This is a genomic window from Citrobacter sp. wls718 (assembly GCF_005280945.1).
In the GTDB taxonomy this organism is placed as follows: Bacteria; Pseudomonadota; Gammaproteobacteria; order Enterobacterales; family Enterobacteriaceae; genus Citrobacter; species Citrobacter gillenii.
This window is the reverse complement of record NZ_SZWV01000068.1, coordinates 217,011-259,945: the sequence shown is the minus strand read 5'-3', so window position 1 is coordinate 259,945 and position 42,935 is coordinate 217,011. Positions and strand designations below refer to the sequence as shown.

Sequence of the window (42,935 nt, the reverse complement as noted above, 5' to 3'; positions counted from 1 at the left end):
CGATATGCTGCCAGAATTTGGTGGTGATACTGCATACAGCGACAACTTCTTCGTAGGTCGTGTTGGTGGCGTTGCAACCTACCGTAACTCCAACTTCTTCGGTCTGGTTGACGGCCTGAACTTTGGTGTTCAGTATCTGGGCAAAAACGAGCGTGACGGTAACACCAGCCGCTCTAACGGCGACGGTGTGGGCGGTTCTGTAAGCTACGAAATGGATGGCTTCGGTATCGTCGGTGCTTACGGCGCAGCTGACCGCACCAACGCGCAGGAAAACTCTGCCTACGCTAACGGCGGTAAAAAAGCTGAGCAGTGGGCGACCGGTCTGAAATATGACGCCAACAACATCTATCTGGCAGCAAACTACGGTGAAACCCGTAACGCTACCCGTTTCACCAACGGCATCAACAACGTGAGCGGTTTTGCTAACAAAACTCAAGACTTCTTTGTTGTCGCTCAGTACCAGTTCGATTTCGGCCTGCGTCCGTCCATCTCCTACAACAAATCTAAAGCGAAAGACGTAGAAGGTATCGGCAACGAAGATCTGGTGGACTACATCGAAGTAGGCGCAACCTACTACTTCAACAAAAACATGTCCACCTATGTTGACTACAAGATCAACCAGATCGATTCTGACAACAAACTGGGCGTGAACTCTGACGACATCGTGGCACTCGGTATCGTTTACCAGTTCTAATAGCAGACCTCTTTGCTAAATGCCTAAAAAACAGGACTTCGGTCCTGTTTTTTTATGTCCATCAGCGGATTCTTGCGTCTTCAAAAAACACTCTATCTTTTCGTCACTAACGGTTGGCATTTTGTAAATCTACCGTTAACCTGATAGCGGACTTCCCTTCTGTAACCACAATGGAACCTCGTCATGTTTGAGAACATTACCGCCGCTCCCGCCGACCCAATTTTGGGCCTGGCTGATTTGTTTCGTGTCGATGACCGCCCAGGGAAAATCAACCTCGGGATCGGTGTATATAAAGATGAGACAGGCAAAACGCCGGTGCTGACCAGCGTGAAAAAAGCCGAGCAATATATACTGGAAAATGAAACCACCAAAAACTACCTTGGCATTGACGGTATTCCGGAATTTGGTCGCTGCACTCAGGAATTACTGTTTGGTAAAGGTCACGCACTGATTAACGACAAACGCGCACGTACCGCGCAAACCCCTGGTGGTACCGGTGCATTGCGTGTGGCGGCTGATTTCCTGGCAAAAAATACCTCAACGCAGCGCGTATGGGTAAGTAACCCAAGCTGGCCGAACCATAAAAGCGTCTTTAACTCCGCCGGTCTGGAAGTTCGTGAGTACAATTATTACGACGCGGCCAGCCATTCATTAGACTTTGATGCGCTACTAGCAAGCCTCAGTGAAGCACAGGCAGGTGACGTGGTACTGTTCCACGGTTGCTGCCATAACCCTACCGGTATTGACCCTACGCTGGAGCAGTGGCAAACGCTGGCACAGCTGTCGGTAGAAAAAGGCTGGTTACCACTGTTCGACTTCGCTTATCAGGGCTTTGCTCGTGGTCTGGAAGAAGATGCCGAAGGCCTGCGTGCATTCGCCGCGCTGCACAAAGAGCTTATTGTCGCCAGCTCTTACTCCAAGAACTTTGGCCTGTACAATGAGCGCGTGGGTGCCTGTACGCTGATTGCTGCCGATGCCGACACCGTTGACCGTGCGTTCAGCCAGATGAAGTCCGTCATTCGTGCCAACTATTCCAACCCACCGGCCCACGGTGCATCGGTTGTCGCCACCATTCTGAGCAATGATGCCCTGCGTGCAATCTGGGAGCAGGAACTGACCGACATGCGTCAGCGCATTCAGCGTATGCGTCTGCTGTTTGTGAATACATTGCAGGAGAAAGGGGCGAACCGTGACTTCAGCTTTATCATCAAACAGAACGGCATGTTCTCCTTCAGCGGTCTGACGAAAGAACAGGTTCTGCGTCTGCGTGAGGAGTTTGGCGTTTACGCTGTCGCTTCCGGGCGCGTGAACGTCGCGGGTATGACGCCTGACAACATGGCGCCGCTGTGCGAAGCGATTGTTGCCGTGCTGTAAGCTCACCTGAAAAGAGAAAGCCCGCATATTCGTGCGGGCTTTTTTTTGCCGGATGGCGGCTAGCGCCTTATCCGGCCTACGGACTGGATTTACCAGACCGGCATTTCATCCTGCAGGAACGGATTGTGCTGGCGTTCATTCCCCAGCGTTGAAAGCGGACCGTGACCAGGAATAAACGTCACATCATCGCCCAAGGGTAATAACTTGCGTTTAATCGAGTCGATCAGCTGGCTGTGATCCCCGCGCGGGAAGTCGCTGCGTCCGACTCCACCTTTGAAAATCACATCGCCTGAAATCAGCAGCTTTGACTGTTCATCAAAGAAGACCACGTGCCCCGGCGTGTGGCCCGGACAATGCAACACCTGTAACGTCACGTTGCCAACGCTGATGCGATCGCCTTCGTTTAGCCAGCGATCGGGCGTTAACGGCTCGCAATCACCCAAGCCAAACATGCGGCTCTGCGAAGGCAGTCCCTGTAGCCAGAACTCATCTTCTTTTTCCGGACCGATAACCGGTACACCATAATGTTGCGCCAGTTCAGACGCCGCGCCCACGTGGTCAAGATGACCATGTGTGAGCAGGATCTGCATAAGCGTCAGACCGCTGGCATCCACTTCCTGTTTGATTTTCTCGGCATCGCCGCCGGGATCGACCAACGCGGCAAGACGCGTTTGTTCACACCAGATCAGCGAGCAGTTCTGAGCGAATGCAGTGACCGGAATAATACGATAGTTCATACAGCTCCTGTTTCATTAAGCGACGGCTCACCAGTGCCGTGCAGGCCCGGTGTCAATATGCACAAAGTTACTGCGTGGGTAGTATCCTACACCACCTGCGCGCATAGATAACGCAGCTTTGCGAATATTACTTAATGCAACGCCTTCAATGTGGAAATCCATGGCCTGCCCTTTGGTGTGGTAACTTTTCTTTGCCACACCGCGGCTGCGCGCGCGTAATTCGTTGTTGGTATCGACAGAACGATAGCCGGAGATCAGCTGTACGGGTTTACGCGTGCCGAGGAGGCCTTGCAGACGGAAGAGTTGATCGAACAATCCCGGATCGATGGACTTGACTTTATTCGCGCGAAAATCACGGAAAAAGTGGTTAAGTTTTGCTCTTTCGTCCTGAATATAGCCCCTGCCATCAAAAAACTCAGCTTTAATTGACTCACCGGTATGCAGGTTATTCAGAGTCAATATACGCGGACGTGGGGTGGAGAGTGTAGCAAACGCAGGCGTGGGCAGGATGGCGGCGCCGAGGGCAACGCCACCAAGCGCCAGCAGTTTGCGGCGATTAGCGTCAAATTTGTCCATGGTATTAAGGTCTACAAGGTCAATGTTATCGTATGTATGCTCTAGCGCACGCGGGAAACCTTACCGGGCTAACTAGTCTGCGTCAAGGCTCCCAACCCCAGGAAATACGGGGCCTGTAGCCATTTCACCCCGTTTCCAACATAACTTACGACAATCATTTTCCTCGAACTGCTTCATTTATCTGATTAATTGTTCCACTTTTGACACAATTTGTGCACTGGATCGCGCAGTAAGATCGTAATTGTAAATATCTGTACGATATTGCGTACGCCCATCGGGTCCAACAAATGCGGTCAGATAGTAAAGATTAACCGGAATATTTTGGCGAATATTCACGTAGCGCGTATCCCCTTGTTTCAAGGCATCCGAGATCCGCGAATCATTCCAGCCCGCATCCTGTAGCAGCATATTCGCCAGTTCCGAGGCCTTATTCACGCGCACACAACCAGAGCTAAGCGCCCGCGTATCTTTCTGGAACAAATTATGATTCGGCGTATCGTGCAGATAAATAGCGTCTGAACTCGGCATATTGAATTTATAACGTCCCAACGAGTTGCGCGCACCCGGCGCTTGCTGGAAGCGGAACGGCAGATTTGACGGCGTAATCGTCGCCCAGTCCACCTGCCACGGATCGATAGTTTCTTTACTGTTCCAGCCACGCATCACGGTATACCCGTGACGTTCGAGATAGCCCGGATCGTTCCATACCTTAGGCAAAATGTCTTTGCGCGCCAGCGTCGGCGGAACGTTCCACGGTGGGTTTACGACGACGTTATTCAGCGCGCTGCTCATCATCGGCGTTTTACGGTCAGGACGTCCCACAATAACCCGTGAATCCAGCACCTGATTACCGTTTTGATAATAGACCAGCGAGTAAGCCGGAATATTAACCATAATCCCGGTAGACATCTCACCCGGCAGCAGGCGTAAACGCTGGATATTCAGTGCCAGCACACCCGCGCGCTGCGCGGGCGTCACGTTCAGCCAGTCACGCGTTGCCGGACCAATTGCACCATCGGCCCCCAATCCCTGCCATGTCTGAAAACGCTTTACCGCCGCAACCAGTTCACTGTCGTAAGCACTACGCCCTTCTCGGGCAGATGTACTGACTGTCGCATCCAGCATGCCGGTGCGCTGCAAAATTTCGCGCAGGGCCGGAATATCATTACTCCATTCACCTGGGCGCAGCGTGGCTGTGCTGGTTAACTGTGGCCACGGACGTGAATCGCCCACCAGCTTCAGCAGCGATTCATGCATCGCCGCGTACTGCGGGTGCTGCGGCGTCAGACTGGCTATAAAGGGGGTTAACTGGCCGTTATCCAATGCCACCTGCCATTGATTAATCACTGAAATGGGCGGCGTAGTCAGCGCGTAAGGCTTGTCGCTGTAGAGCCAGCGATTACCTTTGACCGGGATATTGGCAATAAAGTGAAGGTAGCCCATCATCGCGTCAGAAAGAACGGCATCCCGCGCCAGGCCCGTTACGCCTGGGTCGGTCAATAAAGCCACCCAATTAGTGAACTGCGGCTGAAAACCGGCAATCGCCACCTCGGCGAGCTGTTGCTGAAAGGCTTTGACCGCATCGCGATTTTCCCACATCGGTTTCATATCGCGGGCGGCGTACAGCAACTCCAGTTGGCTCATGTAAACCGGCGTATAACCTACTGGAAGTTGAGAACGTAATTCTGCGCGGGCATTATCCACAGACGCGCCATCCGGCAGCGCCTGAATACCCGCCATCACGGCTGTGGCTAAAGATTGTCCCTGCGGCTGCGATAACGCGGTTGGCTGCTCGCTGACGGTCGCTGAGCTGTCGCCAGGGATCATTTCAGGCTCATCGGCCTGCGCATTGAACAGCGGAGCGAATGTTACGGCCAGGCACAAACTGATTGCCGACAGCCGACGACCACACATTTTATTAAGCAACATCCCTTGCCCCCTGTTTTCTTTATCATACTTAAATAGCCAGGCCGTCTGTATTCTCCCGATTATCTCGGGGCGGGCCTGTAAAACGCCAATACGCTCTGAAGTATGACGAGCAAGCCCGGTGACGCGTAGGGCTTATCTTCAGTATATAAACATCAAATCGTTTTTGCCTAACCTAATGTAAAGAAATATAAAGAAATTACACCAGGCATTGAGTCCTTTTCAGAAAAGAAGAAGGCGGCCCTTTAGCCGCCTTCCTGACTTAACTTGCCTGCGATGAGGCATCTTCCGTTCCGGGCAGCGGTTCAGGAAGCTGCGGTGCAAACCCGCGCAGACCCACTACATGAACGTGCTCAGTATTCTGGAAGACCTTACGCACCAGTTTATAGGTGGTGCCTTTCTCCGGGCTGATGTTCTCCGGCGCGGCGATAATAAGCTGCATCTGCAAACGCTCGCACAGTTCAAACAGGGTCGCGATAGAGCGTGCATCCAGTCGTGCGGCCTCATCAAGGAACAGCAGACGACACGGGGAAATATCTTTCCCACGCAGTCTACGTCCTTCATCTTCCCAGCTTTGTACCACCATCACCAGAATCGACATCCCGGTACCGATCGCTTCACCCGTTGACAGCGCACCGGACTCAGCACGCAGCCAGCCGTCTGAACCACGGTTAACTTCAACTTCCATTTCCAGATAGTTGCGGTAGTCCAGTAGCTCTTCACCAATGGTTTGCGGCGTGCGCTGCCCCATGTCAATCTGCGGATTCAGACGCTGATACAGCTTCGCCAGCGCTTCCGAGAAGGTCAGGCGGTTACTGTTAAACAGATCCTGGTGCTGCTCGTGCTGCTCGAACAGGACATCCAGCAACGTGGCGTGGGTTTCACGCACGTTAACGTTCAGACGAACGCTGTTAACCTGACCGAAGGAGACGTTTTGCAGACCCTGGTTCAGCATACGAATACGGTTTTGCTCGCGCTGGATAGTCTTACGGATGATGTTCGCCACGCTGCGGGAGCTGATCGCCAGCTTCTGTTCACGCGAGGTTAACTCTTCCGTCAGGCGGCTAAGCTCAATTTCCATTTGCTCGATGGCTTCCACCGGATCGTCGGTGCGGATAATATCCTGACGAATACGTTCGCGCAGATGCTGGTAGACCGCCACGAAGAACTGGATTTTGCGTTCCGGACGCTTCGGATCTTCGGACATGCGCAGTACGTCACGCAGGTGTTCGTTATCCGCCACCGCCAGACGTAGCGCACCTAACGCCTTATCCGACATTGAACGTAATTCATCCCCGGAAAGATAAGCCAGCTCGCGACGGTGCAGACGACGTTCAACGCCATTGTCTTTCACCATGCGCATCACGGCGCACCATCCGGCTTTCGCCATGACCACCTGCTCACGCATTTCAAAATAATCACGTTCCAGCTTACGCAGCCTGCGGGTCAGGTTATCCATTTCCGCTTCGCAGAAAGTCAGTGCTTTTTCCAGTTGGTTACGGCGCGCACGGTTGTTGCTGAGCTGCGCGTGCAGCTCATCACGACGGATACGCGCTCGTTCTTCCGCTCCGCTGTCGGCGCGAACGCCAATATCCTGCAACTCGCGCTGTAAATCGTTGAGCAGCTCTTTTTTGGTGTCATACGAACTTTTCAGCGACGCCATTACCTGGCTGTACTGACTTAGCTGTGCAGCATGACTGCGCAAGGCTTCACGAGCACGGGTACGTTCAGCTTCTGCGTGCTCCAGACGTTCACGTAGCTTCTCGTTCAGATCGCTGTTACCGCTGAGCATATCTGCCGAGTCGGAATAGCTAAAGTGCGCGCGGCGCTGGACGACTTCAGTCAGCGCAAACGCCTGCTGACGCGCGTCACGCTGCATTTGCTGCGAGTATGCGTAGTCTTCTTTTAACTGTTCAAACTGCTCGGGGTCATTTTGCAGAACCGAAACCATCGGCTCCAGTTTGGCAAGCTGATTACCATGCTGCTGAACGAAACGCGCGGCCTCCTGGGCTTCATCCAGACGTTCGCGGATTTCGTCTACGCGGTCAGCTAAGGTGTCGTCGGCCAGCAGATTCAAACGCGGCAACAGGCGGTTAAGGGCTGAGACGCCCTCTTTCGCCTGTTCAAACTGCATGCGTTGCTGCTGGTTATCATTTTCATGATTGGTCAGCGCACGCTCCAGCTCAACACGGCGGCTGTTCAGTTGGCGAATTTCCGCCTCGGGATCGGATTCAAACGCCACCGATAGATGGCTGCCGATGAAGCGGCTAAACGCCTGGTGCAGACGTTGCGTTTTCTGGACGTCAAAAGAGAGCGTGGCGAAGCGTTCGGACAGCCCTTCACGTTCGGCATGCAGGGTTTCTATGCGACTTTCCCGCGCGGCGCGACCAAAAATCGGTACCGTCGGGAAGCGGGAATAACGCCACTGACGCTCGGCGGTTTTCACCACCACTGCGCCTTCCAGTTCATCCACGCTGAAGACGCTGTCATCAAACGACTGCGGGTCCCCTTCGATGAAATAGAGATCTTCCGGGCAATCCGTCAGTCCAGACAGCTGTTCGGTGACCAGTGACAGATCCGGGACCACGATGGCATGGCGCGACGGGCCATACAGCGCGGAGAAGTACGGGGCATCTTCAAGGCTGACGTCATCGTAGATTTCTGACAGCAGCACGCCACCAAAACGTTCGGCCAGTGCGTTGAGGCGCTGATCTTCTGCGCCCCCCGGCTGACTTAAGCGTTCTATCTCTTCATCTACCGCGTTTTTACGTGCACCGACTTCATCACGCTCAACAATGGCTTCGCGTTCGCGCTCCAGCAGTTGTTGCAGATATTCGGTGACCTCCTGGCTGGAGGTAAACTCTTCACCGCACTGCTCGCTGAGCTGGTTGAGGCTATTTTGCGCCGCCAGCCAGACAGGGGCACGCTGCATTAAATGCTGAATGCGGGATTGCAGCTGTTCCTGCTCCTGACGCAGAGTCATACGCTGTTCGCTGGCAGACGACACGCTATCAGACAAGGACGCGATGCGGGCTTCCAGCTCCTGGTGCAGGGCTTCCAGCTCGTCGATGTCGAAGTGTTTACCCTGACGCTTACAGAATTCAGCCAGCAAACGCTCGGCCTCCTGCTGTTCGCGCAGACGCTGTTCCAGCTCGCTCAGCCGCATGCGCAGCGGTTGAACCTGCTCCGCCAGATGCCGTTGCTCAACGCCTTCTCGCAGCAGTTCACGCGCCACGCTCCAGGCTTCGCCGCGCGCCAGCGGGCCGTTTATCGCCGCCACCAGCTGATAGGCTTGTTCGAACTGGCCGTGCGCGGTTTGCGCCACGCTCATTTTTTGTTCGAGCGTCAGTAGTTTTTCCGTGGCTTCCTGCTCTTTCGCCTGGAAGGTTTCCAGCCACTCCGCTGCGGAGTCTGGCGTCAGATCCGGTAAATGACAGATCTCTTTGGCCCGGCTCAGTGCCTGAATCGCCTGAGTATACTGAATCGCACGCGTTTGCTGGACGTCAAGCGCCTGCTGATAATCGGCAAGCTGGTTTTTCAGCTCATCCACTTCCAGCTCGGCGGCTTCCGCCCGCGCTTCGTTGTCTTCCTGGCGATCGGCGGCTTCCGCCACCACTTCATTTTGTTCTTCGAGACGGATCTGTAACTCTTCGAGATCCGCTTCATAACGTTCAATTTTTTCCTGCTGACGCAGCGCGGTTTGCACCAGATTCAGGTGATCGCTGGCCGCCTGATAATCGGCTTCAAGGTCGCCTTCGGCGCCATTATGCTCGCCCAGCTCACGCGCCATATCCACGTGCTTATACTGCTCTGCCGCCAGTTGTTTACGTGACGTGTGCAGCTCACGACGATATTCCAGCGCTTTATCCAGGTGAATACGACGTTCGTTGGCATGGCGCATATAGTCCGCCGCCACGTAGTTGGTCGCTTCGCTGATCAGGTGCTTAAACAGGTCGCGGTCAGACTGGGTCACGCGTATGGCTTCCAGCGTCATGCGGTTTTCACGCAGCGCGGCTTCCATATCCTGGAACGCTTTACGCACCCCGCCGTTTTCCGGCAGCAGGTAGTCACGAAGCGAACGGGTGATGGCGCTGGAAATCCCGCCATAAAGCGAGGCTTCAATCAGACGATAGAATTTGCTTCGATCGGAAGCGGAACGCAGACGACGAGCGATGATGCCCAAATCGAACATCAGCGAGTGATAATCCGTTATCGAGTTGAATTGCTTAAACTGGACGCCTTCCATCTCCTCAAGCTTATCTTTCAGCTCTGCAAGAGACAGGACGCGCGCCTGACGCTCGTTCAACGTTTCTGTGACCAGTTCGGTTGGCTGTACCGACATCGGCAGCCCCTGAATGGCGAACGGTTTGATATCCACTTTACGATCGCGCCCGGCGACCTGTTGCAAGCGCACGCCAACCACTACGCGTTGATGACGCGAATTCAGGACGTCGAGCATCGAGTAACAGACACCCGCTTTGAGCTTACCGTGCAGGCCTTTATCGCGCGATCCGCTGGTCGCACCGGCTTCGGTGGTATTACGGAAATGCAGTAAGGTTAAGTCCGGAATCAGTGCCGTAACAAATGCCGCCATAGTGGTGGATTTACCGGCACCGTTTCCGCCGGACAACGTGGTAACCAGTTCATCCAGGTCAAACGTGCGGGCAAAAAAACCATTCCAGTTGATCAGCGTTAGTAAGCGAAATTTACCGCGTTCAATCATTATTCTTCCTCTCCACTGTCCGGCTGATTCTCTTCTGGCTCATCGTTGAGTTGCAGATTATTCTCGACCGACATCGCCTCACCATCACGAATTAAACGACGCTGCGCTTCGCGTGGATCGTCACCGCTGCGCACATCCGCGCCAAAGCGGAACACCGATTCCGTAATGCGGAATTTGCTACTGTCATGGCCCATAAACCACACCATGCCTAAGCGGCGCAGGCGGTTTAATGAAGAACGTACTTTTTCCTGCAGCTTCTGACGGTCAACGTCCGAGCCGGTGGAGCGGTTATTCACCAGCCTGAGCAATTTAGCTTCGTCCGCCAACGTCAGCAGTTCGTCGTACAGTTCTTGCTGGGTAAAAATCCCTTCATTGGCCAGACGTTCCGGGCTGAGATAGAGATAGCAAAGAATTTTACCAACCATCATGTCCAGTTCAGACAATACTGAGCGCGGAATAAGCGTGGTCGAGCGCGGACGAAGGTAGAAAAAACCCTCCGGGGCGCGAATGAGCTCCACGTTATAGCGGCTGTAAAATTCTTCAAAATATTCCTGAAAGTCCATCAGGAAGGCATGATTGTCCAGCTCATCCAGCCCGATATGTCGACCCGAACGTAATGCGCTGTCCAGCGCCGGAAATAACGGATTCGCCAGCGCCTGCGCCAGCTTAACCGGCATCACTTTTTCAATATTTGTCAATGACATGCGCCTGTACCTTGGCTCCGTAATCATTAATCGGCTGCCATTTGGCTGGCAGTCCGGTGAAATCTGCTTGCGCTACGCCAAGGCGTACCGCCTGATCGATAACAATACGCGCAACGTCGAAGTGACGCGCGCGCGGATATTGCGCCAGATACTCGCGCACTACCAAACCGAGATCCAGTGGCGTTTGTCTGGATTTATAGATAGCCAACTGTTCTTCGATGATCGCTGCCAGCTGTTCACGGATCTCGTTAAATTCTTCATACTCCAGGTCCGGCGGCAGTTCCCCGGTGACCTCTTCATCACGCAACACCATCTCTTCGTCACGCATGTCCAGCAGACGATCGGCATTGGCATAGGTCAACGCCCACGGATCGTCAAAGTAAGTCTGGACAGACTGGCGCAAACGCTGAGCAAAGACGCGGTTTTTATCCATATCAATCGCGGTACGGATGAATTTATGCACGTGGCGATCGTAGCCGATCCACAGATCGATGGATTGCTGACCCCAGCTTATAATACGGTCAAGCTTGCTCTGTAAGTCGAACACCAGACGGTCAACGAAATGCAGATCGTCATGGGTCATGGTGGAGTCCTGAATACGCAGCAGGTTAGCCTGTAGCTTATCCCCCGCTGCTTCCAGCGTGTCCTGCAGTTCACGCAGCGTGCCGGAGGTTTCAGACAGCAGCATTTCGCAGCTGGAAATCGCCGCCCGCCAGTCTTTATTCAGCAATTGGGCAATGTCGTCTTTCACCTGCTGCTGCTGCTCATCCATAATGCGCTGCGTCAGGTCGATGCTGTCGAAGATTTCCGCCACCGAATATTTCAGCGGTGCGTACACATTGCGGTGCCAGTGGAACTCATCGCCGCCTTCTTCGGCCGCATCTGCCGCGCGCTTCAGTTCCCCAGCCACAATTGAGAGCTGCATGGAAAGGCGCAGCGTCGAGAACTCACGCTGGCGGATGTAATAATCGGTGATGCCAATCCCCAATGGCGTCAGACGATAAATGGCGTTTCCTTCCGCCTGCTCGCTGGTAAAGCGGTTCAGCAGACGTTGACGCACCATATCGTTTATCGCGTTGTTGGCGCGCACGCCGATGGTTTCGCTGGTTTGCTCAAACGCATCACTGACATGGCGGAATGCATCCACCAGTTCGCCTTCACTCATCTCACCGTCAAGTCGCTCACCGTTCAGCGTAGCCACAGCCAGCAGAAAAGAAAGTCTGTCTACCGGCAGAGAGATGGAAAAGTCATTTTTTCTGGCCCAGGCAACCAGTTCGGGGACTGTCTGGGAAAATTCACTCATAGGTTATCCTTGCATCTGCGGTTTGCGCGCGGTGACATGAATATAACGCCCAAGGCTGATAAACGGCTCCTGGCGACAATAGCGCGTTTCTATTTCTGTTAAAGCGTCAAAACAGTCATGCTGTTTTTGTTTATCACGCAGATAATCATGAAACACCCTCACGCCCGTTTTACCGGTTATCTCCCAGCCGATCTCCTCCAGCCAGCCATAGACTTGCTGAGGGTCGCGCGGGAAATCGGGAGACAACGTGCGCCGTTTCTTTTTATACATTCCCTGCTGTACATAGCCGAAATTACCGACCAACACATTACGCATCAACAGACCGTTTGCATTGTAGAACATCAGCGATAAAGCACCGCCCGGGCGTAACATCGACCACAGTGTTTTTAAGACCGCTTGCGGGTCAGCCACCCATTCCAGCACAGCATGAAACAATATCAGATCAACCTGAGAATCCAAATGCTGCGGAATGTCCTGAGCGGCACAATGTATAAAATGCATGTTGTCGCTCACACCTTGCTCTTCTGCCGCCCGTTGCGCTCGCGCCACCATTTCAGCAGAAAGATCGCACAAGGTGACGTGATGGCCCCGCTGCGCCATCAGAATGGCTGTCTGCCCTTCTCCGCCACCCGCATCAAGCACACGCAACGTTTGGCCCGCGTAGTCGGCAAGCAGCGTGTCCAGATCCTGCCAGAGGATCGTCTGACGAAGCTGACCTTTGGTGGTACCGTAAATGTTACGGGAAAACTTCTCGGCAATATCATCAAAATTGCGATCCCGCATCGCGCGCTCCACATGCTGGCTTAAGGGTGACTAAGTAAAACCGCTATTTTGTCACACCCACGCCGAGAATGAACCTTTCTGGTGTAATATCCCTGCTGATCTTCTGCTGTATGGTTAAAAAAGGAACCAAAAAGGATGCTTTTTACACTGAAGAAAGTGATTGGCGGTATGATGCTGCCGCTTCCGTTGATGCTGCTGGTGATGGGGATAGGGCTGGCGCTAGTGTGGTTTAGTCGCTTTCAGAAAACAGGGAAAGTGTGTATTAGCCTTAGCTGGCTGGCACTTTTGCTGCTCAGCTTGCAGCCCGTCGCCGATAGTCTGCTAAAACCGATTGAGGATACCTATCCCACCTGGCAGGATACGCAGAAAGTCGAGTTTGTTGTGGTACTGGGCGGAGGTTATACGTGGAACCCGCAATGGGCGCCGAGTTCAAATCTTATCAATAATAGCCTTCCGCGCCTCAATGAAGGTCTGCGCCTGTGGCGAGCCAATCCGGGATCGAAACTTATCTTTACTGGTGCTGCAGCTAAGACCAATCCCGTCAGCACTGCTGAAGTTGGTGCCCGAGTGGCGCAATCACTGGGGGTTCCCCGCAGTGAGATAATTACCCTGGATGAACCTAAAGATACCGAAGAAGAAGCCGCCGCAGTGAAAAAAACAATCGGTGACGCGCCATTCCTGCTGGTGACCTCCGCATCACATTTACCGCGCGCGATGATCTTCTTCCAGCAGGCCGGACTGCATCCGCTACCAGCACCCGCTAATCAACTGGCGATAGACTCTCCGCTGAACCCGTGGGAGCGCGCCATTCCGTCCCCCGTCTGGCTGATGCACAGCGATCGCGTCGGCTACGAAACGCTGGGAAGGATCTGGCAGTGGTTGAAGGGCTCATCAGGCGAGCCAGGGCAACAGTGATTTGGTTGCCAGATCAAAGTTAGACCGACTGAAACGCCCGGTATTGACCAACTGGGCGACTTCATCCCACAACACATACAGCCAGCGTCGCCAGATGAACGACTCCGCCACGGGCGCGCGTTGCAGATATTGCCACAACAGGCTTTCCGCCAGCGCATTATCCATCAGCCGGAACAGCTCAAACTCTCTTGGCGCCCAGAGCATTAATCCCGGCCCGACCATTGCCAGGAGCTGATCGCTACGGGCATCTTTGAGCATACTGCGCAAACTGAAATTGCCGTGGATCAGAACGCAGTTATCGTTAAAACCTTCGAACAGGCTGGGCAGGCACTCTCGGGTACGAAACAAAATCCGTTTGTCCTGCATCGTTAACCCGGTATTGCTGAACTGGTTGAGGGTGCTCCACAACACCTCCACACGTTGACGATACCAGGATGGCCAGAAATTTTCCTGGGTATTATCCACCTCACCAACACATCCGCGACTGTCCTGGCGATGCCATGACAGCATGCCTTCTACAATCTGATCTTTTAAATGTTCCCAACGCTCGGGCGTTCTGGCAGGTGCTTCCACCGGCACGCCGCGTAAGCGCTCAAGTAGCAGCACGTCCGGGCCAGGATGTTCCTCGTGCGTCAGGACACCATAAATGACCGGCATACGTACCGTACCACTGCGCGCCAGCATGGACGTTTTCCATGCCAGTTGCTGTGCCATACCCGGCGTAGTGAAACTTCTCGCCATCAGCGGCATCGGGTTTCCCTGGCTGTCATACAATGCCCACAGCGCTGTATCCGCTTTTTCATTCACGCATTCTATACGACTGAGTTTTTCACCCAGTAAATGACTGAGTTCGGCACGCAACTGTTCCATTTCAGATGGCCCTCATAAATGCGACTGCTTTCATAATGAGCGTCGTGCAGACGGATGTCACCCGGATGAGATCAATTGATGAACAGAAAAGTGGAAGAAAAGAATCAAGATACGACACTCCTCCCACTAATACTCGTCAGATATCAATCTGTAGTGAGGGGAGTGTGATTAGAAAAACTAACGCATTTCGGCGCGAACGCGCTCGAGATCTTCGGCGGTATCAACACCTGTGCCGGGTACTTCTTTTGCCACAGCAACGTGAATTTTTTCGCCGTACCACAGTACGCGGAGCTGCTCCAGCATTTCAATATGCTCAAGCGGGCTCGGCTGCCAATTAACATAGCGACGGATAAAACCGGCGCGATAGCCATAAATCCCCAGGTGACGCAGGAAAGTATCACCGACGGTTTCAAGACTTTTGGCAAAACGATCGCGATCCCAGGGAATAGTTGCCCGTGAGAAATAGAGCGCATAACCTTCCGAATCCAGTACCACTTTTACCGCATTAGGATTAAAGACTTCTTCCGTGGTGTGGATCGGCGCGGCAAGCGTTGCCATACCGACCTGCCGCTGCGCCAGGTTCTCTGCTACCTGCCGAATAATGACCGCCGGGATCATCGGCTCATCACCCTGCACGTTCACAATAACGGTATCGTCGCTAAAACCACATTTCTCGACGACTTCCGCCAGGCGCTCCGTTCCGGACTGGTGATCGGCGCGCGTCATGCACACTTCCCCACCCACCGCTTCGACTGCGCGAGCAACATCTTCATGATCGGTAGCAACAATAATGCGATCGGCACCGGACTCGCGCGCACGCTCCAGAACATGCACGATCATCGGTTTGCCGTTGATATCCAGCAGTGGCTTACCGGGCAGGCGCGTAGACGCATAGCGCGCGGGAATAATGACCACAAAACTCATGATTTACTCTCATCCGCCGTCAGGGCGCGAGCTTCCGTTTCCAGCAACACGGGAATACCGTCTCGCAGTGGGAACGCCAGGTTATCCGGCTTACAAATAAGTTCCTGTTTTTCCTGGTTGTACCAGAGTTTTCCATTGCATACCGGGCAGGCAATAATTTCAAGCAGACGATGATCCATAGTTCCTCCAGATGGACCGGATTGTGAATCCGTAAATATTAACATATTCGTTTAGCGGGCTGGGGCTATTTCCCAGCCATCGCGGCAGTCGACAAATAAACTGTCAGGATAGCGTCCCAGCGTAACGCGTGTCGCCTGTTGCCAGCGCGCAAAATCATCGATGGCCTGGAACACGCCCCTTTGCAGGGTAATTCCCGGTTTGACGCCATCCTGCAACCATAGTGAGATAATCTCCAGCACGCCCGTTTTACGGTGCATTTTAGCATCCATACGCCCCACCAGTTGCCCACGATGCAGCAAAGGCAAAACAAAATAGCCGTACTGCCGTTTCGGCGCTGGCGTATAGCACTCCAGCCGATAGTTAAAATCAAACAACTGCTCCGCGCGTTTACGATCCCAGACCACCGGGTCAAAGGGAGATAACACAGCACTGTGGGTGGCTGTTAATTTGCCCGCCTTTGCCTGTTCAAGCAATGGTAGAAGATCGCTATGGAGCCACATAGGTCCCAACCTTTCGACATCGACAGGGATGATTTTCCGTTGCTCTGCGCGCACATCACGCCAGTTTTTGAGTTCTGGACGCTTCAATCGATAGTAGTCCGCCAGCCACGGTTCGCGGAAAATACCGAGGCTGCGCGCACTGTTGTCCAGCATGGCCGTTTCCGCTTGCGTCTGCGAAAGCAAGTCTCGTTCATCATCCCAGTGCGGCATAACCCGATGCGTTACATCATAGACCCGCTGGAAATTACGCCGCTCCACCACCATCACCCTACCGGCGGTGAACAGTCCTTCAAGATGACGTTTCTGCGGCTTCCATTCCCACCACCCGCTGGTTCCCTTGCGCGGATGCTCAAAATCGGCTGAACGCACCGGTCCATTTTGCTGAATGTGATGAAGCAATTGTTCAATCTCATGGACATGCTCTTGCATCCAGGCGGCTTTGTACTTCCAGCCCATATTCTCTGGGGCAAGCATACGATGGCGAATCAGCATAAAGTCGCTGCGCGGTAAGAAGCACGCCTCATGCGCCCAATATTCCATCAACTCGCCACGTAGTAGCGAGTCATCCAGCCACTGCGGGGAATAGTCGCCCAGGCGACTGAACAGCACCAGATAAGGGCTACGCGCGACAATATTAATGGTGTCTATTTGCAGTAAAGACATACGCGTAATGATCGCGAGAATATCTGCCGGGGTCGCCCGACGACGTGTTTTTTTCAGCAGGCCCTGTGCTGCCAGGTGAAGATGACGAGCATCCGTCAGGGAAAGGTGCGGCAACGACATGGATAACCTCATCAATCAGTCGCTGCCGCAGCGTGAAACCGTTAACGAGCCAGCGAGGTTAATCTATCAAGTAATACGTCAGGCTGGTCACCCGACAGATGCGCATCAACAGGGAGGTACCACCAGTTATCCTCGGCAAAGGCGCGACATTTCACCGCGTCTTTTTCCGTCATCACCAGCGTTTGTCCGGCAACTAATAATGCACTGACGTCACTGTAGGTCAGAGACTGATGGTCTGCCAATGGGACACATTTCTGTGGGTTAGCCCCGCATGCCGCCAGGGTGGCAAAGAAACGCGGGGGATGGCCAATCCCAGCCATAGCAACAATATTGGGTAACAGCGCAACGTCGCAGCGCTCGCCGGTGCGTAAATTAACGGCCAGCCCCGGCTCAAGGCGCATCGGAATCTCTCCCGCCTGCGGGATACCGCCGTTGACGATAGCCGCATCCACCGATTTAAGCCGACCCGCTCGCTCCCGCATAGGCCCCGCGGGAAGCCACCAGCCGTTGCCAAACCGACGTTCACCGTCAATCACCACGATTTCAACATCGCGCGCCAGGGCATAATGCTGCAGACCATCGTCCGTGACGATAATCTGCACGTCATGATGAGCAAGAATGGCTTTTACCGCATCGGCTCTTACCGGAGAAACAGCAACCGGCACGCCGGTACGCTGGAAGATCAGTACCGGTTCATCGCCCGCTTCTGCCGTCGTGGTGTCCGCCGTCAGCAACAGCGGGTACGACTGCGCTTTTCCGCCATAGCCGCGAGAAACTACGCCCACACGAATGCCGCGTTGCTGCAGGTGTTCAACCAACCAAATAACGACTGGCGTTTTACCATTGCCGCCAGCTGTAAGGTTTCCAACTACTACAACCGGCACCGGTGCACGCCAGGCGCGTTTAAGCCCAAGCGTATAGCATAAGCGGATCGCCCCGCTCACCAGACCATATAGCCAGGAGAGCGGAAGTAACAACCGCCACAGCGGCGATTCACCGGACCAGATACGCGCGATCATTGACCAAATTGCATTTTGTGTAATTGCGCATACACACCGCGCTGTTCGAGCAGTTCACTATGGGTGCCGCGCTCAACAATCAGCCCATCTTCCACAACGACAATCTCGTCCGCCTGTTCGATGGTCGAAAGACGGTGCGCAATGACCAGCGAGGTGCGGTTCTTCTGCAGTTCATCAAGAGCCGCCTGGATAGCGCGTTCGGATTCGGTATCCAGCGCCGACGTCGCTTCATCCAGGATCAGGATCGGGCTGTCGCGTAGCAAGGCACGGGCGATAGCAATACGCTGGCGCTGACCGCCGGAAAGCAGCACGCCGTTCTCGCCGATGACCGTATCCAGACCATCATCCATCTTGTTGATGAAGTCCATGGCGTAGGCCATACGCGCCGCTTCTTCAATCTGTTCGCGGCTGTAGATATCCGTACGTGCGTAAGCGATGTTATTGGCAACCGTGTCGTTAAACAGGTGCACGTTCTGCGAGACCAGCGCAACCTGATCGCGCAAGGACGCCAGGGTATATTCACGCAGATCGTGTCCGTCCATCAGAATTTGCCCTTCATCAATGTCATAGAAGCGCGTAATCAGACTGGCGATGGTGGATTTACCTGAACCTGAACGCCCAACCAGCGCAACGGTTTTTCCTGCCGGAATATGCAGGTTGATGTTACGCAGTGCAGGCACTTCACGACCCGGATAGGTAAAGGTGACGTTACGGAACTCTAAATCGCCGGTCGCACGTTCGATAACGCGTTTACCTTCGTCTTTTTCCTGTTCGCTATCCAGAATAGTGAACAAGGTCTGGCACGCCGCCATACCACGTTGGAACTGGGCGTTGACGTTAGTCAGAGACTTCAGCGGACGCATCAGAGCGATCATTGAGGAGAAGACCACCGTGATGGTCCCTGCCGTCAGGTTTTCCATGACGCTGGGGAAACTGGCTGCATACAATACGAAAGCCAGCGCCAACGACGCAATCAACTGAATGATTGGATCGGAGATAGAAGACGCGGAAACCATCTTCATGCCCTGTAAACGCATCTTGTTGCTGACTTTATCAAAACGTTTGGTTTCGACTTCCTGACCACCAAAAATCAAGACTTCTTTGTGGCCTTTCAGCATCTGCTCCGCACTGGTCGTCACTTGCCCCATAGTGTTTTGCATATTCTTACTGATGCTACGGAAACGCTTGGAAACCACACGGATCGCAATCGACACAATAGGTGCCAGCACAATCAGAATTAATGACAGCTGCCAGCTGTAATAAAACATCATGATAAACAGGCCAATAATCGAGGCCCCTTCACGCACTACGGTGATCAGTGCGCCAGAAGACGATGACGCAACTTGCTCTGAATCATAGGTAATACGAGACAGTAACGTACCGGTTGATTGTTTATCAAAAAAAGCGACAGGCATGCCCATCATATGACCAAACAGGCGGCGGCGTATGGTCATTACCACTTTGCCTGACACCCAGGAAATACAGTAGCTGGAGACGTAGCTGGTTAAGCCACGTACTACCATCAGTCCAATGACCACCAGTGGCATCCACATCAGCACCGAGCGATCGGCTTTACCAAAACCATCATCCAGTAATGGTTTAAGGAGCGATAGCATGAAGGTATCGCTGGCCGCGTTCAGGACTAACGCTATACCCGCCACGATCAGACCCGATTTAAAAGGCGCTATGGTCGGCCATAGTCGGCGAAACGTCTGCCACGTAGAGAGATCTTTATCGTTATGCATTCAAAAAACCAGCATTTGTTAGAATAGCCGTATATTCTACCTGTTATCCTCCGGCACGCCAAACCACTGATGATACCAACGAGGTAAAATCTGATCCCGCAAACTGCGTATCCGCCAATTTCTCGGGAAAAAGTCCAGCGTAACCTGCCCCTGATGAGGCGTGTCCAGCCATTGGTAACTCTGCTGCTGATAGCGTTGCTTCACTTTCCAGGAAGGCAGACGCCAGGCGTTATAGCGTGAAGCTGAGGCTACCGCCACCTGCCCAGCAACCCGCTGAACAAACGCTAATGACGATGAAGTATTGCTGCCATGATGCGGTACCTGAATAAAAGTGGACTGCAGATGCTGCCAGTAATGACTTAGCATTTTTTGTTCTGCAGGAGATTCAATATCACCGGTCAGCAGAAAACTGCGCTTGCCGTCGTCAACTCTCACCACACAGGAATGGTTATTCCCCCGATCGTTAGTCCCACGGAGCGGCCAGTGAGCGCTGAACGTTAATCCCTGCCATTGCCAGCTCTCGCCGCGAAAACAGGGTAAATGGCCTTTCCATCCTAGCGGGCTTCTCACCCACATTGCTGGCCAGGTTTTCAGTAACGAGTCCATTCCCCCCGATGGTCCAGATGTTCATGGCTCAACACGATCCCTTCAGGTGTCAGGTTGTGCCAGCGTAACCAGGGGATGATCAACTGCTGTGCGCTATCACCCCCAGGCCATGCCAGCCCGGTATCGTAGAGGATTGCTTTACCATTACGGGCGATGACCATTGCCAGTCCTTGCCCAACATCCAGCATATACACCTGCCACACTTGCGTTCGCGCAGGTCGCCAGAATGGCAAGCTCAACAAAAGCACTGCCGAAATGCAGACCACCGGTAAGGTACGCCATGCATTCAGTCGCCATGCAACGAGCATCATCCAGGGCGATAACGAAAGCCATTGCCAGCGTTGGTCAATGTTGATCCAACCTTCTGGCAGACTATTGAGCGCCCAGAATAAGAGTGCCAGCGAACGATCGGCCAGATACCAGCACCCGGTCTCGACAACCAGCGGCCCGGTTAAGTGCACAATCATACCCGCGAGTATCAGCGGGACAGAAACAAACGTGACCAACGGTACGGCAAACAAATTGGCCAGAAATGAGGTCAGGCTGATACCGTGAAACAGGGCGATTTGCACTGGCAGAAGCAGGAGCGTGATACCTAACTGAAGATGCGCCAGCTCGAGAACTACGCGTCCCACACGGGAGAGTGACCATTCGGGCAGTGGAAACCATTGATACCAGAATATCAGTGCCGCAACGGCAAACGCGGACAACCACAGGCTTTGTGAGAGAACAGCAACGGGATCAACCATCACAATTGCAGCCAGACAGCATGTCCAGACAGCCCACCCACTCCACTGCCGCCCGCTCAGTTTAAGCGCACCCCAGACAATCAGTGCAACCACGGTGCGTAATGCGGGAGGCTGTAGCCCTGTTAACCATGCATAAAACGTCGCACAGGCGATTCCGCCCACCAGCGGAACCTGCCAGGCGATCCAGCGGGTTGGCATAAAAAATTGCCCACCGCGAATTAGCCCGGCGGCTAAAAGCGCGGCAAAGGCAATATGTAGCCCGGAAATAGCCATCAAATGCGCCGTTCCGGTGTCGCGCATAATGGTTTTCACCTCTTGCGAAACAGAGAGTCGCTCCCCCATTCCCAGGCCCAGTATCACCTGCTGCCAGGGATAAGCGGATAACGTTGTATTCAACGAAGAGAGATAACGGGCACGCAGGCTACACTGTGGCGAAATAACACTTGCCTGCAGGAAGCGTCCCGTCAGCGGTTGATGCTGTGCTAACGCATAGCGCTGGCTATCAAATCCCCCTTCATTTAATTGGCCGTGTACCGCGCGAACCTTAAGCGTCATTGCCCATTTCTGACCCGCACAAACCTCACCAGGTAAGTATTGTCCATACAGTACGATCCCCTGCGCCGGAAATATTCGTCTCCCCTGCAGGTGGGTAATCTGTCCATAGTGCGTGGTCATATGGTCAGTGCCGGTTATTTGTACTATGGCCTGCTGAGTGTTAGCGGGGAGCGTATTGCCCGCCCAAGTAGCGTCTTTCGCCGCCAGTATTCCCCAGAGAAAGAACAACAGCGTTAACCCGGCATAATGCAGATACTTGTGCGGAATAAGACAGAGCACACACGCCAGGCAAAACAGGCCGCTGACGTACAGCATTTCGGGCAGTGAGGGTAATACCGTAAGCGGGAGAATACCGCACAATGCACACGAGCTGACCGTTGTTATTTTCACAAAACACCTCCCTGTTACAGGAAGTGTGCAGGACAACGCAGCGGTTGTCTGGCAGCAATTTTTCGTTTTCCGGCATGTGTTCTGCTGTTATTACGCGAAGGATGTAATGTGCAATTTAACTGAGAGGCGGGTTCCAATATGGGCAAGCAGAAATGAAAAAAGCACCCCTACAGGTGCTTTTCTCGACGTTAAGTTTTGTGAAAAACTTAGCCGTAAATATTGGCGCGATCGCGCAGCTCTTTACCCGGTTTAAAGTGCGGAACATATTTTCCTTCCAGATCCACTTTATCGCCAGTCTTCGGATTACGTCCGGTACGTGGTGCGCGGTAATGCAGAGAAAAACTACCGAAACCGCGGATTTCAATACGCTCGCCCTGCGCCAGAGTCGAGGCCATATGTTCCAGCATCTCTTTTACCGCGTCTTCAACCGCTTTCGCGGGAATGTGAGGCTGCTGGGTTGCAAGTCTTTCGATCAATTCTGACTTGGTCATGATTCCTCCGGTTCCTTAAAGGCAAAATTAGCTGCTGCATTGATTAAGGGCGGCCGTAGCCGCCCTTTGTCATTGATTACAGGACGAATCCTGTAATCTGTCAAGCTACTCGTTACCCTTTGTGCTGTTAATAGCACAAAGGATTTGAAGCACTCGATATTACTCGCCTTTAGCTGCTTTGAAAGCTTCAGCCATTGCGTTGTTAGAGAAGTTTGCATCTTCCTGTTTGTTAACAGTTGCGATTGCATCTTTCTCATCAGCTTCGTCTTTAGCACGAACAGACAGGCTGATTGCACGGTTCTTACGATCAACGCCGGTGAATTTAGCTTCAACGTCGTCGCCTACGCTCAGAACCAGAGTTGCATCTTCAACGCGGTCACGTGAAGCTTCAGAAGCGCGCAGGTAACCTTCAACGCCGTCAGCCAGTTCTACGGTTGCGCCTTTAGCGTCAACTGCAGTCACTTTACCGTTTACGATTGCGCCTTTCTTGTTCAGTGCAACCCAGTTGTTGAACGGATCTTCTGCGAGCTGTTTAACGCCCAGAGAGATACGCTCACGTTCTGCGTCAACCTGCAGAACAACTGCTGCGATTTCGTCGCCTTTTTTGTATTCACGAACTGCTTCTTCGCCTGCAACGTTCCAGGAGATGTCAGACAGGTGAACCAGGCCGTCGATGCCGCCGTCCAGGCCGATGAAGATACCGAAGTCAGTGATAGACTTGATTTTACCTTCAACACGGTCACCCTTGTTGTGGGTTTCCGCGAACTGCTGCCATGGGTTGTTTTTGCACTGCTTCAGACCCAGGGAGATACGACGACGTTCTTCGTCGATATCCAGAACCATAACTTCCACTACGTCGCCAACGTTAACAACTTTGGACGGGTGGATGTTTTTGTTGGTCCAATCCATTTCGGAAACGTGAACCAGGCCTTCAACGCCTTCTTCGATTTCAACGAAGCAGCCGTAGTCGGTCAGGTTGGTCACGCGACCAGTCAGTTTGGTACCTTCCGGATAACGCTTAGCGATAGCTACCCATGGATCTTCGCCCAGCTGTTTCAGGCCCAGAGATACACGAGTACGCTCGCGGTCGAACTTCAGCACTTTAACAGTGATTTCGTCGCCAACGTTTACGATTTCGCTCGGATGCTTAACGCGTTTCCATGCCATGTCGGTGATGTGCAGCAGGCCGTCAACGCCACCCAGATCAACGAATGCACCGTAGTCAGTGAGGTTCTTAACGATACCTTTAACTTCCATGCCTTCCTGCAGGTTTTCCAGCAGCTGATCGCGTTCTGCGCTGTTTTCGGATTCGATAACGGCACGACGGGAAACAACGACGTTGTTACGTTTCTGATCCAGCTTGATTACTTTGAATTCAAGCTCTTTGCCTTCCAGGTGCAGCGTGTCGCGGACCGGACGAACGTCTACCAGGGAACCCGGCAGGAACGCGCGAATACCATTCAGCTCAACAGTGAAGCCACCCTTGACTTTGCCATTGATAACACCAGTAACGGTCGCAGCTTCTTCGTAAGCTTTTTCCAGCGTGATCCAAGCTTCGTGACGTTTAGCTTTTTCACGGGACAGCAGAGTTTCACCGAAGCCGTCTTCTACTGCATCCAGAGCAACGTCAACTTCGTCACCAACCTGGATTTCCAGCTCGCCCTGGGCGTTTTTGAACTGCTCTGCCGGAATGGCAGACTCAGATTTCAGACCGGCGTCAACCAGTACGATATCTTTGTCGATAGCAACAACAACACCACGAACGATGGAACCCGGACGGGTTTCAATTGTTTTTAAGGATTCTTCAAATAGTTGAGCAAAAGATTCTGTCATGTTTAATCTTCAGGTTTCATATTTAACGTCCACCTGGCTCCATGCCGGATGGGGTTGTTTAACATACCCGCTAACACTCCATTGCTACGGGGGTACTGCAAATTCGGTCGCACTTAAGCGAGTGCCAGTTTTTGGCGCGCGTATTGTAACGCTTTTTCAATCACTTGCTCAATGCTTAATCGGGTTGAATCCAAAACTAAGGCATCAGCAGCAGGAACTAACGGCGCTACCGCACGGTTTCGATCGCGGTCGTCGCGTTCTTCGATCTCGGCCAAAAGGCGTTCAAAGTTAACACTAAAGCCCTTCTCCTGCAACTGTAGCATACGTCGATGCGCACGTTCTTGCGAGGAAGCGTCCAGAAAAATTTTCACCGGCGCGTCAGGGAATACCACGGTCCCCATGTCGCGTCCGTCAGCGATTAATCCCGGCGCTTCACGGAAGGCGCGTTGACGACGCAACAGCGCTTCACGCACACGGGGAAACGCGGCAACCTGAGAGGCGGCGTTTGCCACTTCCTGAGTGCGGATTTCACCGCTAACATCTTCACCTTCAAGGATAACTTCCAGATTGCCGTCTGTTGAGATAAAACGCACATCCAGATGTGACGCCAGCGGGACCAGCGCATCTTCAGAGGCGACATCAACATGGTGATGTAACGCCGCAAGCGCCAGTACACGATAAATCGCGCCAGAATCTAACAGATGCCACTGCAATGCTTCCGCCATTGCTTTGCACAAGGTGCCTTTACCTGCACCGCTTGGGCCATCAATGGTAATAACCGGGGCAATTGCCGTCATCTTTTTCTCCTTAAACAGGCATACGTTAACGTAAACGCCGCGCATTATACGCGCCAACGTCAACGATCGTTATCTTTGTGTGAAAAATACAGAATCATTGAAGCTGAGTGTAGAATAAATGGGCAATAGAGGATGTCAGAATGTGCCGCACGTGGTAGTGCGGCCATCAAATCAGGCAGGTGTACTAATACGTGCCAACTGTTCGAAATAATCCGGGAAGGTTTTGGCCGTGCATTTAGGGTCAAGAATAGTGACTGGCGTGTCAGACAGCGCCACCAGCGAGAAACACATCGCCATGCGGTGATCGTTATAGGTCGCAATATCAGCAAATGTTAACGTAGCAGGTGGCGTGATACGGATAAAATCATGCCCCTCTTCCACTTCAGCGCCCACTTTACGCAGCTCCGTCGCCATCGCAAATAAACGGTCTGTCTCCTTGACTCGCCAGTTGTAGATGTTGCGAAGAATCGTGGTGCCTTTCGCAAACAGCGCCGCGGTAGCAATCGTCATCGCCGCATCCGGAATGTGGTTCATATCCATATCAATGGCGTGTAATTCCCCGTGCGTACAGGCAATGAAGTCATCTCCCCACGTCACGGTCGCGCCCATTTTTTCCAGCACATCGGCAAAGCGAATATCGCCCTGCATGCTGTTGCGGCCAATCCCGGTGACTTTCACCGTACCGCCTTTAATCGCTCCGGCTGCAAGGAAATACGAGGCCGACGACGCATCCCCTTCCACCAGGTATGCGCCAGGGGACTGGTACTGCTGTCCACCTTTGACAACAAAATGTTGGTAGTTCTGGTTCTCAATCTCAACGCCAAAGGTTTTCATCAGGTTTAGCGTAATATCGATGTAAGGTTTTGATACCAGCTCGCCTTTAATTGCGATCGTCGTATCCTGCGGCGCCAGCGGCGCGGTCATCAGCAACGCGGTGAGGAACTGGCTGGACACGCTGCCGTCCACGTCAACCTGGCCACCGATAAAACCACCGCGCAGTCGTAAAGGCGGATAGTTTTCCTGCTCAAGGTAATCAATGTTTGCCCCCCCCTGGCGTAACGCGTCGACCAGATGGCCAATCGGGCGCTCTTTCATACGCGGTTCACCCGTCAGTACAATATCGTTGCGCCCCAGACACAGCGCAGCCGCCAGCGGACGCATCGCGGTGCCGGCGTTGCCAAGAAACAGTTCGACTGCACCTTCGGCCTGTAACGCGCCGCCGTTACCGATGATTTCGCAGCGGGTACGATCGGCAGAAAGGGTATAACTAATCCCTAACGCATTCAGCGCGTTAAGCATATGGCGGACATCATCACTGTCCAGCAGGTTGGTCAGGACAGTGGTGCCATTTGCTAATGCAGCCAGCAGCAAAGCGCGGTTAGAAACACTTTTAGAACCAGGCAGATTGATGGTGCCATCTACCCGCGCAATGGGTTGTAACGTCAGGGATTCCATGAAACTTAACTCTCAAAAACAGATATAAAAACCCCACAGGCTGGCTGTGGGGATGAAAAATAACAGCAGATTAGCCGCGGCGACGCTCGAAATCGATCATGAAATCGGTCAACGCTTTCACGCCTTCAAGCGGCATTGCATTGTAGATAGACGCGCGCATCCCACCGACCACACGATGCCCTTTCAGCGCATGCAGACCAGCAGCAAAAGACTCTTCCAGGAACAGTTTATCCAGTGAGCTGTCAGCCAACTGGAAAGGAACGTTCATGCGCGAGCGGTTAGACTTCGCAACGTCGTTACGATAGAAGTCACTGTTATCAATGACGCCGTACAACAGTTCCGCTTTTTGCTGGTTAATTTTGTCCATTGCGCTGACGCCGCCTTGCGCTTTCAGCCACTTAAAGACCAGACCAGAGAGGTACCAGGCAAATGTCGGCGGCGTGTTAAACATCGAGTCATTGTCGTTCAGGACGGTGTAATCGAGGATCGACGGGCAGGACACGTGCGCTTTGCCGAGTAAATCTTCACGTACGATGACGATCGTCAGACCCGCTGGGCCGATGTTTTTCTGCGCGCCGGCGTAGATTACGCCATAGCGGCTAACATCAAGCGGCCCAGACAAGATGGTGGAAGACAGATCAGCGGTCACCACAACGTTACTGGCAAAATTCGGCGTCTCATCGATTGCAATACCATCAATGGTTTCATTCGGGCAATAGTGCAGATAAGCCGCATTGTCAGAAAGCTGCCATTCACTCATTGGCGTGACCGCCCGCAGGCCGTCAACGGTAACTTTGGCATCAATCACGTTTGGTGTGCAGTATTTCTTCGCTTCTTTAATGGCGCTGGCTGCCCAATAACCGGCATCGACGTAATCTGCCGTGGTCTTATCGCCTAAAATATTGAGCGGGATCCCGGCGAACTGACCGCGACCACCGCCATGGCAGAACAACACTTTGTAGTTGGAGGGAATGCTGAGGAGATCGCGAAAATCCTGCTCTGCTTCCTCTGCGACCTGGATAAACTCTTTACCACGGTGGCTAATTTCCATCACCGACGTGCCAAGACCATTCCAGTCGCGGAGATCCTGTTGAGCCAGTTTAAGTACGTCCGCCGGTAGCATTGCCGGACCTGAACTAAAATTGAAGACCTGAGTCATTTCCCCTCACCACGTTGTGTTGTTATCCGGTCAACATCCTGTCGTTGGCAATAATTCCTGTGACAGACATTGGGTATATGTTTTTCCTGTGGATATCGGTTTTATCATTCAGCGACACGCGCCGCAATGGGTAATACGGGTCAGGGGAAAAATGTGTCATTCGTCACACAACAGAATCTATCGGATTGACGGCTCAAAACCGATATTTTCGCTGTCAGGTGACCCGTTTTGCCCGACTGGCCTTCGTCCATTCTGGATTTGCACAGCGCGGACATAATTGATGATCCCCTGCGCGCATGTGAATAACTTCACTACAGCGTACGCAGGCATAATCCCCTGCCGCCGGTACCACCTTAAAGCGTTGCGTACAGTGTTTAGGCAGAATGCTGAGACCGGGTTTGACGTCTTCATCGGCAAAGAAATAGACGCTGATTTGCCCGTTTGTCTCCAGAATAGCGAGCTTCACCTGCCCTAATTGCTCTACACCGTTCAGCCGCAATTCCATAAAAAACTCGAATTCCGTCATATTGGCGTTATTGAGCTTCGACCATGACAGTTCGCCGTCTTCGATGATCACCAGCGGTTTACCCTCCAGCAGATCCTCCAGCTTTTCACTGTGTGCCATCAGCCACATCACTAAGCGATACAGCAGCGCCAGGGTAATGAATACCACCAGCACCGGTAGCAGCGGAACATCGTCATAAAACGCCACATCCCCCGCTGCCGACCCCAGCGTCAGGATAATCAACACTTCAAAAAGCGACATCTGGCGTACACCACGCCGCCCCGTGAGCTTTAAAAACAGAAAAACCAATATAAAGGTATACAAGCTGCGCAGCGCCACCTCACCCAGAAACTCCATGGGCACTTTATCCAGCGCCATACGGTGTAAATCGAATGCTTTCATTTTGTACTCTTAACGTGGGTTATCGTGTGAAAGCATAGTCAACGCTTTTATTTGCGTCACCGCAGTGGCGGCGATAGCGCCATTCATATAAAACCCGTATCATTGCGCGCTTTCCGTACGACAAAAGTGATTTTCATGACGCAAACATTTATTCCCGGCAAAGATGCCGCGCTGGAAGATTCCATCGCCCGCTTCCAGCAAAAATTACTCGACCTTGGTTTCCAGATTGAAGAAGCCTCATGGTTAAACCCCGTTCCTAACGTTTGGTCTGTGCATATTCGCGATAAAGAGTGCGCACTGTGTTTCACCAACGGTAAAGGCGCGACGAAAAAAGCGGCGCTGGCTTCCGCGCTGGGCGAATATTTTGAGCGTCTGTCCACCAACTACTTTTTTGCCGATTTCTGGCTGGGTGAAACTGTCGCTAACGGTCCATTCGTGCATTATCCGAACGAAAAATGGTTCCCGTTAACCGAAGAGGATGACGTTCCAGAAGGTCTGTTGGATGCCCGTCTGCGCGCGTTCTACGATCCGGAAAATGAACTGACCGGCAGCATGCTGATCGACCTGCAGTCAGGCAATGAAGAACGCGGCGTTTGCGGTCTGCCGTTTACCCGCCAGTCTGATAACCAAACCGTGTACATTCCGATGAATATCATTGGCAACCTGTACGTTTCCAACGGAATGTCTGCCGGTAACACCCCAAATGAAGCACGCGTTCAGGGGCTTTCTGAAGTCTTTGAACGTTATGTGAAGAACCGCATTATCGCAGAAAGCATCAGTCTGCCGGAAATCCCAGCCGACGTGCTGGCGCGTTACCCGGCTGTGGTCGAGTCCATCGCCAAACTGGAAGCCGAAGGGTTCCCAATTTTCGCCTATGACGGCTCGCTGGGCGGTAAATACCCGGTTATCTGCGTAGTACTGTTTAACCCGGCTAACGGGACCTGCTTTGCGTCATTTGGCGCCCACCCGGACTTCGGCGTGGCACTGGAGCGTACCGTCACTGAACTGTTGCAGGGCCGCGGTCTGAAAGATCTTGATGTCTTTATGCCCCCGACCTTTGATGATGAAGAAGTGGCTGAGCATACCAACCTCGAAACCCACTTCATCGATTCCAGCGGTCTGATCTCCTGGGATTTGTTCAAGCAAGATGCCGATTATCCGTTCGTTGACTGGAATTTCTCCGGCACCACGGAAGAAGAGTTCGCCACCCTGATGGCTATCTTCAAAACCGAAGATAAAGAAGTGTATATCGCTGATTACGAGCATCTGGGCGTGTACGCCTGCCGCATCATCGTTCCGGGGATGTCCGATATCTATCCGGCTGAAGATCTGTGGTTAGCGAACAACGGTATGGGCACACATCTGCGTGAAACCATTCTTTCTCTGCCGGGCAGCGAGTGGGATAAAGAAGACTATCTCAGCCTGCTCGAACAACTGGATGAAGAAGGTTTTGACGACTTTACCCGCGTACGTGAGCTGCTGGGTCTGGCAACAGGTTCAGACAACGGCTGGTCTACGCTGCGTATTGGTGAGCTGAAAGTGATGCTGGCACTGGCCGGCGGTGACCTGGAGCAGGCACTGATTTGGACCGAATGGACAATGGAGTTTAACGCATCGGTCTTTAGCGCCGAACGCGCCAACTACTACCGTTGCCTGCAAACGCTGCTGCTGTTGTCGCAGGAAGACGATCGCCAGCCGCTGCAGTATCTGAACGCTTTTGTCCGTATGTACGGTGCCGATGCGGTTGAAGCGGCGAGTGCGGCATTAAGCGGAGAAGCGCCTTTTTATGGCCTCCAGTCCGTCGACAGCGATCTGCAGGCTTTCCCGGCGCATCAGTCTCTGCTGAAAGCCTATGAAAAACTGCAGCGCGCAAAAGCAGCATACTGGTCAAAATAATGGCAATTAGCCTGCTCTGAGTAGGCTTCAACAATTGACTACGCTATATTACGGGGCGCATTTTGTGCCCCGTTTTTTTTATTTTTGCTTAATCAAAAATAAATGTAAAAACAAGGTTAAAAATTAGTAGTTGATATTAAAAAAAATAGCTTGATAGTGTTGCATTTTATCTCAATTACTCCATTTTAATTAACCGCTCAACGGGAGGCGAAAGGAAAAAATTCAACTCACTTTATAATTTTTAAAATTTATTTTTACTATAATAATCAAAAAGTTACTCCGTAATCGCATAAAAACCATGCGTCTTACGGGCCTATAAGCCAGGCGAGATATGATCTATATCAAATTCTCATCTATAATGCTTTGTTAGTATCTCGTCGCCGACTTAATAAAGAGAGAGTTAGTGTGAAAGCTGACAACCCTTTTGATCTTATACTTCCTGCTGCTATGGCCAAAGTTGCCGAAGAAGCAGGCGTCTATAAAGCAACGAAACATCCGCTTAAGACGTTCTATCTGGCAATTACTGCCGGTGTGTTCATTTCAATTGCCTTTGTTTTCTATATCACCGCCACGACCGGTACTGGAACAATGCCTTTCGGTATGGCCAAGTTGATCGGTGGTATCTGCTTTTCCCTGGGACTGATTCTTTGTGTTGTCTGCGGCGCTGACCTCTTTACTTCAACCGTACTGATTGTCGTCGCTAAGGCCAGTGGACGTATTACCTGGGGCCAACTGGCAAAAAACTGGCTCAACGTTTATGTTGGCAACCTAGTAGGTTGCTTGCTCTTTGTGCTACTGATGTGGCTTTCCGGCGAATATATGACCGCTAACGGCGCATGGGGGCTAAATGTCCTGCAAACCGCCGATCACAAAGTGCATCACACCTTTGTTGAAGCCGTCAGCCTCGGTATTCTGGCAAACCTGATGGTGTGCCTGGCCGTATGGATGAGCTACTCAGGCCGTAGCCTGATGGACAAAGCGTTTATCATGGTATTGCCGGTCGCAATGTTTGTTGCCAGCGGTTTTGAGCACAGTATCGCAAACATGTTTATGATCCCTATGGGTATCGTAATACGCGATTTCGCCACACCGGAATTCTGGACCGCTGTCGGTTCTTCTCCGGAGAATTTTTCACACCTGACCGTGATGAATTTCATCACCGATAACCTGATTCCGGTTACGATCGGTAACATTATCGGCGGCGGTTTGTTAGTCGGGTTGACATACTGGGTCATTTACCTACGTGGTAACGATCATCACTAATTTGTTGATGCCCATTACACGTAGTAAATAAAAAATCCACTTAAGAAGGTAGGTGTTACATGTCCGAGCTTAATGAAAAGTTAGCCACAGCCTGGGAAGGTTTTACCAAAGGTGATTGGCAGAATGAAGTAAACGTCCGTGACTTCATTCAGAAAAACTACACTCCGTATGAGGGTGACGAGTCCTTCCTGGCTGGCGCAACTGACGCGACCACCAAGCTGTGGGACAGCGTGATGGAAGGCGTTAAACAGGAAAACCGTACTCACGCGCCTGTTGACTTTGACACCTCCGTTGCTTCTACCATCACTTCTCACGACGCTGGCTACATCAACAAGCAGCTTGAGAAAATCGTTGGTCTGCAGACTGAAGCTCCACTGAAACGTGCGATCATTCCGTTTGGCGGCATCAAAATGGTTGAAGGTTCCTGCAAAGCGTACAATCGCGAACTGGACCCGATGCTGAAAAAAATCTTCACCGAATACCGCAAAACCCACAACCAGGGCGTATTCGATGTTTATACCAAAGACATTCTGAACTGCCGTAAATCCGGTATTCTGACTGGTCTGCCAGATGCGTATGGCCGTGGCCGTATCATCGGTGACTACCGTCGCATTGCGCTGTACGGTATCGACTACCTGATGAAAGACAAGTACGCTCAGTTCGTCTCTCTGCAGTCCGATCTGGAAAATGGCGTAAACCTGGAAGCAACTATCCGTCTGCGTGAAGAAATTGCTGAACAGCACCGCGCACTGGGTCAGATCAAAGAAATGGCGGCTAAATATGGCTGTGATATCTCTGGTCCGGCTACCAACGCTCAGGAAGCTATCCAGTGGACCTACTTCGGCTACCTGGCCGCTGTTAAGTCTCAGAACGGTGCAGCAATGTCCTTCGGTCGTGTATCCACCTTCCTGGATGCATACATCGAACGTGATATCAAAGCAGGCAAAATCACCGAGCAAGACGCTCAGGAAATGATTGACCACCTGGTCATGAAACTGCGTATGGTTCGTTTCCTGCGTACGCCTGAATATGATGAACTGTTCTCCGGTGACCCGATTTGGGCAACTGAATCAATCGGCGGTATGGGCGTTGACGGCCGTACTCTGGTTACCAAAAACAGCTTCCGCTTCCTGAACACCCTGTACACCATGGGTCCTTCTCCGGAGCCGAACATCACCGTTCTGTGGTCTGAAAAACTGCCTCTGAACTTCAAGAAATTCGCCGCTAAAGTGTCTATCGATACCTCTTCTCTGCAGTATGAGAACGATGACCTGATGCGTCCGGACTTCAACAACGACGATTACGCTATCGCTTGCTGCGTAAGCCCGATGGTTGTTGGTAAACAAATGCAGTTCTTCGGTGCGCGTGCAAACCTGGCGAAAACCATGCTGTACGCAATCAACGGCGGCGTTGATGAAAAACTGAAAATCCAGGTTGGTCCGAAATCTGAACCAATCAAAAGTGACGTTCTGAACTTCGACGAAGTGATGGAACGTATGGATCACTTTATGGATTGGCTGGCTAAACAGTACGTCACCGCACTGAACGTCATCCACTACATGCACGACAAGTACAGCTACGAAGCCGCTCTGATGGCGCTGCACGACCGTGACGTTGTTCGCACCATGGCGTGTGGTATCGCAGGTCTGTCCGTTGCTGCTGACTCCCTGTCTGCAATCAAATATGCGAAAGTTAAACCGATTCGTGACGAAGACGGTCTGGCTATCGACTTCGAAATCGAAGGCGAATACCCGCAGTTTGGTAACAACGACTCTCGCGTTGATGACATGGCGGTTGACCTGGTAGAACGTTTCATGAAGAAAATTCAGAAACTGACTACTTACCGTAACGCTATCCCGACTCAGTCTGTTCTGACCATCACCTCTAACGTTGTGTATGGTAAGAAAACCGGTAACACCCCAGATGGTCGTCGTGCTGGCGCACCGTTCGGACCGGGTGCTAACCCAATGCACGGCCGTGACCAGAAAGGTGCTGTTGCCTCTCTGACCTCCGTTGCTAAACTGCCGTTTGCTTACGCTAAAGATGGTATCTCTTACACCTTCTCTATCGTTCCGAACGCACTGGGTAAAGACGACGAAGTTCGTAAGACCAACCTGGCAGGCCTGATGGACGGTTACTTCCATCACGAAGCGTCCATCGAAGGTGGTCAGCACCTGAACGTGAACGTCATGAACCGTGAAATGCTGCTGGACGCGATGGAACATCCTGAGAAATATCCTCAGCTGACCATCCGTGTATCGGGTTATGCAGTACGTTTTAACTCCCTGACTAAAGAACAGCAGCAGGATGTTATTACTCGTACTTTCACTCAGACCATGTAATTGGTTTTGACTGAAATCACGCGTTAAATGTCGTACAATAAAGGCTCCACGTAAGTGGGGCCTTTTTAGCAACTAAGTCTCTTTCGTCAGCTATCTATACTTATGGATGACTGCCAAAACAGACTCGACACAGTTAATAACTGTGCACTCACTCTGGCCCCGGATGGGCCACATCTGGAGATACACCGCAATGTCAGTTATTGGTCGCATTCACTCCTTTGAATCCTGTGGCACCGTAGACGGCCCGGGCATCCGCTTTATTACCTTCTTCCAGGGCTGCCTGATGCGCTGCCTGTATTGCCATAACCGTGATACGTGGGACACGCACGGTGGTAAAGAAGTCACCGTCGAAGAATTGATGAAAGAAGTGGTGACCTATCGCCACTTTATGAACGCCTCCGGTGGCGGCGTAACGGCATCCGGTGGTGAGGCTATTCTGCAGGCCGAATTCGTTCGTGACTGGTTCCGCGCCTGTAGAAAAGAAGGTATTCATACCTGTCTCGACACCAACGGTTTTGTCCGCCGCTACGATCCGGTGATTGATGAACTGCTGGAAGTCACCGATCTGGTGATGCTCGACCTCAAACAGATGAACGACGAAATTCACCAGAACCTGGTCGGTGTGTCTAACCATCGTACACTGGAGTTCGCACGCTATCTGTCTAACAAAGACATCAAGGTGTGGATCCGCTACGTCGTCGTACCAGGCTGGTCTGACGATGACGACTCAGCACACCGTCTGGGCGAGTTTACACGTGATATGGGCAACGTCGAAAAAATCGAATTACTGCCTTACCATGAGTTGGGTAAACACAAATGGGTGGCGATGGGCGAAGAATATAAGCTGGATGGCGTTAAGCCACCGAAGAAAGAAACCATGGATCGCGTGAAAGGTATCCTGGAACAGTATGGTCATAAAGTGATGTATTGAGTTTACATCCTTGTAAAACGGCTGCCTAACATGGTGGCCGTTTTGTTATCTGCACTTACCTCTTCGGCAAACGGGTCACAACACAGGAAAGGACGTCATGCGGTTATTCATCTCAGGAGTGTTACTGTTGTCTGCCCAGGCCGCGAATGCCGCCAGCAACTGCGATATTAATGCCATCATCCAGCACGCCTGGCCGGATGCCAGGACAACGTCGCAAGGCACCATCACTCAAGATAACCGGGTCATTACCACCCACAGTGATTCACCCAAAAGCGCGATTTGCCGCATCTGGCCAGCGCACCCTGAGCTGACGCTGGCCGCTGTACCATTAATGACACAGCAGTATAGCGATTACGATAACGTCGGCGATATGGAGCTTCTGGTGCTCGATTCCACCACACTCGACGTAAAACAACGATTACGCCTGCCAGAGAGAATGAGCGACGATGCCATTCGCATCACCGGCCTGGCACTTGATACCGCTCGCTGGAAGGTTACGCCTGAACAGACCGCATTCGGCTTGCGTATCTCCCGCACCGGCAGTTCTCGGGTCAATCCATTTAGTGAAACGGCACTTTCGCTGTATGTCATCGACAATAATCAGCTCCGGCCAATACTAAACGGTATCGTGCTGGAAAATAGCAGCGGAGAATGGGATGGCAACTGCGAGGGAACCTTCAGCGACAGTAAACGCAGCCTGGCGCTGGATACCGGTTCGCAGAATGGGTATATTGATATTCGGGTAACCGAGAAAAGCGTGGCATCCACGAGCTATGTTGATGCCAATGAGCAATGCGCAGCGAAAGATAAACCGGGTAAAGCCAACTGGTTACTGCGCTATGACGGTCACCAATATACCATTCCCGACGAACTTGCCCCGCTGTCCTGAGCCGCCAGAAGGAGATAGCCTGGCTATCTCCTTCTTATTATCGCTCGTTTAACTCTTTCTTCTCGCCAGCAGCGGGAAAATTAAGCCCAATCCGACCAGTACAAACGGTGTCACAATGTTCAGCGTCAGCTGGAAAGTCCACTCCGGGGTAAAGGCTTCCATTTTTGGAAAAATCCCGGTAACGCAAGCAAATGCCGTGAAGGCAAAACACCATCCTCCGACGGTTAATGCCAGCGTTTTGTTGCGAATAAAGACATATTCTGACTTATATTTCTGCGCCAGCCGAATAACGGCAATAAATGCCACGAACACCCATAAATAACGCAATGGCATAACAACTGAGTTGAGATTCAGCAACCATTTATACAAATTATTCATGTCACCAATACCCAGCGTCGGCAACATAATCAGAATCGCGACTAATACTAACGTTAATATATAACCGTTCACCGGTGTGCCGGACGCATTCGTACGGCACAAACGCGCAGGAATATATCGACTGTCCGCATCACCCAGCAGGACTTTAAGCGGCGCATCGATAGAAAACACCAACGCAGCAATCTGCCCCAGCGTGTTGGCAACCGCATAAATGACCATCAGCGTGTTACCCATCCCGTAATACTCGCCCAGTTTCTGGAAAGCATAATATTGACCATTGGTCATTAAATCATCGGGAATATGCCGGGAGTCAAACATCATCCCCATTGCCAGCGAGCCGAGAATTGCACATACCGCCACCATAATCGCCAGAATCAACATCCCTTTCGGGAATTCTTTGCCTGGATTGCGAGTCTGGTTAACGTAAGGTGAAATTTTTTCCGCGCCACCCACCGCGAAGACCAGCATCGAAATCGTCGTGATATAGGTAAAATCAATATGCGGAATGAACGATTCCCAGGTGATGTTGGTGGTAGCGATCTCAACATCCGTAATTGCCGGTGCGGTTACCGCCATCACGACATACAGAATCGACATCACAAACATCGCAATTCCCGCCACGGAACCCACAATTTTCAGTGACTTCATCCCACGAGATGCAACCCACATGAAGAAGACAAACAGTGCCAGCGTCAGCCCCTGTAACGCCACGACAGTGTATTCTTTAATGAGTGACCCATCCCCCTTCAGCGCCCAACCCAGGGCAATCAGGATAGCTTGCGGTTTCTGCGCCAGGTAAGGAATATGCACGACCCAGTAAGTCCATGCGGCAAGGTAAGCCAGCCCCGGACCCATGGTGTGTTTAATCCAGGTACTGACACCACCTTTCCCCTCTTTAAACGTGGAGCCAAGCTGCCCGACGATCAGTGCGTAAGGGATAAAATAGAGCGCAAAAATAAAAATCCAGGAGGAGACAACGACTAATCCCTGATTAGCATAGTTGTTTACAACGTTGCCAAACCCCCAAACGGTAATAAACGACATCAAGGCGATGTTGTACCATCGCAACTGTTTTTCCTGTGCACCGGCCATACGCGATCCTTCGTGGGGTTATTTTAAATATCAATAAATGAGGCGATGGATTATGCGCGGTAAAATGAACGGGCGGAAATGGCAGAATGTAAAACTATAACCTTCTGCACAGTTTATTTTTCAGCAAAGATGAGGGGGAATTAAATACGGTGGATTCTCACCAAACATACATAATTTGTATGAATGGAAACCCACCGTAATCGTTAAATAGCTTCAGATATGTGCCACGGAATTGGGCTTGTGTCCTGTTTTACGCAGCAGCATCAGTAAATAAATAAACGACACGCTGGCGATCATGATAAACAACAGGCTATCTGAGAAGTTCTGCATCAGCATCGCGGTAAATGACGGCCCCAGCAGGCTCCCCACGGTATAGCTTAATAACAATGCCTGGTTCATGGCAACCAGTTGATGATGTTCCACTTTTTCGCAGGCCCAGGCCATTGCCACTGGATAGAGCGTAAAACCGGCCGCACCTAACATGAACAACGCAGGGGCCATTGCCGCCTGATTCAGCATCGCAATGCTACCGAGGATCACCACAAAGACCTGAACGCGTAAAACCAGCAGGCGACCTAATTTATCCGCCAGACGACCAATCGGCCATTGTCCCAGAATACCAGCGCTGACCATCACCGCCATCCAGAAACCAATGCTGGCGTTACTGGCCCCCTGATGATTAAGGTACAGCGGCATCAAGCCATACAACGAGCCCAGCACAATACCGGAGATAATGCAGCCATTCACGCCCAGTCGCGCCTGACGAAGTCTCAACATCGATGCTATCGGCGTCGAATGTTGTTCCTCGCTTTGCTGATTCATAATGCGGGTAAAGAGCAGTGGTAATACGCCTGCCAGAATCGTGCCAGTAACCCACGGCAAAACGCTCATGAGATCTGTCGAGACTTTACTGACTAACAGCTGCCCTAAAAACGTTCCCACGTAATAGACCATCATATAGGCAGCCAGTAAGCGTCCGCGGTTACGAGAGGTCCCGCTGCACATCAGCGCGCTTTCCACCACCACCCAAATCATGGCACAGCCGACACCGGCGATAAAACGCCAGGTCATCCAGCTCCAGAATCCCACCATCACACCCAGCCCAATACACCCCACGGCGAAGATAAACGAGGCAATGTAATAGCTGCGGTTGAAGCCAAGATGTCTGATTAAATACCCGGTCAGCAACGTCCCCACCAGATTACCGGTGAAATAAGACGAACTGACCACACCCACCTGCCAGGTCGGGAGATTTTCATGGGCGAGCCAAAGCGGGACGAGCGTGTTTAACACGGCGATCGCCAGGGTCAGCAGCAGTAGCCCGCACAGCAATAGCATAACGGGTCGGGTATAGGTAGACATGAATAAAAACCGTGAGGAAGTTCAAATTTCATGCGCATCATGCCACTGCCAAAAACATTGTCAATCGGCGCAATCAGGGGTCTGAGGCGCTTTCATGACGATCGATTCGTATTACTGATTCTTAATATGAATGGATAAAAAAGAGGAAAACACATCTGTTTGTTTTAATTGATCTAAAACAAAATTATCGCGTTTCGTTCAGTCGAAATATTTCATGGATGTATCGCATTTTTTATTTGCCGAATGGCGCCGTTAGCTGCGCCATTCGGCATTCTTTAGATCAGCTGGCAACCGCCATGCCCACGGTCATATGCAGACCGTAGAACACACCGCGCCCGATCAGTTCACCGACAAGCAGCAAAATAAACGCCACTGACAGTAACGGTACGGCCGGTTGGTAGCCTTTAACCTGCGGCACAACCCAGCAGCACAGCGCCAAAGCCAGTGCCGCAATACGCCACGCCATCAGCGAGCCGTAGTCCGGTACCAATGCAGATGCCTGCTGAACAGAACTGTGAATAGTCGCCAGTTCAGTGCCCTGCATTACCGCCATGATAGCACTCACCACCAGCGCAAATATGGAAATCGCCGGCAGCAGGCGCATTGCCCAGCCGTCTACTCCAGCCACACGCAGCAGCAGATAACCTAACAGCGGCCCCCCCAAAAACAGCGTCAGGAAGAAGCCCAGCGGCGTCCAGAGGCTGTACCAAGTAGGGATCGTATCAATGGTGTTATACACCCGCACCATCATCCAAACGAAAACCACGCCCAGTACCATAGTGACGATTAGCCACAGAGTACGTAACGCAGACGGCATTTTTTTCAATGTCGCCATCAGCCAGCCGATACCGCCCACCGCGAAGAACAGCGAACCGCTGGCAATTTCGTTACTCAGTGCAGAGGCTCCGATACGGTTAAGGGAGTTAAAAGCACGCATCGGCGATCCCAGGTGCAGCATGGAGGCAATAAAGCCGATGCCCATTAACACCCACAGGCCCAACATACAGGCAACGACGCGCTGCTGTGCGTCGGGACGTAAGCCCCCTTTCATCAATGCCAGCGCCAGAACAATAAAACCGCCAACCACGCACTGCCCGAAGACCGTGAAGATCATCAGCGGCCACTCATGCCATCCACTTCCCATCTTACACCTCCTTCGGATTAGCCAGATAACCAGTGGTATCCCCGGTCGGGCGGCTATTGGCATTAGGTTTGATTACAATGCTAGGTTTGGTGAAATGTGCGCCCGGTAGTGGCGCAACCGCCGCCAGCTCACCGTGTTTTTTGCGCAGTTCATCAATCGGACCAAAATCCAGCGCGCGCAATGGACAAGATTCGACGCAAATCGGCTTTTTGCCCTCGGCCACACGGTCGTGGCAGCCATCACACTTGGTCATATGCCCTTTGGCCGCATTGTACTGTGGCGCGCCGTAAGGACAGGCCATATGGCAATAACGACAGCCAATGCACACATCCTCATCGACGACCACAAAACCGTCTTCACGCTTGTGCATCGCGCCACTCGGACATACCTTGGTACACGCCGGGTCTTCACAATGGTTACACGCAATGGACAGGTAATAGGCAAAGACGTTCTGGTGCCAAACGCCGTTGTCTTCTTGCCAGTCGCCACCGGCGTATTCGTAAATACGACGGAAGCTGACATCCGGGGTTAAATCTTTGTAGTCTTTGCAGGCCAGTTCGCAGGTTTTGCAACCGGTGCAACGGCTGGAATCAATAAAAAATCCATACTGGGTTGTCATCGGTTACTCCTTACACCTTTTCAACCTGAACAAGGTTCGTATGTGACGGGTTCCCCTTCGCGAGCGGAGAAGGACGCTGGGTCGTCAGCACGTTGATGCAGCCGCCCTGATCCACACGTTTCATATCCGGGTCATACCAGGCTCCCTCACCTAGAGCTACCACGCCCGGCATCATACGCGGCGTCACTTTCGCCTCGATATGCACCTCGCCACGCTCGTTAAAGATGCGTACCTTGTCGCCGTTGCCAATACCGCGTCGTTGCGCATCCAACGGGTTGATCCACATTTCCTGGCGGCAGGACGCTTTCAGTACATCCACGTTGCCATAGGTCGAGTGAACGCGAGATTTGTAGTGGAAGCCCGTCAACTGCAGTGGGAATTTATCCGCCAGCGGATCGCTTAAACTTTCAAAGCCCGGGGCGTAAACTGGCAATGGATCGATCACATCGTCTTCAGGCAATTCCCAGGTAGCCGCAATGTCTGCCAGCGCCTGAGAATAAATTTCAATTTTGCCCGATGGCGTTGTGAGCGGGTTGGCTTGAGGATCCTCACGGAACGCTTTGTACGCCACATGATGCCCTTCTGGATCGCGCTGTTTAAAGATCCCCTGCTTGCGGAACTCTTCAAACGTAGGCAGTTCAGGTATCGCTTTGCGCGACTGTTCATACAAATGACGCATCCACTCTTCCTGAGTACGGCCTTCCGTAAACTGCTGCTCAACGCCAAGGCGCTTCGCCAGTTCGCTGGTCATTTGGTAGATGGTCTTGCATTCAAAGCGAGGTTTGATGGCCTGATCGGTGAAAATCACATACGACATATTCCCGCAGGAGGCATCCAGCGCGAAGTCCATTTGTTCAGACGCTGTGCAGTCTGGCAGCAAAATATCCGCGTATTTCGCCGAGGACGTCATGTGGCAATCAATGACGACAATCATCTCGCACTTCTTATCATCCTGCAGGATTTCATGCGTGCGGTTGATATCAGAGTGCTGGTTAATCAGACAGTTACCAGCATAGTTCCAGATCATCTTAATGGGCACATCAAGCTTATCTTTACCGCGAACACCGTCACGCAGTGCCGTCATTTCCGGGCCGCGCTCAATGGCGTCCGTCCACATAAACATCGAGATACTGGTTTCAACCGGGTTTTCCAGCGTCGGCATACGTTCAAACGGCAGATCGTAAGAGCCTTCACGCGCACCGCTGTTGCCACCATTAATACCGACGTTACCGGTCAGGATAGCCAACATAGAAATAGCACGGGTGGCAATTTCACCATTGGCGTGACGCTGTGGTCCCCAACCCTGACTGATGTAGGCAGGTTTGGCGCTGCCAATTTCACGTGCCAGCTTAACGATGCGTTCAGCAGGAATACCGGTTATCTGCGCGGCCCATTCCGGGGTCTTCGCGATACCGTCTTTACCCTGACCTAAAATGTAAGCCTTATAGTGGCCATTCTTTGGTGCGCTCGCCGGGAGAGTTTTCTCGTCATACCCCACGCAGTATTTATCGAGGAACGGTTGATCAACCATATTTTCGGTAATCAACACGTACGCCAGGCCATTGACCAGTGCCGCATCGGTGCCCGGACGAATCGGGATCCATTCATCTTCACGACCCGCACCGGTGTCCGTGTAGCGCGGATCGATAATAATCATTCGCGCATTGGATTTCTGCCGTGCCTGTTCAAGGTAATACGTCACCCCGCCACCGCTCATGCGGGTTTCACCAGGGTTATTACCAAACAGAACAACCAGTTTACTGTTTTCGATATCAGACGGACTGTTACCGTCCGCCCAGCCGCCGTAGGTATAGTTCAAACCAGCCGCGATTTGTGCAGAAGAGTAATCCCCGTAGTGGTTCAGATAACCACCACAGCAGTTCATCAGACGAGCGACCAGCGTTTTACCCGGTGGCCATGAGCGTGTCATGGTTCCGCCCAGCGTACCGGTGCCGTAGTTCAGGTAGATAGACTCGTTGCCGTAGTCTTTGATCAGGCGCTGCATGTTGGTGGCGATGATGTCATAGGCCTCATCCCAACTGATGCGCTCAAACTTACCTTCACCGCGCTTACCCACGCGCTTCATTGGGTATTTCAGCCGATCCGGATTATAGACACGACGGCGCATAGAGCGGCCGCGCAGGCAGGCTCTAACCTGGTGCAGGCCGTCATAATTGTCATCGCCGGTGTTGTCGGTTTCAACATATTTGATTTCACCGTCCACCACGTGCATACGCAGCGGACAGCGGCTACCGCAGTTCACCGTACAGGCGCTCCAGATCACTTTCTCATTGATCTGCGCCGGATTAATGGCTTCTGCA

Annotated in this window: 32 protein-coding genes and 1 pseudogene; 8 read left to right on the top strand and 25 right to left on the bottom strand. The window is 52.3% G+C overall.

Annotated elements, in window-relative coordinates; translation table 11 throughout:
- Both FDW95_RS23840 and aspC read left to right on the top strand, forming a co-directional pair.
- Positions 1–694: porin (locus tag FDW95_RS23840; protein WP_249359093.1), on the top strand; the 694-nt coding region annotated here is incomplete at its 5' end.
- A gap of 183 nt (positions 695–877) precedes the next feature.
- A complete protein-coding gene (gene aspC, locus FDW95_RS13850) occupies positions 878–2,068 on the top strand; it encodes an aspartate transaminase (protein ID WP_115258934.1) in 1,191 nt (396 codons plus the stop codon).
- Positions 2,069–2,157: 89 nt separating this feature from the next.
- Here aspC and FDW95_RS13845 read toward each other — a convergent pair whose 3' ends face one another.
- The 7 genes from FDW95_RS13845 to cmoM form a co-directional block, all read right to left on the bottom strand.
- Complete coding sequence (locus FDW95_RS13845) at positions 2,158–2,805, bottom strand: MBL fold metallo-hydrolase (protein ID WP_096757663.1); 648 nt, start codon at positions 2,803–2,805, stop codon at positions 2,158–2,160.
- A gap of 27 nt (positions 2,806–2,832) precedes the next feature.
- The gene (locus FDW95_RS13840) at positions 2,833–3,381 is read right to left on the bottom strand and encodes a YcbK family protein (protein ID WP_137363527.1); all 549 of its coding nucleotides are present in this window, start codon (positions 3,379–3,381) and stop codon (positions 2,833–2,835) included.
- A 177-nt stretch (positions 3,382–3,558) separates the two neighbouring features.
- Complete coding sequence (gene ldtD, locus FDW95_RS13835; protein WP_115258935.1) at positions 3,559–5,310, bottom strand: L,D-transpeptidase; 1,752 nt, start codon at positions 5,308–5,310, stop codon at positions 3,559–3,561.
- A 259-nt stretch (positions 5,311–5,569) separates the two neighbouring features.
- A complete protein-coding gene (gene mukB, locus FDW95_RS13830; protein WP_137363526.1) occupies positions 5,570–10,030 on the bottom strand; it encodes a chromosome partition protein MukB in 4,461 nt (1,486 codons plus the stop codon).
- Positions 10,030–10,734, bottom strand: coding sequence for a chromosome partition protein MukE (gene mukE, locus FDW95_RS13825; protein ID WP_096757667.1), 705 nt, complete (start codon positions 10,732–10,734; stop codon positions 10,030–10,032). Before mukE ends, mukB begins: the two co-directional genes overlap by 1 nt.
- Positions 10,715–12,037, bottom strand: coding sequence for a chromosome partition protein MukF (mukF, locus tag FDW95_RS13820; RefSeq protein WP_096757668.1), 1,323 nt, complete (start codon positions 12,035–12,037; stop codon positions 10,715–10,717). The genes mukE and mukF overlap by 20 nt, the downstream gene beginning before the upstream one ends.
- A 3-nt stretch (positions 12,038–12,040) precedes the next feature.
- Positions 12,041–12,820 carry a tRNA uridine 5-oxyacetic acid(34) methyltransferase CmoM gene (gene cmoM, locus FDW95_RS13815; protein ID WP_096757669.1) on the bottom strand — a complete coding sequence of 260 codons (780 nt, stop codon included), beginning with the start codon at positions 12,818–12,820 and terminating at the stop codon, positions 12,041–12,043.
- A gap of 135 nt (positions 12,821–12,955) precedes the next feature.
- Here cmoM and elyC point away from each other — a divergent pair, with 135 nt between their 5' ends.
- Positions 12,956–13,735, top strand: coding sequence for an envelope biogenesis factor ElyC (gene elyC, locus FDW95_RS13810; protein ID WP_115258937.1), 780 nt, complete (start codon positions 12,956–12,958; stop codon positions 13,733–13,735).
- Here the strand turns inward: elyC and FDW95_RS13805 are convergent.
- From FDW95_RS13805 to FDW95_RS13745, 13 genes and pseudogenes are all read right to left on the bottom strand, one after another.
- Positions 13,712–14,605, bottom strand: a complete 894-nt coding sequence (locus FDW95_RS13805) for a YcbJ family phosphotransferase (protein WP_096757672.1) — start codon at positions 14,603–14,605, stop codon at positions 13,712–13,714. The genes elyC and FDW95_RS13805 overlap by 24 nt on opposite strands.
- Positions 14,606–14,782: 177 nt before the next feature.
- Positions 14,783–15,529 carry a 3-deoxy-manno-octulosonate cytidylyltransferase gene (gene kdsB / locus FDW95_RS13800; RefSeq protein WP_115258938.1) on the bottom strand — a complete coding sequence of 249 codons (747 nt, stop codon included), beginning with the start codon at positions 15,527–15,529 and terminating at the stop codon, positions 14,783–14,785.
- Positions 15,526–15,708, bottom strand: a complete 183-nt coding sequence (gene ycaR, locus FDW95_RS13795) for a protein YcaR (RefSeq protein ID WP_096757674.1) — start codon at positions 15,706–15,708, stop codon at positions 15,526–15,528. The genes kdsB and ycaR overlap by 4 nt, the downstream gene beginning before the upstream one ends.
- Positions 15,709–15,759: 51 nt before the next feature.
- On the bottom strand, positions 15,760–16,992 hold the full coding sequence (locus FDW95_RS13790) for a winged helix-turn-helix domain-containing protein (RefSeq protein WP_115258939.1): 1,233 nt from the start codon (positions 16,990–16,992) through the stop codon (positions 15,760–15,762).
- 41 nt (positions 16,993–17,033) lie between these two features.
- Positions 17,034–18,011: a tetraacyldisaccharide 4'-kinase gene (gene lpxK, locus FDW95_RS13785; protein WP_115258940.1), complete on the bottom strand. Its 978-nt coding sequence runs from the start codon at positions 18,009–18,011 to the stop codon at positions 17,034–17,036.
- Entirely contained in the window at positions 18,008–19,756 is a 1,749-nt protein-coding gene (gene msbA / locus FDW95_RS13780; RefSeq protein ID WP_115258941.1) for a lipid A ABC transporter ATP-binding protein/permease MsbA, read from the bottom strand. The genes lpxK and msbA overlap by 4 nt, the downstream gene beginning before the upstream one ends.
- A 36-nt stretch (positions 19,757–19,792) precedes the next feature.
- Positions 19,793–22,056, bottom strand: a pseudogene (locus tag FDW95_RS13775) (ComEC family protein).
- Between the two features lie 206 nt (positions 22,057–22,262).
- On the bottom strand, positions 22,263–22,547 hold the full coding sequence (gene ihfB, locus FDW95_RS13770; protein ID WP_003035780.1) for an integration host factor subunit beta: 285 nt from the start codon (positions 22,545–22,547) through the stop codon (positions 22,263–22,265).
- A 159-nt stretch (positions 22,548–22,706) separates the two neighbouring features.
- A complete protein-coding gene (rpsA, locus tag FDW95_RS13765; protein WP_096757679.1) occupies positions 22,707–24,380 on the bottom strand; it encodes a 30S ribosomal protein S1 in 1,674 nt (557 codons plus the stop codon).
- Positions 24,381–24,493: 113 nt separating this feature from the next.
- Positions 24,494–25,177, bottom strand: coding sequence for a (d)CMP kinase (cmk, locus tag FDW95_RS13760; RefSeq protein ID WP_045441261.1), 684 nt, complete (start codon positions 25,175–25,177; stop codon positions 24,494–24,496).
- A gap of 171 nt (positions 25,178–25,348) precedes the next feature.
- Positions 25,349–26,632, bottom strand: a complete 1,284-nt coding sequence (gene aroA / locus FDW95_RS13755; RefSeq protein WP_115258943.1) for a 3-phosphoshikimate 1-carboxyvinyltransferase — start codon at positions 26,630–26,632, stop codon at positions 25,349–25,351.
- Positions 26,633–26,702: 70 nt separating this feature from the next.
- Positions 26,703–27,791 carry a 3-phosphoserine/phosphohydroxythreonine transaminase gene (gene serC / locus FDW95_RS13750; RefSeq protein ID WP_096757681.1) on the bottom strand — a complete coding sequence of 363 codons (1,089 nt, stop codon included), beginning with the start codon at positions 27,789–27,791 and terminating at the stop codon, positions 26,703–26,705.
- A gap of 214 nt (positions 27,792–28,005) precedes the next feature.
- On the bottom strand, positions 28,006–28,698 hold the full coding sequence (locus tag FDW95_RS13745; RefSeq protein WP_117341710.1) for a DUF421 domain-containing protein: 693 nt from the start codon (positions 28,696–28,698) through the stop codon (positions 28,006–28,008).
- 135 nt (positions 28,699–28,833) lie between these two features.
- Here FDW95_RS13745 and ycaO point away from each other — a divergent pair, with 135 nt between their 5' ends.
- From ycaO to FDW95_RS13720, 5 genes are all read left to right on the top strand, one after another.
- Positions 28,834–30,594, top strand: a complete 1,761-nt coding sequence (gene ycaO / locus FDW95_RS13740; RefSeq protein WP_115258945.1) for a 30S ribosomal protein S12 methylthiotransferase accessory factor YcaO — start codon at positions 28,834–28,836, stop codon at positions 30,592–30,594.
- 405 nt (positions 30,595–30,999) lie between these two features.
- Positions 31,000–31,857: a formate transporter FocA gene (focA, locus tag FDW95_RS13735; RefSeq protein ID WP_135322512.1), complete on the top strand. Its 858-nt coding sequence runs from the start codon at positions 31,000–31,002 to the stop codon at positions 31,855–31,857.
- A gap of 59 nt (positions 31,858–31,916) precedes the next feature.
- Positions 31,917–34,199, top strand: coding sequence for a formate C-acetyltransferase (gene pflB, locus FDW95_RS13730; protein ID WP_096757685.1), 2,283 nt, complete (start codon positions 31,917–31,919; stop codon positions 34,197–34,199).
- Positions 34,200–34,389: 190 nt separating this feature from the next.
- A complete protein-coding gene (gene pflA, locus FDW95_RS13725; RefSeq protein ID WP_096757686.1) occupies positions 34,390–35,130 on the top strand; it encodes a pyruvate formate lyase 1-activating protein in 741 nt (246 codons plus the stop codon).
- Positions 35,131–35,227: 97 nt separating this feature from the next.
- Positions 35,228–36,019 carry a hypothetical protein gene (locus FDW95_RS13720; RefSeq protein ID WP_170973000.1) on the top strand — a complete coding sequence of 264 codons (792 nt, stop codon included), beginning with the start codon at positions 35,228–35,230 and terminating at the stop codon, positions 36,017–36,019.
- 48 nt (positions 36,020–36,067) lie between these two features.
- Here FDW95_RS13720 and FDW95_RS13715 read toward each other — a convergent pair whose 3' ends face one another.
- The 5 genes from FDW95_RS13715 to dmsA form a co-directional block, all read right to left on the bottom strand.
- Positions 36,068–37,489, bottom strand: coding sequence for an amino acid permease (locus FDW95_RS13715; RefSeq protein ID WP_096757687.1), 1,422 nt, complete (start codon positions 37,487–37,489; stop codon positions 36,068–36,070).
- A gap of 213 nt (positions 37,490–37,702) precedes the next feature.
- On the bottom strand, positions 37,703–38,851 hold the full coding sequence (locus tag FDW95_RS13710) for an MFS transporter (RefSeq protein ID WP_096757688.1): 1,149 nt from the start codon (positions 38,849–38,851) through the stop codon (positions 37,703–37,705).
- Positions 38,852–39,131: 280 nt separating this feature from the next.
- The gene (locus FDW95_RS13705; protein ID WP_115258946.1) at positions 39,132–39,995 is read right to left on the bottom strand and encodes a dimethyl sulfoxide reductase anchor subunit family protein; all 864 of its coding nucleotides are present in this window, start codon (positions 39,993–39,995) and stop codon (positions 39,132–39,134) included.
- Between the two features lies 1 nt (position 39,996).
- The gene (gene dmsB / locus FDW95_RS13700) at positions 39,997–40,614 is read right to left on the bottom strand and encodes a dimethylsulfoxide reductase iron-sulfur subunit DmsB (RefSeq protein ID WP_096757690.1); all 618 of its coding nucleotides are present in this window, start codon (positions 40,612–40,614) and stop codon (positions 39,997–39,999) included.
- A gap of 10 nt (positions 40,615–40,624) precedes the next feature.
- On the bottom strand, positions 40,625–42,935 hold a 2,311-nt coding region (dmsA, locus tag FDW95_RS13695), incomplete at its 5' end, for a dimethylsulfoxide reductase subunit A (RefSeq protein ID WP_137363531.1).

Excerpts from the sequence above, each read along its gene's own strand:
- aspC (WP_115258934.1), top strand. The coding sequence starts at position 878 with ATGTTTGAGAACATTACCGCCGCTCCCGCCGACCCAATTTTGGGCCTG.
- FDW95_RS13845 (WP_096757663.1), bottom strand. The coding sequence starts at position 2,805 with ATGAACTATCGTATTATTCCGGTCACTGCATTCGCTCAGAACTGCTCG.
- FDW95_RS13840 (WP_137363527.1), bottom strand. The coding sequence starts at position 3,381 with ATGGACAAATTTGACGCTAATCGCCGCAAACTGCTGGCGCTTGGTGGC.
- ldtD (WP_115258935.1), bottom strand. The coding sequence starts at position 5,310 with ATGTTGCTTAATAAAATGTGTGGTCGTCGGCTGTCGGCAATCAGTTTG.
- mukB (WP_137363526.1), bottom strand. The coding sequence starts at position 10,030 with ATGATTGAACGCGGTAAATTTCGCTTACTAACGCTGATCAACTGGAAT.
- mukE (WP_096757667.1), bottom strand. The coding sequence starts at position 10,734 with ATGTCATTGACAAATATTGAAAAAGTGATGCCGGTTAAGCTGGCGCAG.
- mukF (WP_096757668.1), bottom strand. The coding sequence starts at position 12,037 with ATGAGTGAATTTTCCCAGACAGTCCCCGAACTGGTTGCCTGGGCCAGA.
- cmoM (WP_096757669.1), bottom strand. The coding sequence starts at position 12,820 with ATGCGGGATCGCAATTTTGATGATATTGCCGAGAAGTTTTCCCGTAAC.
- elyC (WP_115258937.1), top strand. The coding sequence starts at position 12,956 with ATGCTTTTTACACTGAAGAAAGTGATTGGCGGTATGATGCTGCCGCTT.
- FDW95_RS13805 (WP_096757672.1), bottom strand. The coding sequence starts at position 14,605 with ATGGAACAGTTGCGTGCCGAACTCAGTCATTTACTGGGTGAAAAACTC.
- kdsB (WP_115258938.1), bottom strand. The coding sequence starts at position 15,529 with ATGAGTTTTGTGGTCATTATTCCCGCGCGCTATGCGTCTACGCGCCTG.
- ycaR (WP_096757674.1), bottom strand. The coding sequence starts at position 15,708 with ATGGATCATCGTCTGCTTGAAATTATTGCCTGCCCGGTATGCAATGGA.
- FDW95_RS13790 (WP_115258939.1), bottom strand. The coding sequence starts at position 16,992 with ATGTCGTTGCCGCACCTTTCCCTGACGGATGCTCGTCATCTTCACCTG.
- lpxK (WP_115258940.1), bottom strand. The coding sequence starts at position 18,011 with ATGATCGCGCGTATCTGGTCCGGTGAATCGCCGCTGTGGCGGTTGTTA.
- msbA (WP_115258941.1), bottom strand. The coding sequence starts at position 19,756 with ATGCATAACGATAAAGATCTCTCTACGTGGCAGACGTTTCGCCGACTA.
- ihfB (WP_003035780.1), bottom strand. The coding sequence starts at position 22,547 with ATGACCAAGTCAGAATTGATCGAAAGACTTGCAACCCAGCAGCCTCAC.
- rpsA (WP_096757679.1), bottom strand. The coding sequence starts at position 24,380 with ATGACAGAATCTTTTGCTCAACTATTTGAAGAATCCTTAAAAACAATT.
- cmk (WP_045441261.1), bottom strand. The coding sequence starts at position 25,177 with ATGACGGCAATTGCCCCGGTTATTACCATTGATGGCCCAAGCGGTGCA.
- aroA (WP_115258943.1), bottom strand. The coding sequence starts at position 26,632 with ATGGAATCCCTGACGTTACAACCCATTGCGCGGGTAGATGGCACCATC.
- serC (WP_096757681.1), bottom strand. The coding sequence starts at position 27,791 with ATGACTCAGGTCTTCAATTTTAGTTCAGGTCCGGCAATGCTACCGGCG.
- FDW95_RS13745 (WP_117341710.1), bottom strand. The coding sequence starts at position 28,698 with ATGAAAGCATTCGATTTACACCGTATGGCGCTGGATAAAGTGCCCATG.
- ycaO (WP_115258945.1), top strand. The coding sequence starts at position 28,834 with ATGACGCAAACATTTATTCCCGGCAAAGATGCCGCGCTGGAAGATTCC.
- pflB (WP_096757685.1), top strand. The coding sequence starts at position 31,917 with ATGTCCGAGCTTAATGAAAAGTTAGCCACAGCCTGGGAAGGTTTTACC.
- pflA (WP_096757686.1), top strand. The coding sequence starts at position 34,390 with ATGTCAGTTATTGGTCGCATTCACTCCTTTGAATCCTGTGGCACCGTA.
- FDW95_RS13720 (WP_170973000.1), top strand. The coding sequence starts at position 35,228 with ATGCGGTTATTCATCTCAGGAGTGTTACTGTTGTCTGCCCAGGCCGCG.
- FDW95_RS13715 (WP_096757687.1), bottom strand. The coding sequence starts at position 37,489 with ATGGCCGGTGCACAGGAAAAACAGTTGCGATGGTACAACATCGCCTTG.
- FDW95_RS13710 (WP_096757688.1), bottom strand. The coding sequence starts at position 38,851 with ATGTCTACCTATACCCGACCCGTTATGCTATTGCTGTGCGGGCTACTG.
- FDW95_RS13705 (WP_115258946.1), bottom strand. The coding sequence starts at position 39,995 with ATGGGAAGTGGATGGCATGAGTGGCCGCTGATGATCTTCACGGTCTTC.
- dmsB (WP_096757690.1), bottom strand. The coding sequence starts at position 40,614 with ATGACAACCCAGTATGGATTTTTTATTGATTCCAGCCGTTGCACCGGT.